Annotated in this window: 46 protein-coding genes and 1 riboswitch (2 of these 47 cut by a window edge); of the genes, 19 read left to right on the top strand and 27 right to left on the bottom strand. The window is 35.5% G+C overall.

What is annotated here, in order from left to right; all coding sequences use genetic code 11:
* The 3 genes from rfaE2 to panC form a co-directional block, all read right to left on the bottom strand.
* On the bottom strand, positions 1–14 hold the beginning of the coding sequence (gene rfaE2, locus DWB61_RS11850; protein ID WP_125031123.1) for a D-glycero-beta-D-manno-heptose 1-phosphate adenylyltransferase. The gene continues 484 nt to the left of window position 1, outside the view; the window shows 14 of its 498 coding nt (coding positions 1–14); it begins with the start codon at positions 12–14; its stop codon lies off the left edge, out of view.
* Between the two features lie 141 nt (positions 15–155).
* Positions 156–506 (bottom strand): aspartate 1-decarboxylase, encoded by a 351-nt coding sequence (gene panD, locus DWB61_RS11845; protein WP_125031122.1) that lies wholly within the window; start codon positions 504–506, stop codon positions 156–158.
* 18 nt (positions 507–524) lie between these two features.
* On the bottom strand, positions 525–1364 hold the full coding sequence (panC, locus tag DWB61_RS11840; protein ID WP_125031121.1) for a pantoate--beta-alanine ligase: 840 nt from the start codon (positions 1362–1364) through the stop codon (positions 525–527).
* Positions 1365–1677: 313 nt separating this feature from the next.
* Here panC and DWB61_RS11835 point away from each other — a divergent pair, with 313 nt between their 5' ends.
* The 3 genes from DWB61_RS11835 to DWB61_RS11825 all read left to right on the top strand — a co-directional run bounded on the left by DWB61_RS11835 (position 1678) and on the right by DWB61_RS11825 (position 5510).
* Positions 1678–2487 carry a glycogen/starch synthase gene (locus tag DWB61_RS11835; RefSeq protein WP_125031120.1) on the top strand — a complete coding sequence of 270 codons (810 nt, stop codon included), beginning with the start codon at positions 1678–1680 and terminating at the stop codon, positions 2485–2487.
* 227 nt (positions 2488–2714) lie between these two features.
* Complete coding sequence (gene glmS, locus DWB61_RS11830) at positions 2715–4550, top strand: glutamine--fructose-6-phosphate transaminase (isomerizing) (protein WP_125031119.1); 1836 nt, start codon at positions 2715–2717, stop codon at positions 4548–4550.
* 135 nt (positions 4551–4685) lie between these two features.
* Positions 4686–5510: an HAD family hydrolase gene (locus DWB61_RS11825; protein WP_125031118.1), complete on the top strand. Its 825-nt coding sequence runs from the start codon at positions 4686–4688 to the stop codon at positions 5508–5510.
* A gap of 71 nt (positions 5511–5581) precedes the next feature.
* Here DWB61_RS11825 and DWB61_RS11820 read toward each other — a convergent pair whose 3' ends face one another.
* The gene (locus DWB61_RS11820) at positions 5582–6877 is read right to left on the bottom strand and encodes an OmpP1/FadL family transporter (protein ID WP_125031117.1); all 1296 of its coding nucleotides are present in this window, start codon (positions 6875–6877) and stop codon (positions 5582–5584) included.
* A 218-nt stretch (positions 6878–7095) separates the two neighbouring features.
* Between DWB61_RS11820 and DWB61_RS11815 the strand changes: the two genes are divergently transcribed.
* From DWB61_RS11815 to DWB61_RS11800, 4 genes are all read left to right on the top strand, one after another.
* Positions 7096–8256 carry a Fic family protein gene (locus tag DWB61_RS11815; RefSeq protein WP_125031116.1) on the top strand — a complete coding sequence of 387 codons (1161 nt, stop codon included), beginning with the start codon at positions 7096–7098 and terminating at the stop codon, positions 8254–8256.
* Between the two features lie 11 nt (positions 8257–8267).
* Positions 8268–9392, top strand: a complete 1125-nt coding sequence (locus DWB61_RS11810) for a DNA alkylation repair protein (RefSeq protein WP_125031115.1) — start codon at positions 8268–8270, stop codon at positions 9390–9392.
* A gap of 180 nt (positions 9393–9572) precedes the next feature.
* Positions 9573–10760 carry a phosphoglycerate kinase gene (locus tag DWB61_RS11805; RefSeq protein ID WP_125031114.1) on the top strand — a complete coding sequence of 396 codons (1188 nt, stop codon included), beginning with the start codon at positions 9573–9575 and terminating at the stop codon, positions 10758–10760.
* Positions 10761–10992: 232 nt separating this feature from the next.
* A complete protein-coding gene (locus tag DWB61_RS11800; RefSeq protein ID WP_125031113.1) occupies positions 10993–11979 on the top strand; it encodes a LuxE/PaaK family acyltransferase in 987 nt (328 codons plus the stop codon).
* 95 nt (positions 11980–12074) lie between these two features.
* Here the strand turns inward: DWB61_RS11800 and DWB61_RS11795 are convergent, their stop codons facing one another.
* The 10 genes from DWB61_RS11795 to DWB61_RS11750 form a co-directional block, all read right to left on the bottom strand.
* The gene (locus DWB61_RS11795) at positions 12075–13466 is read right to left on the bottom strand and encodes a DUF4302 domain-containing protein (RefSeq protein ID WP_125031112.1); all 1392 of its coding nucleotides are present in this window, start codon (positions 13464–13466) and stop codon (positions 12075–12077) included.
* Between the two features lie 2 nt (positions 13467–13468).
* On the bottom strand, positions 13469–14497 hold the full coding sequence (locus DWB61_RS11790) for a substrate import-associated zinc metallohydrolase lipoprotein (protein WP_125031111.1): 1029 nt from the start codon (positions 14495–14497) through the stop codon (positions 13469–13471).
* A gap of 16 nt (positions 14498–14513) precedes the next feature.
* Positions 14514–16022 (bottom strand): RagB/SusD family nutrient uptake outer membrane protein, encoded by a 1509-nt coding sequence (locus DWB61_RS11785; RefSeq protein ID WP_125031110.1) that lies wholly within the window; start codon positions 16020–16022, stop codon positions 14514–14516.
* Positions 16023–16033: 11 nt separating this feature from the next.
* Positions 16034–19705, bottom strand: a complete 3672-nt coding sequence (locus tag DWB61_RS11780; protein WP_125031109.1) for a SusC/RagA family TonB-linked outer membrane protein — start codon at positions 19703–19705, stop codon at positions 16034–16036.
* Between the two features lie 95 nt (positions 19706–19800).
* On the bottom strand, positions 19801–20976 hold the full coding sequence (locus DWB61_RS11775) for a FecR family protein (RefSeq protein ID WP_125031108.1): 1176 nt from the start codon (positions 20974–20976) through the stop codon (positions 19801–19803).
* Between the two features lie 129 nt (positions 20977–21105).
* Positions 21106–21642, bottom strand: a complete 537-nt coding sequence (locus tag DWB61_RS11770) for an RNA polymerase sigma-70 factor (RefSeq protein ID WP_125031107.1) — start codon at positions 21640–21642, stop codon at positions 21106–21108.
* A 365-nt stretch (positions 21643–22007) separates the two neighbouring features.
* Positions 22008–23216, bottom strand: coding sequence for a C1 family peptidase (locus tag DWB61_RS11765; RefSeq protein ID WP_125031106.1), 1209 nt, complete (start codon positions 23214–23216; stop codon positions 22008–22010).
* A 63-nt stretch (positions 23217–23279) separates the two neighbouring features.
* On the bottom strand, positions 23280–23633 hold the full coding sequence (locus DWB61_RS11760; RefSeq protein ID WP_125031105.1) for an MmcQ/YjbR family DNA-binding protein: 354 nt from the start codon (positions 23631–23633) through the stop codon (positions 23280–23282).
* 37 nt (positions 23634–23670) lie between these two features.
* The gene (locus tag DWB61_RS11755; protein ID WP_125031104.1) at positions 23671–24036 is read right to left on the bottom strand and encodes a YraN family protein; all 366 of its coding nucleotides are present in this window, start codon (positions 24034–24036) and stop codon (positions 23671–23673) included.
* Between the two features lie 40 nt (positions 24037–24076).
* Positions 24077–24982 (bottom strand): S66 peptidase family protein, encoded by a 906-nt coding sequence (locus tag DWB61_RS11750; RefSeq protein WP_125031103.1) that lies wholly within the window; start codon positions 24980–24982, stop codon positions 24077–24079.
* Positions 24983–25299: 317 nt separating this feature from the next.
* On the opposite strand from DWB61_RS11750, the gene metG reads away from it, so the two are divergent.
* Positions 25300–27330: a methionine--tRNA ligase gene (gene metG, locus DWB61_RS11745; RefSeq protein WP_125031102.1), complete on the top strand. Its 2031-nt coding sequence runs from the start codon at positions 25300–25302 to the stop codon at positions 27328–27330.
* Positions 27331–27841: 511 nt separating this feature from the next.
* Here the strand turns inward: metG and DWB61_RS11740 are convergent.
* The 7 genes from DWB61_RS11740 to DWB61_RS11710 all read right to left on the bottom strand — a co-directional run bounded on the left by DWB61_RS11740 (position 27842) and on the right by DWB61_RS11710 (position 34133).
* A complete protein-coding gene (locus DWB61_RS11740; protein ID WP_125031101.1) occupies positions 27842–28939 on the bottom strand; it encodes an Mrp/NBP35 family ATP-binding protein in 1098 nt (365 codons plus the stop codon).
* Positions 28940–29083: 144 nt separating this feature from the next.
* On the bottom strand, positions 29084–29422 hold the full coding sequence (locus DWB61_RS11735; RefSeq protein ID WP_125031100.1) for an MGMT family protein: 339 nt from the start codon (positions 29420–29422) through the stop codon (positions 29084–29086).
* A 22-nt stretch (positions 29423–29444) separates the two neighbouring features.
* A complete protein-coding gene (gene trmB / locus DWB61_RS11730) occupies positions 29445–30260 on the bottom strand; it encodes a tRNA (guanosine(46)-N7)-methyltransferase TrmB (RefSeq protein WP_156190241.1) in 816 nt (271 codons plus the stop codon).
* A 33-nt stretch (positions 30261–30293) separates the two neighbouring features.
* Positions 30294–30773, bottom strand: a complete 480-nt coding sequence (locus tag DWB61_RS11725) for a gliding motility lipoprotein GldH (protein WP_125031099.1) — start codon at positions 30771–30773, stop codon at positions 30294–30296.
* Positions 30774–30883: 110 nt separating this feature from the next.
* Positions 30884–32035 (bottom strand): PSP1 domain-containing protein, encoded by a 1152-nt coding sequence (locus DWB61_RS11720; RefSeq protein WP_125031098.1) that lies wholly within the window; start codon positions 32033–32035, stop codon positions 30884–30886.
* Positions 32036–32374: 339 nt separating this feature from the next.
* The gene (locus DWB61_RS11715) at positions 32375–33499 is read right to left on the bottom strand and encodes a DNA polymerase III subunit (RefSeq protein WP_125031097.1); all 1125 of its coding nucleotides are present in this window, start codon (positions 33497–33499) and stop codon (positions 32375–32377) included.
* A 199-nt stretch (positions 33500–33698) separates the two neighbouring features.
* Positions 33699–34133, bottom strand: coding sequence for an NfeD family protein (locus DWB61_RS11710; protein WP_125031096.1), 435 nt, complete (start codon positions 34131–34133; stop codon positions 33699–33701).
* 427 nt (positions 34134–34560) lie between these two features.
* Here DWB61_RS11710 and DWB61_RS11705 point away from each other — a divergent pair, with 427 nt between their 5' ends.
* The 6 genes from DWB61_RS11705 (at position 34561) to DWB61_RS11680 (ending at position 41238) form a co-directional block, all read left to right on the top strand.
* Positions 34561–35739, top strand: a complete 1179-nt coding sequence (locus DWB61_RS11705; RefSeq protein WP_125031095.1) for an acyl-CoA dehydrogenase family protein — start codon at positions 34561–34563, stop codon at positions 35737–35739.
* 82 nt (positions 35740–35821) lie between these two features.
* On the top strand, positions 35822–36814 hold the full coding sequence (locus tag DWB61_RS11700) for a beta/alpha barrel domain-containing protein (protein WP_125031094.1): 993 nt from the start codon (positions 35822–35824) through the stop codon (positions 36812–36814).
* Positions 36815–38185 (top strand): hydroxymethylglutaryl-CoA reductase, degradative, encoded by a 1371-nt coding sequence (locus DWB61_RS11695; protein WP_262884962.1) that lies wholly within the window; start codon positions 36815–36817, stop codon positions 38183–38185.
* A gap of 7 nt (positions 38186–38192) precedes the next feature.
* Positions 38193–39128, top strand: coding sequence for a GYDIA family GHMP kinase (locus tag DWB61_RS11690; RefSeq protein ID WP_125031092.1), 936 nt, complete (start codon positions 38193–38195; stop codon positions 39126–39128).
* A gap of 109 nt (positions 39129–39237) precedes the next feature.
* Complete coding sequence (locus DWB61_RS11685) at positions 39238–40275, top strand: diphosphomevalonate decarboxylase (RefSeq protein WP_125031091.1); 1038 nt, start codon at positions 39238–39240, stop codon at positions 40273–40275.
* Positions 40276–40284: 9 nt separating this feature from the next.
* On the top strand, positions 40285–41238 hold the full coding sequence (locus tag DWB61_RS11680; RefSeq protein ID WP_125031090.1) for a mevalonate kinase family protein: 954 nt from the start codon (positions 40285–40287) through the stop codon (positions 41236–41238).
* A 321-nt stretch (positions 41239–41559) separates the two neighbouring features.
* On the opposite strand, the gene DWB61_RS11675 is transcribed toward DWB61_RS11680, so the two are convergent.
* The gene (locus DWB61_RS11675) at positions 41560–42306 is read right to left on the bottom strand and encodes a hypothetical protein (protein WP_125031089.1); all 747 of its coding nucleotides are present in this window, start codon (positions 42304–42306) and stop codon (positions 41560–41562) included.
* Positions 42307–42503: 197 nt separating this feature from the next.
* Here DWB61_RS11675 and DWB61_RS11670 point away from each other — a divergent pair, with 197 nt between their 5' ends.
* A complete protein-coding gene (locus DWB61_RS11670; protein WP_125031088.1) occupies positions 42504–43325 on the top strand; it encodes an ion transporter in 822 nt (273 codons plus the stop codon).
* A 57-nt stretch (positions 43326–43382) separates the two neighbouring features.
* Here the strand turns inward: DWB61_RS11670 and DWB61_RS11665 are convergent, their stop codons facing one another.
* From DWB61_RS11665 to DWB61_RS11655, 3 genes are all read right to left on the bottom strand, one after another.
* Entirely contained in the window at positions 43383–43763 is a 381-nt protein-coding gene (locus tag DWB61_RS11665; protein ID WP_125031087.1) for a hypothetical protein, read from the bottom strand.
* A gap of 170 nt (positions 43764–43933) precedes the next feature.
* Positions 43934–44788 carry a Cbp1 family collagen-binding glycoprotein adhesin gene (locus DWB61_RS11660; RefSeq protein WP_125031086.1) on the bottom strand — a complete coding sequence of 285 codons (855 nt, stop codon included), beginning with the start codon at positions 44786–44788 and terminating at the stop codon, positions 43934–43936.
* A 329-nt stretch (positions 44789–45117) separates the two neighbouring features.
* Positions 45118–45972 carry a Cbp1 family collagen-binding glycoprotein adhesin gene (locus DWB61_RS11655; RefSeq protein WP_125031085.1) on the bottom strand — a complete coding sequence of 285 codons (855 nt, stop codon included), beginning with the start codon at positions 45970–45972 and terminating at the stop codon, positions 45118–45120.
* Positions 45973–46269: 297 nt separating this feature from the next.
* Between DWB61_RS11655 and DWB61_RS11650 the strand changes: the two genes are divergently transcribed.
* Positions 46270–48807, top strand: a complete 2538-nt coding sequence (locus DWB61_RS11650; protein WP_125031084.1) for an ATP-binding protein — start codon at positions 46270–46272, stop codon at positions 48805–48807.
* 13 nt (positions 48808–48820) lie between these two features.
* On the opposite strand, the gene DWB61_RS11645 is transcribed toward DWB61_RS11650, so the two are convergent.
* Together DWB61_RS11645 and DWB61_RS11640 are read right to left on the bottom strand one after the other, a co-directional pair.
* A complete protein-coding gene (locus tag DWB61_RS11645) occupies positions 48821–50155 on the bottom strand; it encodes a sigma-54-dependent transcriptional regulator (RefSeq protein WP_125031083.1) in 1335 nt (444 codons plus the stop codon).
* Between the two features lie 240 nt (positions 50156–50395).
* Positions 50396–50595: riboswitch (cobalamin riboswitch) on the bottom strand.
* Positions 50596–50640: 45 nt separating this feature from the next.
* Positions 50641–53016, bottom strand: a complete 2376-nt coding sequence (locus DWB61_RS11640) for a transglycosylase domain-containing protein (RefSeq protein WP_125031082.1) — start codon at positions 53014–53016, stop codon at positions 50641–50643.
* Between the two features lie 220 nt (positions 53017–53236).
* Here DWB61_RS11640 and topA point away from each other — a divergent pair, with 220 nt between their 5' ends.
* From topA to porK, 3 genes are all read left to right on the top strand, one after another.
* Positions 53237–55666, top strand: coding sequence for a type I DNA topoisomerase (gene topA, locus DWB61_RS11635; protein ID WP_125031081.1), 2430 nt, complete (start codon positions 53237–53239; stop codon positions 55664–55666).
* 255 nt (positions 55667–55921) lie between these two features.
* The gene (locus DWB61_RS11630; protein ID WP_125031080.1) at positions 55922–56839 is read left to right on the top strand and encodes a PorP/SprF family type IX secretion system membrane protein; all 918 of its coding nucleotides are present in this window, start codon (positions 55922–55924) and stop codon (positions 56837–56839) included.
* 45 nt (positions 56840–56884) lie between these two features.
* A protein-coding gene (gene porK, locus DWB61_RS11625; RefSeq protein WP_125031079.1) for a T9SS ring complex lipoprotein PorK/GldK crosses the window boundary here: on the top strand, positions 56885–57671 show its 5' portion. The gene runs 548 nt beyond the window's last position; the window shows 787 of its 1335 coding nt (coding positions 1–787); it begins with the start codon at positions 56885–56887; its stop codon lies beyond the right edge, outside the window.

Here is a 57671-nt window from a genome sequence, read left to right as displayed (position 1 = left end):
TCGAGCTTAGTCATAATTTCATTTAGAGTGGAATAAACACTAAAGTTCATATTAAATTAAAAAATTCAGGGGAAGTTAATCATTCTCGATATGGCTACCAAAGAAAAAAGGCTGCTCTAAACGAACAGCCTTGTGTGTATTTTTAAACTGATTTGTTAGATCAATTTATTGGTTTCAGTATCGGGGAAAACCAGGCTAGGTTCCCAAGTTTTAGCTTCCTCAAACTCCATTGAGGCATAGGAGATGATAATAACAACATCGCCAACAGCACACTTACGAGCAGCAGGACCATTTAAACAAATTGTACCAGAACCTCTTTCACCTCTAATAACGTAGGTTTCCAGACGTTCACCATTGTTAACGTTAACAATCTGCACTTTTTCGTTTTCAATAAGGTTGGCTGCATCCATTAAATCTTCATCAATGGTTACCGATCCAACGTACTGCAGATTCGCACTGGTTACTGATGCTTTGTGAATCTTCGATTTGCAAACTTCAATATACATGTCGCTTAAAACTAAATATTATAAAGAAATATTATCTATCAATCTAACTTTTCCTACTTGAACAGTAATACAGGCAATTCGATTGTTCGAATCTTCCCATTTTTCAATGGATTTAAGACTTGTATCATCTACTATTTCAAAGTATTCAACTTCTAGATAAGCATTATTATTAATCTCGGTAATAACCCAGTCTTTTAATTGGGATACGCCAAAATCGGGCACTAAGTTACAAGCTTTAAATAAAGTTTCAGATATTTTCACAGCATTTTTTCGTTCCACCTCTGAAAGAAGCATGTTTCTAGAACTCATTGCTAGTCCATCTAACTCTCTAATAATGGGACATGCGACTATATTTATGTCTAGTTCGAGGTCTTTTGTCATCTGCTTAATAACAGCAACTTGTTGGAAATCTTTTTGGCCAAAATAGGCATTATTGGGACTAATATAATCAAATAATTTGCTCACAACTTGAGCAACCCCATTAAAATGACCTGGTCTATTCTTACCCTCCATGACCTTTTCAAGACTTCCAAAGTCGAAAACACGTGTATCTGGTTCAGGATAAACTTCTTCAACTTCAGGTATAAAAACTAAATCGGGTTGAAATCGAGATAATAATTCAAGATCCTGATCTAGAATCCTAGGATAAGTCTTTAAATCATTAGGATTATTAAACTGAGTTGGATTTACGAAAATACTAACAACCGTTATATCGTTTTCCTTTTTTGATTGTTCAACTAATGAAAGGTGTCCTTCATGCAGAGCTCCCATAGTAGGTACAAAACCTACACGTTTACCATCGGCCTTGTATTTACCAACGATTGATCGTGTTTCAGCAATTAATTTAACTATTTGCATCATTATAATTTCTCTTGCCTTGTTGAGGCAATATTAACGGCTATTTGCTGTTTGTCTTTGTAAAAAAAATACAAGCAGATGATAACAGTTTGTTATTAGTCTAGTTATTAGATTATCGCGTTATTATCTATTCAAGTACTGTTTAAAAGTATTGAATGAATGAAAGTGCAAATAAATAAAATTAATAAACACAAAATTCACTAATAGGTCATTTAATTGTACACTAGTTGTTTTAGATCAGCTTAAGTAGACGTATTACAAATTATTTTCTTAATTTTGCACGGATAATCTGTATTACAATATTAGCGATCACATGGAAAAGACAAAAGTACTGTTTGTATCACAAGAAATCATGCCTTACCTCCCTGAATCTGAGATGTCTAAAGTCGGTAGATATTTACCACAAGGAATCCAAGAGAAAGGAAAAGAAATCAGAACATTCATGCCACGATACGGTTGTATCAACGAAAGAAGAAATCAGCTACACGAAGTTATTCGTTTATCAGGTATGAATCTTATTATTGACGATACCGATCACCCATTGATAATTAAAGTAGCTTCAATTCAAGCTGCAAGAATGCAAGTTTATTTTATTGATAACGACGATTATTTTCACCGCAAGAAAGTATTATTAGAAGATGATGGTCAGGCTTTTGCTGATAACGACGAAAGAGCTATCTTTTTTGCTCGTGGAGTATTAGAGACGGTTAAGAAATTACGTTGGGCTCCAGATGTTGTTCATTGTCAAGGTTGGTTCACCGGACTTTTACCTCTATACCTTAAGAAAGCATTTAACGAAGATCCGTTATTTACTGAGACCAAAGTTGTATTTTCGATGTACGATGACGAGTTTTCAACAACATTCAGTAAGGATTTTGCTGAAAAATCATTGATTGAAGGTGTTAACTCAGATGATGTGAAGATCCTTGAAAATGCCGATTATCTGGCAATAAATAAATTGGCTATTGATTGGTCTGATGCAGTTATTATGGGAAGTCCATCTATTAATGAGGATTTACTTTCATATGCTAAAGCCTCAGGAAAAACGTTCATGGAATATAAGAATGGAGAAGAGTATATTCAAGCTTACTCTGATTTATACGATAGTTTGGTTAGCGAATAGATAACCTATTTAGAAAACATAAAGGTGAGTTTAAAACGTTTGTTTTTTACTCACCTTTTTTTCTTGCCATTATTTTTTTGTTTGTATAGAATCCTTCGAGTATATTTGAATGAAATTATGATTATTCGCTGAAGCAAAGGATTCTTTATTCCTTTTTGTTTCAGATTAATTGATAAAAGAAATGGGGACTTTCGTCCTAAAATTGGAACCTTAAAAAATATTTTACTATGTGTGGAATAGTTGGATATATTGGAAAAAGGGATGCCTATCCTATTCTAATAAATGGATTAAAAAGACTTGAGTATAGAGGTTACGATTCTGCAGGAATTGCTTTACGTACTGATGAGACTCGTGTTTTTAAATGTAAAGGTAAAGTGCAAGATTTAGAGAATCATGTATCGGGTCTTGATATTTCTGGACATATTGGTATAGGACATACGCGTTGGGCTACGCATGGTGAGCCCAATGATGTGAATGCCCATCCTCATTGTTCTATGAACAATAAGTTTACAATTATTCACAATGGTATTATTGAAAATTACTCTCCCTTAAGAGAAAAGCTTATTCGTAGAGGTTATAAATTTTCAAGTGAGACGGATACAGAAGTATTAGCAAATCTTATTGAATATATCTATCTGAAAGGAAATGTAACTGCTGAAATGGCTGTACGTTTAGCTCTTTCTAAGGTCGTTGGAGCATATGGCTTAGTTGTTATTTGTGAAGATGAGCCTAATCAATTAGTTGCTGCACGTAAAGGTAGTCCTCTCGTTATTGGAGTAGGAAAAGATGAATATTTTTTAGCTTCTGATGCGACTCCAATTATTGAATATACTCAGAGTGTTATTTACTTAAATGATGATGATGTTGCTATCATCAGTCGTGATGAATTGACTTTAAAAACGATTCACAATGATAAGTTAACGCCCCATATCCAAGAGTTGGATTTGGATATTGAACAAATTGAGAAGAATGGGTACGAGCATTTCATGTTAAAGGAAATCTTCGAACAAACTCAATCTATTAAAGATACATTCCGTGGTCGAGTTGTACCAGCATCTAAAGAAATTTTCTTAGGAGGTATTAACGACGTCATTCCTAAGTTAGTTGAAGCTAGACGAATTCTTATCATTGGATGTGGTACTTCATGGCATGCTGGAATGGTAGGTGAATACCTGTTCGAAGAATTTGCCAGAGTCCCTGTTGAAGTTGAATATGCTTCGGAATTCCGTTATAGGAATCCTGTGATTTACAAGGATGATATCGTTTTAGCAATTAGCCAGAGTGGTGAAACAGCTGATACACTTGCAGCAATTAATTTGGCAAAGCAAGCTGGGGCTACTGTGATTGGCATTTGTAATGTCGTTGGATCTAGTATTCCTAGAAACACTGATGCTGGAGTTTACACACATGCAGGACCAGAGATTGGGGTAGCATCTACTAAAGCATTTACCGCTCAGGTAACTGTTCTGACTATGATGGCCATGTTGGTAGGTTACAGAAAAGGAACGCTTTCGAAGGAAGAATATGAGAAGCATATTGATGAGCTATCTTGTTTACCAGAGAAGATTCAAAGCATTTTGGATAAGAGTGAGGCAATAAAAGAACTTTCAGCTAAATATGTAGACTCAACTAATGCTTTATATTTAGGACGAGGCTATCTTTTCCCAGTAGCATTGGAAGGTGCTCTTAAGTTGAAAGAGATTTCTTACATTCATGCTGAAGGATATCCAGCAGCTGAAATGAAACATGGACCTATTGCACTAATTGATGAGCAAATGCCTGTTTTTGTAGCAGCTACTAAGGATAAGTCTTACGAGAAAATTGTAAGTAATATTCAAGAAGTAAAAGCTCGAAAAGGACATGTAATTGCAATTGTTACCGAAGGTGATACAATAATTAAAGGAATGGCCGATCATGTGATTGAAATTCCTGAAACCCTTGAGGCTTTAGCTCCACTATTAACTGTTATTCCATTCCAGTTGATTTCATATTATATTGCTGTTCTTAGAGGATGTAATGTTGATCAACCAAGAAATTTGGCAAAATCAGTTACTGTAGAATAATATAATTAGATACAGATATATTTAAAGCGATGCTAAGAAGCATCGCTTTTTTACTGGTAGACTTTCAATAGACTCTTCAAAATAGCCAAACATTTTCTTTATCTTGGGTTTCTATCTCTAAGTATAAGTGTTAATATGGACAAAAAGATTAAAATTGTAATTAGCGATTTGGATGGTACGCTTTTACCTGCTCAGGGAGAAGTGAGTGATCGTGATATTAAAAGCCTATATAAACTTAAAGAAGAGGAGATTGTTAGAGTAATAGCCACAGGACGAAATCTTTATTCAGCCTTATCAGTTTTGCCTGATGATTTTCCCATTGATTATTTAATATTTGCTTCAGGAGCGGGGATTTTTGACTGGCAGAAAAGAGAGCTTATCTTTTCCCAGCATCTTGATTCAGATATCGTATTTGAGCTTTCTTCCGAGTTGATTAAACTGGAGACTGATTTCATGATTTTAGACCCCATTCCCAATAATCATCAATTTGCCTATTATAGATCCGGGAAATCAAATCCTGATTTTGATAGACGATTAAGTTTATACAAGCCATTTGCAAGCCCTATTGGTCATGCAGAGGATACCAGGCGCGAAGCCTGCCAATTATTGGTTATCCTTTCCAGTTGTGTTAATGGATTTAATGAATTAAAGGCAAAATTCGAGAACGTGAAAATCATTAGAGCCACTTCTCCCTTAGATCACGAATCGATTTGGATGGAGATATTTCCTCTGCACATCTCAAAAGCTTACGGCGCAGAATGGCTTTGTCAGTATCTAAATGTGGATACTGATCTGTCCATAGTTATAGGGAACGATTATAACGACCTTGATCTATTGGAGTGGGGGAAGTATCCTTTTGTTGTATCAAATGCTCCAAAAGAATTAAAAGATACCTACGAGAATACTAAAAGTGTTGACGATAGTGGTTTCTCTGTAGCAATTAAGAAGATTCTTAATTGAGTGAAGCAAGAAAATAAAGCGTAAAAAAAGAGCTACCGAAGGGCAGCTCTTTTTATTAGATATTAATTTTTCTAGAAGTTGTATGTAATACCAACACTTGGGATAAACGCTGTGTTTTGATATTCTCCACCAAAACCTTGCGATCTTGTATTTGTATCATAAGCTTCTATCTTTTCACCTTTTGAGTAGATGAAAGCCGCATCAATACTAAATTTCTCGTTTAGTAAATATGAGAAACCACCGGTGATTCCAATCTTATCAGCACCAGGTGTCTCAGGAGCGTAAAACTTATCATTAGTAGGAGTCTCGTCATAATAGAAACCGGCACGTAAATCTAATTTTTCATTAGCTGAATATTGAGCACCAATTCTATAAGTCATAGAATTATCCCAATCTCTTTTATTTAAAGAATTAAGAGCGGCAGCGTCTTTTGAAACGAACTCAAGATTTTTATAAACTGACCATTCAACGAAATTAACATCAGCTGAAACCAACCATTTTTCATCAATTTGATAAGCAAAACCAACATTTAAGCTAGCAGGTAATGGTAATGTTGCAGTAAATGTACCATCTGTTACACCACCTGCTTTATAACCAGCAACTAATGCTGGAGGAACTGTAGATGGGAATGAAAAAGTTCCTTCACCTTCACTATCATCCAATTCAATATCAACTTTTGAACGATATGAGATACCTATATTTAGTTTCTCAGTAGGTTGTAAAAAAACACCTAGGTTGTAGCCATACTTAATTGTATTTCCTGATAATTCAGCACCTCCATCTGCAATAATTGGATTTGTTGCTGATGGTGGAAGAGTAGGGTTTGGTAAAATAGGAAATGCTTTATTTAATTTGAAGTCACCATAAACGATGTTTAAGCCAGCTCCTACAGACATCCAGTCGTTTACTTGATATGAAACAGTTGGCTGAATGTAAATTGATTTCATTGTAATTTCCTGAATCAAATATTTACCAGCCCAAGTGTCTCCCCATATATTAGAGCTACCAAATGGTGTGTAAACAGCTAAACCAACAGCAAGTTTATCAGTTAATTTTGCTGATCCATATAAATAGAATGGTGTTGCGATTGGGTTATCAGTCTCCGTATTTAATGCAGAGCTTGAAAGGTTGGTATATTCTGTGTTTGACCATACCAAACTACCACCCATAGATAGAGAGTACTTTGCATCTAGAGTTGCAAGTGCACCAGGGTTAAATTGCATACTACTGGCATCCCAATTGATGGCCACACCAACGTGTCCCATACCAGTTTGTTTTGCGCCTTGAACATTTACGGCATAGCCTTCTGCTTTTACGCTATAAGTGAAAGCAATAAGAGCTATCGCTAAATAGATTTTTCTTAACATAGATTGAAGTTTTAAAATTCGCGGCCAATATAGACTTAATCTAATTTTCGAAAGAATATTTAGTAGTTATAATAGCTGTTCACTTTATGGAAGCCCTGATTTTATGACACTTACAGTGGATCATAATTTTAAAGAAATATATTTGTATTAAATCAGATGTTTATATCTTATTAAATTATTTATATTTTTACCTAAATAAGAGGAATTTATTCAACTTTATGAACGTAAAGCTTAATATGAGAAACAAGGGGGATTTTATTAATCAAAGTCATCGTGAAGGCTACAAGAGTACTTCTTCATTCTTGATTAACCGTTCTTTCGAATGGCAGGATAAGCAGATTAATATTATGCTTGAATCTTGTATGCATCGACTTGGAGAGTTAAACGCTTATTGTAGATTTTTTAAGGATATTGATATTCACCTTCCTATGTTTACCGCCATAGAAGTTACGGCTTCGAATATGATGGAGGGGATTCGTTCGAATATGACTCAGGCTTTTTTACCTTCTGCTTCCAAAGGTTACCGGAGTTTAATTGCCCATAAGCAGGTTACAAATTATATCAACTCAATAGATTGGGCTGTTAAGGAACTTGAAAAATTTCCATTAACGCTTCATATGATAAAGGAAACACATCGTATGCTTTATGCCGATCTACCAAAAGAAGAAGAAACGGCGGGTAAGCTTCGTATGAAATTTAATGCTAAGGACAATAAACATCAAGAATCATCTGGCTCGAAATATACACCTCCAAGTAAATATGATTTAAAGATTCTGATTAATGATGCGAAGTGGTTTTGGCGCAACGAGAGTTTAGAGCTTCCTTATCTTATAAAAATGGCAATTTCCCTGTGTCAGTTTGAGACAATTCTGCCTTTTCTTGATGGTAACGGCCGTACGGCTCGTACATTGATATTATTAGAATTATTAAGCTTGAAATTTATCGAAAAACCTATTTTTTGTCTTTCAGCGTTTTTTGAAAAGAATCGATTGGAATATTATCATCGATTAAACCTAATTCGATCGAAGAATGATGTAGAGCAATGGATTCGATTTTTTATTACAGGCATGAATGAAACGGCTACATTTTGTATTGAGAAACTTGAGGAATTGCAAGATCTTAAGAACAACTATCAGGATAGAATTGAGACGAAGTTAGGTAAGAAAAGACATCCTTCTGCAAAGCAGCTTTTACATATATTCTATTCAAAACCCTATCTTTCTGTCAATGAAATAAAGGAAGAAATGCAATTGAGTTTCCAGTCTGCTAATCAATTGGTAAAAGAATTTGAAGAAGTTGGTTTTATAAAAGAGATGGCAGGAGCCAGACGAAATAGAGTTTTCTATTTGTGGGAGTATCTGGCCATTTTTGAAATGTAAATCTACACATTATGGAAGAAGGTTTTTTGTTTAAGGATGTTTTTAATCCGAATCTTGTCGCTCGTATGGGGCAAAGAATTAATGCTGTTTCATCAGAATTTGATGAAGATTCTTTTTATAAGGACATTGTTCCCAAATTACCCCCCTTAAGCTTATCGGAACGGTCAAACTTAATTTTTGAAACCCTTTTTACATATTTACCTGATGAGTACAATAAAGCTATAAATATACTTCTCTCTTCTTTCGATCCGCTTTCAAAAACTTGTGAGATGACTGGGTTTGAGGGTTTTTATTTTATGCCGATTGCTAAATATGTTTCAACTTATGGTCTTGAAGAGAAGGATTTTGAACTCTCAATGAAGGCTTTGATCGAAATTACGAAGCGCTTTACATCAGAAGATGCGATTCGACCTTTTATTCGCAAATATCCTAAGCAGACTTTCGAATACCTTTATAAATGGACAGCAGATGAAAATGTAAATGTTAGAAGATTGGTTTCAGAAGAAACACGTCCACGCTTACCCTGGTCGTCAGTACTTAGAGAGTTTATAGATGATCCAAAGCCAGTTTTGAACCTTTTAGATGAGTTAAAACAAGATACCGAGCTTTATGTCAGACGTTCTGTTGCCAATAATCTGAACGATATTGCAAAAGATCATCCTCAATTGGTTTTGAAAGCACTGAAAAGATGGAAAACTATTAATGATAAGGGGACGCAGTGGATCATTTCTCATGCTTCGCGAACACTTTTAAAGCAAGGTTTGCCTGAAGCTCTCGATTTATTAGGATATCCATCAGATGTTAAAATATCGGTTGATAATCTGATTTTGAACAAAGAGGAATGCAAAATGGGGGAAGAAATTGAGTTTTCTTTTAATCTTGTTTCCAAAGCTTCTAAAGAACAGAACTTGATGATTGATTTTGTTGTGCATTATATGAAAGCTAATGGAAAAACGGCACCCAAGGTTTTTAAATTATCAAAGAAGAAATTGCCTGCAGAAGGGAAATTAAGTTTAAAGAAGAAACTCTCTTTTAAAGCCATCACGACTCGTAAATATTATCAAGGCTTACATGAAATAGAAATTCAGGTTAATGGAAAAAGATATTCCAAGCTGGAATTTAAATTGAAAAAATGACGTTTTAGGACTAAAATTCTAAAAAAGAGAACTTTATGCAATCGTTTCAGGATGATACATAATGCAGTTTTATTTAATTCTTTTACAGAGAGTTAAGTTTATATATTAATCATTCTTTGTTGCAGAAAAGATAATAATGTAACTTTGTTTTGCAGAAAAAAAACTAAATATAATTATATCATGCAAACTATTGATTCATACAATTTTTCAGATAAGAAGGCTATTATCCGTGTAGACTTTAATGTGCCTTTGAACGAGCAATTCGAAATTACTGATGATACTCGTATTCGTGCAGCATTGCCTACTATCAAGAAAGTATTAGAGGGTAATGGTTCATGTATTTTGATGTCTCACCTTGGTCGTCCAAAAGGAAAAGATGAGAAATTTTCGTTAAAGCACATTGTTGCTCACTTGTCTAAATCGATTGGTGTTGAAGTAAAGTTTGCTGATGATTGTATTGGTGAAAGTGCAAAAACATTAGCTGCAGAATTGAAGCCCGGTGAAGTTCTTTTACTTGAAAATCTTCGTTATTACGATGAGGAGAAAAAAGGTGACGAAGCGTTTGCAAAGAAATTGGCTGATTTAGCTGATCTTTGGATCAACGATGCTTTCGGTACAGCTCACCGTGCACACGCTTCTACTGCAGTGATTGCTAAATTTTTCCCAGAAGCTAAAATGTTTGGATATGTAATGGAAGGTGAATTATCAAGTGTTGATAAGGTATTGAAAGATACCAAACGTCCATTAACTGCGATTATGGGTGGTGCTAAAGTTTCTTCTAAAATTGAAATCATCCAAACTTTAATGTCACAGGTTGATCACTTGATTATTGGTGGTGGTATGACTTACACTTTCGTGAAAGCTATGGGTGGAACAATTGGAAACTCATTGGTTGAAGACGATAAATTGGAAACTGCAAGAGAGATTCTTCAGAAAGCTAAAGAAAATAATGTGAAACTTCACCTTGCTTCTGATGCTTTAATTGCTGATGATTTCTCTAATGATGCCAACACTCAAATTTGCGATGTTAACGCAATTCCTGAAGGATGGATGGGATTAGATGTTGCTGATGCAACTATCGAGAGCTTCAAAAAAGTAATCGAAGAATCTAAAACAATTCTGTGGAATGGTCCTGTAGGTGTATTCGAAATGGATACTTTCGCTAAAGGAACTAAAGCTATTGCTGATGCCATTGTAACAGCTACTGAAAAAGGTGCTTTCTCATTAATTGGAGGAGGTGATTCAGTTGCAGCAATCAACAAATATGGTTTAGCTGATAAAGTAAGCTACGTTTCAACTGGTGGTGGAGCTCTTCTAGAGTACATCGAAGGTAAAGAACTACCAGGTGTGAAAGCTATTAAAGAATAATATAGATTTTGAATTATGATTTGAGATTGTTTTCAGATCGATTCTTAAGACATAACCATGAATTCACAAATTTTATAATTTGTAAATTCATGGTTTTTTTATGATCCAACACTTGATTCATTATCATTAAAGAATCAAGTATCTTTGCAGTGATAATTTTTTCCTAAGTGTGCATTGTATTAATTAAGTACTCTTGGAAGGTTAATTTTCCAAAATTATAATGAGATTTGTTATGATAGATTTGAAGCATAAAATATTCAACATACAGTCCGAAGAAGAATTCAGACAAATAGCTCTTGCAGTTTTCCAATTTCAAGTGGTCAACAATCCTGTTTATGCTCGGTATATTGAACTATTGAATATTGATGTGAACTCTGTGGATTGTTTAGAAAAAATACCTTTTTTGCCTATCGAATTTTTCAAATCACATAAGGTAACATCCTCTACGGATGAGGCTAAAGCTATTTTTACCAGCAGTGGGACAACAGGTAACTTAACCTCTCGTCATTATGTGCCAGATCTAGAAATTTATGAGGATAGCTTTACAAAAGGATTTGAGGCTTTTTACGGCCCTGTCAATGATTATTGTATTCTAGCTCTACTTCCATCTTATCTTGAGCGTGAAGGCTCTTCATTGATTTATATGATGGAGAAGTTGATTAAGGATAGCGGCCATCCGAAATCAGGATTCTATTTGAATAACCATGAGGAACTAATTGCAAATTTGGACGAATTGAAATCTCAAAATCAAAAGGTTTTGTTGTTGGGGGTTAGTTTTGCACTACTTGAGCTTGCCGAAAATCATCAGCTCGACTTGGGCGATGTTATTGTGATGGAAACGGGTGGCATGAAAGGTCGACGTAAGGAAATCACCCGCGAAGAATTACACGCTATTTTCACCTCACGTTTGGGCGTAAAAAAAATCCATTCAGAATATGGCATGACTGAGCTTTTGTCGCAAGGCTATAGTAAAGGAGATAGTCTTTTTAAAACACCTGCCTGGATGAAAATCCTGATTCGCGATGCCTATGATCCATTTTCCTATGAAAAAACGGGACGAAGTGGTGGTGTCAACGTTATCGACTTGGCCAATTTGTATTCCTGTTCTTTTATCGAAACACAAGATTTAGGAAAGATTTACGCTGATGGTAAATTTGAAATCCTTGGTCGATTTGACAACTCTGATATAAGAGGGTGTAATTTATTGGTGAGTGAATAGTAAAAATATAGATACAAATAAAGGAGCTTACAAACTACAGTAAGCTCCTTTTGTTTAACAACTATACTAGAATTAATGAAATTCAGTTTAGAGATCTAATATCCCAGAGCTCCAAATGAGTTCAATGGATTATCTACTGAAACAAAATCAAAGATAGAAGCACCAAACATAAATGGTTTTTGATAAACTAAATAGCCCGATTCCTTAGACATTTCTGCTATATAATTTTGTAATCCTGGGCTGTTTTGTAGATTGGACAAAACAGCTTCGCGCTCAACCTCAATTTCATTAATCTCTGTATCTGGATTATCAACTAAATCAGAATTAACTACAATTTGTGTTTCACCAAATATAAATTGAACAACACCAGAACCTTTTTTGATCATCTCGTAATTGATAACAGCTTGGTTACCATTTTTAAATGTGATATTTAAACCAGGACCAACAATTGTACCATCATCATAGTTATTTAACAGAAACATTCGATTAAATGATGTGACTTCAGATTTGATTGCTGTCATATACCCCGAGAATGCTTCTCGACTAAAATAAATTCGAGCATATTCATTTTTCTCAAATTTTTCAATGATACCAGGAGTATAGAATACAGGAACTGGTACATTCACTATCTTTAATTCGATGTTAGAATCTTTGTAGATGAAATCGCCTGCCGTTTTAATATTGTATTCTTTATCACCACTATTAGGAGCAACTTCTACTTTTTCAATTTCTCCAGTGTAAGATAAAGAACTAACTTCTTTTCCGTTAAGGATAAGAGGTTCATTAAAAATCAAACCTTCTGTCGTGAAAATAACAGCTCTTTCTTCTTTAAATAATTGTTCATCTGCATTATAACTAATACTGGCATTATTATTAGAAGCATCGAATTCGAAGCCATATTTATTCTTTGAATCTCCTTCAATTTGAAATGCCATAAAACCGTTTGATTTTAAAGCTAATAGTTGATCTTTTATGGCTTGAAAATTCCAGAATGGCAATTCAGTTCTGTTTGTTTTCTTGAAGATAAGTTTTCCTTTATTTACTTTACCCTCCATTATAATTTCATCCTCAGTTGAACTTATAAAAACAAATTCTATTTCACCACCCATACCTTCAGGATTGTATCTGTCGGGAGTCGCTAACCATGTTAGGTTTTTATTATAAGTTGAAAACTTTATTTGAGTGGAAGCTTCTTGATGAATTATGTATTCAGATGTTTCACGGATTTTTGTGTGATCGCCAAGAATACTTACTTGACCATCAGCATTAAACTTCATGATCATCGTAGAGCCTTGCATAGAGCTTTCACTTACCGCAAAATAATTCGTTTCCCACCCAAATTCCGAAGAGGTTAGAAGATCTTTGTATTTCTTATTTGCTTCGGCAATTCTTTCTTCTGGCGATTTCTCAAACACACTTTCGAAATCATCATCATTGCAGGATATAAATGATATAACTGCGATTAATAAAAATAATATCTTTCTCATAGTTATTTGTTCTTAACGATTAAGGCTTCAGTTGCTGAGTCAATTCGCTTTTGTAAGCTAAAAAGATCTACCCCCCAAACTGTTTTAAAATAATTGGTCACTATCTGAAGTTTACGGTTGATTTTGTCAAGACCTTCAGGTGAGCCTGCTACTTGTGTATACTTTAAGTCAGCAGTCGCGTTGTAGGTTATTCCCAGCATATACAGTCGATACTCCCATGCAGTCATCGTTATTGTTGTAACCTTAATATATTCCTTTTTAGTCCAAGCGCTTAAAGCTTTTATAATTAGACCATTTGCATCTTTTTCAGGAACGGTATATTCTATTGGCGTATTGCTATTATCAACGGTTGTTAAAATGGCAGCAACTAACTCTACAAAATCTTCATTCTCGTTTAGCATCGAGTATGATGTGATATACCCTTTCAGATTAGCATCCGACACATTTACATCTTTCCAGTTTCCTGTATAATCACCTTTAGTTATACTCTTAAAATCTAAGGAATAGAATGTTGTTTGATGCAATACGTGAGCAAATTCATGGTGCATAGTATGAAATGCTCTAATAACTGAAGATCTGTCAGTGATATCAAACTTATCAATATCAAATACAGTTACTTTTCTTCCTCCTTCAGCTAAACCAAGTGTTATTGTCCCATCTTTATTGTATTGAGGGGTGCCTACTAATACTATAATTTTAGGTATAAAAGTCTCTAGGAAAGGGTTGCCTGCAGTTTCTTCTTTATAAGGTTTGATCCAGATTTCCAACATGGCTTCTAAAAATTCTTGAGCCTGCTTTTTTTGTGGAGGTGTTACCCAGAAATCATTAGCGACTTCATTATCATCCCAACGCCATTTAACTTCAATGTTATAAGGGGTTGTATAATTATCTATGATCCATTTATCAAGATCATCTTGATTGCTTTCTTCTACTGAAAGTACTGAAATATCAGAAAGATCAGCTTCTTCATCACAGGATGAAAAGCCAAGAACTATAAGACTGATAGCCAGTAAATAATATATTTTTCTCATAATGTATTTTTTTTAACTATCGTGGGTTTGCCGCAATACCGTATGACTGAGCTGATTCTGGAATCTGAAGTTGCTTTCTAGGATCTTTATCTGTTAACAAGATTGGTGAACTCTTATCAATTTTGTGTTCAACAGCTAAATTAAATCTTCTAATGTCGAACCATCTATGCCCTTCGTAGTAGAACTCCTTTCGTTTAAGATCAATAATACAGTTCAGTATATCACGTGATTCTATAGTTGAATTATAGAATGGATTAAGTTTAAATTCGACTTTAGATTCCTTATATGCATTTTCAATATTAACAGCAGTTGCTTCATGTGTAGTAGAATTATAGCTCTTAATTCTTTTACTAAGAATGTAATTAATGTCAGCTATAGCATCTGATTTTTGATTGAGCATTGCGTAGGCTTCAGCACGATTAAAAAGTACCTCTTCAGATGAAAATAAAGGAGTCATTGTATAATACCAACCCGTATTTGCATTTAAACTTTCACGCTTAAAGAAATATCCCCATTTTAGCATTAATTTATGTTCAGAACCATATGCTGCAGCTGATAATGCCCAAGTACCACCCACAAATACATTGTTAAATAATGAATTCTGGATATTGTATGTCATCGAATATCTAGCTTTTGCAAAATAATAGTTAAACCATCTAGAAACAGTGCTGGCAAGAAGTAGATTAGATGGCTCCTCAGCTTTATTATATTGAGCTTCCTGTTCATTAAGACCTAGCTTAGTATAAGCACCATTTAAATCTCTAAATTTAGTAGTAGGATCTGAACCTAAAACAAGGTTGCTGTATTTAATTACATTAGGCCATTCTCCTTTCATTAAATAAAAACGAGATGCAAAAGCATTTGCAGCATCGAAATTTAGGTGATATTTAGGAACCTCGTAAGCATTATCCTTAATGTATGGTAAACCTTCAAGTAGATCTTTTTCAATTTGAGCATATACTCCAGCAACAGTTCCTCTATCATAATTAACTAGAACAGTTTTTTCAGGAGTAGTTACATATGGAATTCCTATATCACTTCCTGCAGTTTTTGGATCATATGTTTTAGACCATAGGTTAACGAGCATGAAATGAGCATAAGCTCTTGCAACCAATGCTTCCCCATAGTAGGGAGCATAAAAGGATTCGAATATTTTCTTACCATCTTCTTCTCCTGTAACTTTAGATTTAAGAAAGTCTAAAGCTTCGTTAGAATGGGAAATGGCTTTATAACAAGCATCCCAATATCCAGTTGGACTATCTTGAGCTACATCAGTGAATTTATCCCATGAATATGCATCGGCATTAGACTGAAGTATTGTTCCTGAACCTTTGTCTTCAGCATTGTCACTCATCGAAAAGCAGAACATACCATAAGAGTTGTCAGGATAAGCATTAACCAGTAACTCACTTACTTTTTCTGGAGAATCTAAACTGGTTCTATCGTCTGGAGTTGTGTCCAGATAATTATCACATGCCATAAGGTTTATGGCAGCGATCATTAGATATAAATATTTAAATTTCATAAGAGTCGATTTTAAAATCCTAGTTTTAAGGTTACTGTATACTGCTTAGCAACTGGCATTGCAACACCACCAGCTCCAAAGAATTCAGGATCTTGTCCGTTTAATTTTGAATCAGAATACAGCAGAAATAAATTTGTTCCTTGTGCTTTTACTTGAGCAGAGTTTAAACCAATTTTTTGAAGAGCAGATTTAGGTAAATTATAGCTTAATGATATCTCTTTCATTCGAACGAAATCACCTTTAGCAACTCTTTGATCTGAATAGTTGTATGCATTATAAGTTGATTCTAAATCTGAACCATATTTATCGTACATTCTTTTTGATACTAGCGTTGGAATAGTAGTTAATTTTTCATCTCCTTTCATAATCCATCTGTTATTCATGTCACGTGTGATTGCATCCATATCACTATAATTGGCATGAAAGGAAGGGTATAAGCGGATTTTATTACCCATTTGATAGGTCATGAAAATGTTTAGGTTCCAGTTTTTGTACTTGATTTGATTTGATAGACCACCTGTTACTTTTGGATCTATAGAACCTTCATATTTTAGATATTCTGTGTCTTTGTCCTGAAAATAGACATCTTGAGTTGTCTCTCCATTTGCATCTTTAAATGTTGGAATTCCATCTTCATTTAGTCCTGCAAAAGGAATTGAATATAGACCTCTTACCGGTCCTCCAAGAATTGCCCCACCTTCAGATTTAACTAACGAAAAGATATTTGGTTTTGATTCAAGCTTGGTGATTTCATTCTCGTTATATGCAAATGTTAGATTAGTTGTCCAAGAAAAATCATTTGTCTTGATATTTTTAGTATTTAAAGTAAATTCAATACCTTTTGACTCCATGTCAGCATAATTTGCATATTTCCATGCTTCACCACCAATTCCTGAAGTTCTAATCGCAGCAATTAAATCAAAGCCATTTCTCTTGTACACATCAGTCTGTAAACTAATTCGGTTGTTAAATAATCCGATGTCGAAGCCAAGATTGGTTTCATATTGCTTTTCCCAAGTTAACTCAGAGTTCTCTAGTGCGCTAATTACCATTCCATTTTGTCTTTCCGATTCATATGGAGTAGTTGTTAATTCATTTCTTAAAACGATTTGGGAGTTTGTTGAACGCCCCATGCTTGCGGTTAATCCATAAGTACCTCTTAATTGCAAATATGAAATAGCATCTACATTTGCTAAGAAAGATTCAGATTTTACATCCCATTTACCCGAAACATTCCAGGTTGGAAGATATCTTGCGCTTTTAGCTTCACCTAGTTTATTGGAGCCATCAATACGTGCAGTACCGTTAAAGGTGTATTTTCCTTTGTAAGAATAACCAACATTGGTAAAAGCTGCAATCGAACGATCACGTAAAGGTGTCATTCCAAAATATGAATAACCTGATTGTACAGTCGACTTGATAATATTAGGATCGGTATACACGACACCCCCTTTATCATACTGGTATCCGTAACCATTGAAGTATGTTTTTTGTCTATCAACATATTTTAATTCTTGCCCAGCCAACACATTTACGATATGGGTTTCATCAAAGGTTTTATTCCAATTAATAATATTTCTGAAATAGTAATTTTTTAATGAATTATCTTCTCTATTGTAGAAACCTCCATGAGGTAAAACAACAACAGGGTTAGCATTTGGGTTTTCCGGATCAGTATATAAATATCGATTTGCTTCTGCTACTGTTGCGTCATCATTTGCGCGATAAGCTCTCGCGACATTAGACTCACCCATTATCTTATGTTCGTTAGTAGATTTTACATAGCGAAGAGAACCAATGAATTTATAGTTCAAATTTTTATTGAACTTATAGCTTAAATCTGCTTGAATATTCAAATCCAGAACATTCAATTCATTCTTGTTGTTTTTGTACTCATTTATAACATTAAATGGAGCATGATTCATTCTAAAATACTCAAGATTACCATTTTCATCATAAGGCGTAATGGTTCTACTCGTATTCATTGCATAGGAGAATGGATTAATATCAAATTCCCTTTTGTAGTTACCATTAACTACATCATTTGTACGATCAAAGGAACCAGGCGTTTCCTGTTCTCTAATTGATCCCTTGGTTTGAATTCCGACTGATAGTTTATCACTCAATTCGAAATCACCTCTCATGTTGATTGTATATCGATCAACTTGATCCGCAATGGTCCAACCGTCATCGTGTAACCAACTTGTGGAGACATAAAATTTAGATTTGTCTGACCCACCAGAAATAGATACTGAATGGTTTTGCTGTAAGGAATTTCGAAATAAGATATCAAACCAATCGGTATTGGCATATTCATATCTTCTTAAGAAATTGGTTCTTGCTTCAGGGGTATTATCTAAAGCAAATTTACCTTGTTCAGCATCATAGGTATTGATTGCATTATACATTTTGAAATAAATACCACCATCTTGAGATCTCGCCATGCTGGCATGAGTCAACCATCCTTTTCTTTCCATATCAGTAAACATTGACATCTGCTCCTGCGAGTTCATTATGTCATACTGCCCATAATTAGGCTTCTGCTTTACTGTCATTTCAGATGTGATATTTACTGTGGTTTTTCCAGCGTTACCTTTTTTTGTTGTGATCACAATGACACCATTCATTGCTCTTGCTCCATAAAGAGCTGTTGCAGAAGCATCCTTTAAAATTGAAAAGGATGCAATATCATCTGCATTGATTCCTGCAACTGAAGAACTAATTAGTGTGGAAACATCGCCTGATGATAATTCATCAGGTGAAATATCAACAACATCTTCTAATACAACACCATCTACGACCCATAAAGGTTTAGTATCTCCATAAATCGATGAAGCTCCACGAACTCTAATTTTTGGAGCGGCTCCAAAGGTTCCTGAAACATTTTGAACTGATACTCCAGCGACTTTCCCTTCTAGCATTCGCCCAACATCAACAATCCCATCTACCTTTGCTTGTTTTGCATCAATCTTTGTAGCAGCTCCAGTAAATAAACGTCGATCAATTTTTTGATAACCATTACTTACAACAACTGTTACCTCATTAAGTTGTTCTGATGAAGAGCTTAATGTAATATTGAGTTGTGTTTGATTTGTAATTGAAATTTCTTGAGGATTCATACCAATAAAAGAGAATACAAGAACAGTTCCTTTTACAGGAACATCAATTGAATATTTTCCATCGATGTCAGTAGAAACCCCCGTACTGGTACCCTTTATTACTACGGAAACACCGGGTAAAGCCATATTTTGATCATCTTTAATAATTCCAGTGATCGTCTTCTTTTCTTGTGTCTGACCTGAATTAGGACTCATCTTCTGCTCTTTGTTAGTGGCAGGCTTGATGATAATAACCTTATCTTTAATCTTGTATTCTAAGTTTGTCCCTTTTAAACTTTCATCAAGAATATCTTTGATATCACCACTTTTATTAGTGATCGAAATATTTTTAAAAACTTCAACATCTTCTACACTATAAAGGAAAGTATAATCCGATTGTCTTTTAATGGTGTTAAAGACTTCAATTAGAGAAGTTTGATTTAATTCGATGTTCAAAAATGTAGGTTGTGGAGTTCCAAATGAACTCGCATGAATCACGCCTATCATTAAAAGCGTGAGTAACAGTCGTTTCCCTCTGAGAATATTCTCATAAAAATAGGAGGACTTTTCTCGTTTTTTTTCCATAATTTTATAGATGATTTGGTTAGTATTCATTTCTGCTTTAACAGAAATGTTTATTGACAAATACGGAGATTGTTGCAAGCTTTCTCCGTATTTTTTTAATGAATTTTTTCTACTAAAACACTTCTATTCTTTATCGTAAACGTCACCTTTTCAGTGAACTCTATCATTTCAAGGATACTTTTGAAATCTTCATATCTAGCTAAATCTCCTGAAAAGCGAATATCTTTGGATTCGCTGTTCTGAAAAAAGACTTGGACGTCATACCATCTTGATAAACGAGTCATAATGTCTTTAAGTTTTTCATTGTGAAACACAAAGCGTCCATCTTTCCATGCTGTATAGATATCTGTATTTACATTGTTTTTCTTGAAATTTCCATTGTATTTATTGATACAAAATTGATCATTGGGAGCAAGTATCTCTTTCTGATTTCTTCGTTTGTCGTTAACTTCAACTTTACCTTCAATAAGCGTGGTGATAACTTCATTCTCTTCAGAATAAGCATTAACGTTGAATGAAGTTCCCAGAACTTTTATTTGGATATCATTCATTTTCACAACAAATGGAAAATCTTTGTTTTTGCTTACTTCAAAATAGGCCTCACCTTCCAGTTCAACAAGGCGTTCTTTACCCGAAAATTTGGTAGGGTATCTTAATTTTGAATTGGAATTAAGCCAAATCTTTGTACCATCACTAAGAGTAAGATTATATTCACCTCCTTTGGGTATAATTAAGGAATTATATGTGATCTTTTCTTGCCTTGGGGTTTTATCGTTATTCGTATAAACCAAATGCCCCCCGTCATTGTTAATTTCTAAACCATCTTCTTTAAGCTTAACAAATTCATCAAGGATTATTGTTTCTCCCCTATCTCGCATTAAAAGAGCTTGGTTTTTACCAGGAGAAATTTGAGCAATTTTCTTTGTTGCTTTGTCTGGAATAGAATTAATTAAAAAGAAAGTACTAATACCAATTACAATAATGCTTGCAGCATATTTAAGAAATTCAGTTCTTATTCTTCGTGTTTTTTTCTCTTGTAAATTGGTGTTTATTTTATGCCAGATTTCTTCTTTTTTTACTGTTTCAAGTTGCTCTTCATTTTTAAAATAGTTTGTTTCTGGGTTTTTCGAGAGTTTATGATAGAGGTTTAAATTTTCTTTATTTTCGTATTTCCATTCATCTAAAACAAGCCCTTCTTCAAGAGATAATTTTCCTTTTAGTCTCTTTGTAATAAGGTTAGCAATTTTAAATGAGGAATTTAATTTATTCATCTTCTTGTTAGTATTAGTAGTTTGTATAGGCTTAAACAGGTAAAATTGAAAAAGGGGTGACAAAAATATCTTTTTATCACCCCTTTTTTTGAAAATTATAGCTCGTCTGTCTAGTTATAAGGAATTTAACTAGTTTTGTTTTTTTAGTTTTTCTTTTAAAAATCGATTAGCACGCAGCTTTTGAGTTTTGACTGTGTTGATTGATATTTTCAAATCTTCAGCGATTTCTTTGTTTTTAACACCATTCAAACTTAGAAGATATATGATTCGAGCTGATTCGGGAAGTTCTTGAACCGCTTCAGAAATTTGACGATTCACCTCTTCTTCAATAATATTTCTAAAGAAAATATTCTCATCATAAGAACTTTCATCATGTCTGTTTTCAAACTTCTTTTTGACGGATTGATGTTCAATATGATTGAAGCAGGCGTTTTTAACAGATTTATATAGAAAAGCTTTTAAAGCTAAGTCATGAAAGAAATAGGCTCTTTTTTCCCAAGCTTTAATGAAAATTTCTTGCAAAATATCTTCCATTACATCTTGGGTTGAGATGTATTTCATTCCAAAAAGATACAACGCATCAAAATAGCGTTCGTATATCTTTTTAAAGGCGAAATTATCTCCATTTCTAAATTGCTTTAGAATGGAATTACTTAGGGGTTTCATGATTAACTTAGTTAGTAGTGGTTATAATTGGGTTAACAATTATATACATTTTTTCTTATATTTTATTCATGAAATAATATGCTCTATAATCTTTTTGATGCAATTCATATTTAGTTGCCTTGTGTTATTGTAAACTAGGACGCGCCTTGAAATTAAAATCTGACCAATCAGGATCTTTGTTTAATTGGCAGTAAGCAAATTGTTTGGAATTTGTTGTTTAAATCTGACAGTTTAAATTATGTTGTATTGTTTTTTTGTAAAATAATTGAAATCGTTTCGTAATACAGAAAACAAAAAAAAGTCCGGAGTTTATACTCCGAACCTTTACTCAGTTTTAATTCTGATATCCGTATGTCAGAATCAAATTATAATCCCAATTTCGTTTTTAACTCTGCAGGAATTGCATCCTTGTGCACCATGATGGCAACAGTTTTAAGACGTACATATGACTCACTCATGTTTAGATAGCCACCCATCTTGTTTGAGTTCTTAGCCCATGAGTTTTTAGTCTTGTAATAACGAGTTCCATTCTGATCTTTTACGATACCAGTTAAATGCATCAAGTGATCATCAGTCGTCTGATAGTTATTGAAAGTTGATTGTCTTAAAGCTTGATCAACTTTTTGCTCAGTTCCAGGTTTATTGAATTTATATAAAGAAGCCTTTTTTTCTTTAGCAGACATGGCATCCCACTTTTCAATTTCTGAGTTAGTCATTTCCTTAACATTAGCCTCAGGAAGAATAGCAACTCCATTACGATGTGAGAAGCCTTTTTCGCTTACATCACCATCCCAGCATACTGAATACCCATTGGTTAATGCATTATCCATCACCGACATTAATTCATCAATTGGAAGGTTGTAATACAAATCATCAGACCAGTTATCTGGAATTTCAAGATTCATTTTCTTATAAAAAGGATGATGTGAGTATGAAGTTAACTCGATATACTCATTGGGATTGAAACCCGTATTTTTCATGTACTCTACTGGAGAAATAGCCTGCCCATTTGATTCAAATTTTTCCGGAGCAGCACCCATATAGGTGTCTAAAACACCATTAACAGATTTTTCCCACACAGGAGTAATTGTCTTGTTAGGATTTGTTACAATCTGATCTAACATCGCTTTGGTAGATTTTACCATTTCCTGATGAATATGGTAATCACTTTGATACTGATTTCCCGAATAAGCTGTTTCTGGAAGAAAACCAAATTCCTTCACCACATTTAAGACATCATGAGCCTGACCTCCTTCGCTGTAGTTGCCTTTTCCATGAAGTCGGAAATAACGTAGAGCTTTTTGAGAATAGGCATGACGTACAGTGAACATCTCTGATAAATCGATATTTCCAGCACCTAAACGAATCAATTCCGTTTCGATAAATGAAGTTGTTGCAAAAGCCCAACAAGTTCCAGTACTTTCCTGATTACGAACTTCTGTTGTAGGAACATCAACAACGCTAGTAAACTTGAAGCCTTCTGGTTCAATTGTTTTTTTCTTCTTTGCGAATGCTTGTCCTTGACCACATAATGTCAAAGAAAGTGCAATAACGCTTAATTGTTTAAAATTCATGATTGTTGTTTTATGGTTGAGTATTTAATTCCGGATGGAAAGATATTAAGATTACTGAACTATTTACATGCTTAATAGCTCATTTTGTAGCTTTTTAGTTAAGCTAGAAACGATTAAATCATATGAGTGATCGATCCACTCTTTGAGCTTATTATTCGAAATTGAACCATCAATGGCAATCATATTCCAGTGCTTTTTATTTAAGTGCCAGCCTGGTAATACTTGAGGGAATTGTTCGCGTAATTCCACTGCTAGTTCTGGATCACATTTTACACTCATACTTAGATCTTTATTGATATTTGTAAGCAGAAATATCTTGTTCATTACTTTAAAAACAAGGACCTCTTGGTCAAATGGAAAACCTTCGGTGACTCCTTTTTTTGAAAGGCAGTAGTCTCTTAATTCTTCAATATTCATGGTATTCAATTCGAAATTTACAATGAGCAATTATTAATTAGTCTATGGGAGCGATAAAGGCATCTTCTATGTGTTCAATATCGTATTTTTCATTTCGCTTAATCACTGAAATCACATCGAAACGGACTTCCATTTCAACATCTTTCAGGTCGACATAGGCTTGAGTAGCACGACACAGAAATTTGATTTTTGGTAGTGTAATGGCATCAGATGGATGTTCAAAGTAATCCGTTGAACGCGATTTGACCTCAACAATAACGAGAAACTCACCATCTGTAGCAACAATATCCAATTCCTTTTTCTGATAAATCCAGTTGCGATCCAGAATTTTATAGCCTTTGCTCATCATGTGCTTAGTCGCCAAATCTTCTCCTAATTTACCTAAATCGTTGTGTTCTGCCATAGTCTTGAGTATTTGATACACGCATCTCTTTGCATTGGATTTAGTTTTTCCAACTCAGCTTCACATCCTTTTCACTCACCTCGAACTTCACTTTTTTGCCCAGAGGTAAGGGCCAATTTTCATCGATGTGTCCTGCAGGGAAATCAAAAATGACAGGAAAGTTATACTCCTGAACACTCTCTTTAATAATCTCATAGGCTGTTTTCCCGAAAGGCGTTTCTCCATCTTTCATATCGCTCATACCACCAATAATAAGACCTTCGAGGTGAGCTAATTTTCCACTTAGCTTTAGACTTAGCATTAAGCGATCTAAATGATATAAATCCTCATTCAAATCTTCGATAAAAAGAATTCTGTTGTGTGTATTAAGTTCGTAGTCTGTTGCGTTAAGGCTACAAATAATTGATAAATTTCCACCAACGAGTTCGGCTTCACTAGAACCTGATCTATTGAGATTGTGATGAGGTATTTGATAGTTTGTTATTTTTCCTTCCAAGTAATCAGTGAGTTTTTGTAAGGAACTGGAATCAGTTAAATTCTCGGTAAAATTGATGGGCATAGTTGCATGCAAGCTTCCAAAGTGAAGATGATTCAATCGAGCATGGAAAATGGTAATATCACTAAAGCCAATCAATAGTTTAGGATGCTTTTCGAAGCCATCAAAACGAAGCTTATCAATGATACGAATACTGCCATATCCACCACGAGCGCAAAGAATCGCTTTCACCTCTTCATGGTCGAGCATGAATTGAAAATCTTTAGCTCTATCTTTATCAGTACCAGCAAATATATGATGTTCATCGAAAATATGCTTACCAAGTATAACTTCGTAACTTAGTGATTCGAGTACTTTTTGAGCCGTGAGAATTTTTTGCTTCGCGATTTTTCCAGCTGGCGCAACAATGCCTATTTTATCCCCTTTTTTTAGGGCAGAAGGTTGAAACATATATGTCTTTTTTTATATAATCAAATCATTATAATCCAGTTTATTTGAATTCAAGACATCTGATTATTGATCTTGTTAATTAAGAAATTACAAATTAGCAATAAAATCCCTAATTGAGATGAAATGAATCCCGAATCATTTCAAAGCTAAATGCTTGAAATTGTTAATTCTATTTTATCTTTGCGCTTCCGAGACTGATTCATTAATCAAAAACTCGTAAACAATTTCATTATTAATACTTAAGGTCTTTGCAAAGTTCCTTGGGACAAATTGATCTCCCTAGTTGAATGAAGATCTTTTAAAACCTCTTTTTTCAGATGACAAAATTTAACAGAACACTTGTTACTACTGCTCTTCCGTATGCGAATGGGCCAGTGCATATTGGTCATTTAGCGGGCGTTTATGTTCCTGCTGATATTTATGTGCGTTATATGCGTATGAAAGGTGAGGATGTGTTGTTAATTGGTGGTTCGGACGAACACGGTGTACCCATTACCATTAAAGCAAAAAAAGAAGGTATTTCTCCACAGGATGTGGTTGATAAATACCATAACATTATAAAGGATTCTTTCGAGAAATTCGGAATTTCATTCGATGTGTATTCCAGAACTAGTTCGAAAATCCATCATGAAACGGCAACTGAGTTTTTCAAAACCCTTCATGATAAGGGTGAATTTGTTGAGAAAACTTCGGAGCAATTTTACGATGCTGAAGCCAATCAGTTTTTGGCTGACCGATACATTACAGGGACTTGTCCTCATTGTAAAAACGAGAAAGCTTATGGAGACCAATGCGAAAGCTGTGGGACATCATTAAATGCAACTGACTTGATTGATGCTCGTTCAGCGATTACGGGAAATAAGCCAGAGTTGAAGGAAACCAAGCATTGGTATTTGCCTCTTGATAAGTATGAACCACATTTGAAACAGTGGATTCTAGAGGAGCATAAAGAATGGAAGCCAAATGTTTACGGACAATGCAAGTCGTGGTTAGACAATGGTTTGCACCCAAGAGCAGTAACCCGTGATTTAAATTGGGGTGTGCCTGTTCCTGTTGAGGGAGCTGATGGTAAAGTCCTTTACGTTTGGTTCGATGCACCTATCGGATATATTTCAGCAACTAAGGAGCATACACCTGATTGGGAAAAGTATTGGAAAGCTGAAGATTCAAGAATGATTCACTTTATTGGTAAGGATAATATTGTATTCCACTGTATTATTTTTCCAGCTATGCTTAAAGCTGAAGGATCTTACATTTTACCTGATAACGTACCATCTAATGAATTCTTAAATCTGGAAGGTGATAAGATCTCGACTTCTCGTAACTGGGCAGTATGGTTGCACGAATATCTTGAAGAATTCCCTGAGAAGCAGGATGTGTTGCGTTACGTTTTAACTGCAAATGCACCTGAAACTAAGGATAACGACTTTACCTGGAAGGATTTCCAAGCTCGTAACAATAATGAGTTAGTTGCAATCTTTGGAAACTTTGTGAACCGTGCACTTGTTTTGACTCACAAATATTTTGGAGGTTTAGTTCCAGAAGCTGGCGAGTTGACTGATTTCGATAAAGAAACATTGGCTCAGATACCTGTGATTAAGGCTGATATCGAAAAGAATTTAGAGACCTTCCACTTTCGTGAGGCCCTAAAGGTCGCAATGACATTAGCGCGTTTGGGTAACAAATATTTAGCTGATACCGAACCTTGGAAGGTGATTAAAACCGATGAGGAACGTGTAAAAACCATTCTGAATATCTCTTTACAAATTTCAGCTACCTTGAGTACATTAATGGAGCCTTTCTTGCCATTTACGGCTGAAAAACTTCGTGGTTTCCTTAATATGGATCGTATAGAGTGGGCAGATGTAACTGCTGATGCTCTTCCTGCTGGTCATCAAATTAATAAGCCTGAACTATTGTTCGAGAAGATCGAGGACGAGACGATTCAGGCACAAGTTGATAAATTGGAAGCAACTAAGCTTGCCAATGAATTGGAAAATAGAGTGGCTGTTCCTGTTAAGGAGAATATCAACTTCGACGATTTCATGAAAATGGATGTTCGTGTTGGAACCATTACTGAAGCAGAGAAAGTAGCTAAGACTAAGAAATTGTTAAAACTGACTGTGGATACAGGTATCGATATCAGAACCATTGTTTCGGGTATTGCAGAGCATTATAAGCCTGAAGAGATTATTGGTAAACAAGTGAGTGTTTTGATGAATCTTGAGCCACGTAAATTAAAAGGAATTGAATCGCAAGGTATGATTCTGATGGCTGAAGATGCTGATGGTAAATTGGCATTCGTTTCTCCAGAGCAAGCTGTTGCAGCTGGTTCGGAAGTCCGATAAGCAGATACGTTTTGAAGATATAGCCCCAATCGTTTCATGCGATTGGGGCTTTTTTTATGCCTTTTAAAAGGTTGTTGGTTTCCCTTCAGTTTGTTAAGAAGATTCTAAAGGCTTTATGATGTTCCTTGCATACACCAGGGACAGTCGCAAGGCCTTTAGAAAGCTTCCTGCAGCTTGCAGGGATGGTCACAAGGTTTTTAGAAAGCTTACTGCAGCTTACGAGAAGGTTTAGAAAGGGTTTATAACCTTTCTTGCAAAGTGCAGGAGTCTTTACAAGACACTTAGGACGTTTGCTGCGACATTGTTCATAACTCTGTGTCAGTGCTAGGGTATGTTTAATATTCTGTGTCACGGGTGTTTTACTTGTTTATAACTTCTTTTTCGGACTCGGATTTTGAAGCTTGCTATCCATAAAAAAAGCACCTCCCGAAACCGAAGGTGCTTTTCTATATGTACTGTGATCCTTCAGACGTTCAGACCATTGGACTGTTCGACTTTTTGACCTTCATAATTATCTTGTCATCTCAACTTTAGCCGTTGGATTCTGATTCTTGTTTCTGTCTTCAACAGATGCCATTAGTTTGCTTGCCAAATCGGCGAAAGCCATACCTGTAACTGAATCTTCGTTCAATGCTGCAGGAGCACCATTGTCACCACCTTCGCGAATGCTTTGAACAATTGGAATTTGTCCTAATAGGTTCAATCCTTTTTCTTCAGCCAGTTTTTTACAACCATCCTTACCGAAAATATAGTACTTGTTGTTTGGTAATTCAGCTGGAGTAAACCAAGCCATATTTTCAACTAGCCCTAAAATAGGCACATTAACACCAGCGCCTTCGAACATGTTGATCCCTTTTACAGCATCGGCCAATGCTACATCTTGAGGAGTACTTACTACAATAGCACCTGTTACAGGAACAGTTTGTACCAAAGTCAGGTGAATATCCGATGTTCCAGGAGGAAGATCGATTAAGACGAAATCAAGTTCGCCCCAGTTACCTTCTTCAATCATCTGCTTAAGCGCATTCGAAGCCATAGGGCCTCTCCACACGGTTGCCTGAGCCGGATCAACAAAGAAACCAATAGATAGCATCTTAACGCCATAGCGCTCGTGTGGCTCAATTCTATCCTTACCATCAATATGGGTTAGTTTTGGACTTGCATCCTCCGAACCAAACATTTTAGGAACTGAAGGTCCGTAGATATCAGCATCAATAAGACCAACTTTTTTACCAGCCTTAGCCAAAGCAACTGCTAGATTTGAAGCAATAGTTGATTTACCAACACCCCCCTTACCCGAAGCAATTGCAATAATATTGGTTACATTAGGCAATACCGAAGGTGCTTCAACAATATGAACAGCCTTCACCTTAATGTTTCCTTTGATTTCAGCATCCTTATCGACGAATCGTAAGATATTAGTCACACAAGCCTTCTTTAAAGGAATGATATTCGGATCGTCTGACTTTTGGAAAACTAAATCGAATGCAATTTTTTTGCCTTCAATCTTCATATTACGAACCATGTCGAGGCTAATAATATCCTGATCGCTACCTGGAAACTTTACGAGTTTTAAAGCATCGGTAACTTGCTTGTTAGTATATGTCATGTTAATGAATGTATGTGTAATTGAGTTAAAAAGTGAATGAGGGGCGAATAAAATCTGTAAATTTTGTTCTGAAAAAAACCTCTCTTTAACTGATTGACCCTTTAATTATTTAACTGTCGACAAATATAAGCATTTAGATTGATTTTAAATAAAATCTTCTGGGAGTTCCTTCATCGGATCCCAAAAATGCTTTTCAAAATCTTGAATCTGATCGTCTATCACCACAATGCCCTCGTTTTCGAGTAGTTGTTGCATTAAATTTTCACCAGGAAAATGGTGTTTACCCGATAGCATCCCAATGCGATTTACAACACGATGTGCAGGGATGTATTCCTTACTTGAATGAGAATTATTCATTGCCCAACCTACTAGTCGAGAACCTCTGGGGGAACCAATATATCTCGCAATGGTACCATAATTACACACGCGACCTGCAGGTATTTCCTGTACAACTTTGAATATGCGAGAATAAATATCAGACATGCTCTTTTTTTAGTAGAGAGAATTAATCTTTCTTCTGAATTTTGTGTTTTTCTTCAGTAGGCTGCTTGCGTCTATCACGACCAAAGCTGCGATACTCATCCAATTCGATTTCAACGTCAGGTTCAACAAATTCAGCTTTTCCTTCCAATAAAAATTGAAGATACTTGATAGGAATACCTTTGCTTAAGAATTGCGCCTCATAATAGGTTTTAATTCCCAAAATGTCATTTGCGTGTTCTGAATTGTATAAATCATCGGTATCGGTTAATACTTTCAGATTATTTTCCTTAATCATATAACGCGTGTACTCGTATAAGAACTGGCTGTCAGATTTAAGGTGAATCATGCCATTAGAGATCATTAAATCGCTATAGAGTTTCATAAAGCGAGTGCCAGTTAATCGTTTGGTCACTTTTTTCATTTGTGGATCAGCAAAAGTGATCCAAACCTCAGAAATTTCGCCAGTGGCAAAAACAGAGCGTAATAGCTCAACTTTGGTGCGAACAAATGCAACATTCTTTAAGCCCTCTTCATTGGCTATTGTTGCACCTTGCCATAATCTGGCACCTTTTATATCAATACCTATAAAATTTTTCTCAGGAAAACGCTGAGCTAAACCTACGGTGTATTCACCTTTACCACAACCAACTTCAAGAACAATAGGATTGTCATTTTTGAAATATTCCTTGTTCCATTTCCCTTTAAGTCTGAATTCTTTATCCCAAACATCTTCATGCGAGGGCTGGAAAACATTCTCAAAAGTTTCCATCTCTGCAAAACGCCTTAATTTATTCTTTCCCACTTTTAAGCTATATCTGAGTAGATTAATTGTCGTCATGTTATCGCATGACTCATCTACTATTTTGAGTTTTTATTGATTTGTTTTGTCAAGCTTTAGACCGATATTCACAACACCAAGTAACTTATCATCTCTCATACCTTGAACCATTTCGAAAGTATAAAGTCCGGGTTTTGTGAATAAAATTGCTGGTTTATAAAGCATTTGTAAGTCGAATATATTTCCAAAACCACTTCCATACCATTCCCCTGTATCACTTGCTAGCTGACATTCATATTTCTCTTCAGTCATCTTACCTTCAGGATCTATTTGCTTGATGAAAAGCCACAGATTACTATAGGGATATTTGCCAGTGTTTCGAATGTTCACATAAATGTTGTGTAGCTGAATAGAGTCAGTTATTTCTACCTCGAAACGAGCAGTATAGTCCTTATTCCATTCGTGATTAGGAATGTCGACATAGCTTTCATAAACACGATTGTCCTGACAAGCACTTGTGATAAGGATTAGTGCTAAACTAATAATTAAAAGGTATTTGGATTTCAACTTCATCGATTCTAAAATATCTAGTCTTAAATTCTCTTAATCAAATAAAGTATCGAGTTGAGATTTGTTTAATCTCAGTTCTCAATACTTTAGTTTTTATAATTGAGGACGAATAGCTATTCGCTTGATTTATTTATTTTACGTGGTTTACGACGGAATTTGCGTTTAGGACGTGGCTTTTTAGCTTCTTCAACCTTATCAAAACGATTCAGGCTGTCTTGTCCCACTACATTTTCATAATCGAGAGCTTTACGAGTAATTTCTTCTTTCTTAAGAACAAGCTCGTTTACCTTGGTTCCCTTTTTGTTTAAGAGGATAATTTCTTTGACTCTATCAATAGGAATCTGAACCATATTTACGGCATAGTTCTTATCGAAGCTGTACCACATTATACGTTTGAAAATATCGGTTTTCTGATGGTAAGCAGTCCCATCCTTACATTCCAAAGGAACATTAGTTGCTGGGAAATCTCTACGAGCATCAATGTAAACATCCATTTCGTAATTCAAGCAACACTTTAGTTTTCCACATTGGCCAGCAAGCTTTTGAGGGTTTAAAGATATTTCTTGATAACGAGCTGCATTGGTTGTTACCGATACAAAATTGGTAATCCAGGTTGAGCAGCATAGCTCTCTACCACAAGGACCGATTCCTCCAATTCGTCCTGCCTCTTGACGAGCACCAATCTGGCGCATTTCAATTCGAATTCTAAATTCTTCGGCTAAAACTTTAATTAATTCACGGAAATCAACTCTCTCATCTGCGATATAATAGAAAATTCCCTTGGTTTTATCGCCTTGATATTCCACATCACCAATTTTCATATTCAGCCTTAATTCGGCTGAAATTTGGCGAGCCTTAATCATGGTTTTGTGCTCAAGAGCAATGGCTTCATGCCATTTTTCTATATCTACAGGTTTGGCTATACGGTAAACTTTTTTGGCTTCGTAGGTTTTAGGATCGAGCTTCTGTCTTTTCATTTGCTCAACCACTAAATCACCTGTTAGTGAAACAATACCAATATCATGTCCGGGAGATGCTTCAACAGCAATTATATCGCCACGCTTTAGTCTTATTTTATTGTTGTTTGAATAAAAACCTTTACGTGTATTCTTAAATTTAACTTCTATAATATCGGGACATAAAGCACTTTCAGGAACATCACCTAACCAGTCGTAAACATCAAGTTTACCGTCCAAAAGTCGGTGGTCTGATTTACCTTTAGAGCAACCGCCACATTTGCCTTTTGGTTCCTTTTCTTCTATCATATGTATATATATTGAGTGCAGAAACTCATTAAAGTACGGTGTTTTGTACTCAAATGGCTTGCGTCATCTTTGTATTGAGTTCGTACAAATGCCGAACTGAAAATTCTACAATCGTGTCTGCAAAATTAGCTAATAAAATGGTACATCTGTCAGATTTACTGAGAGTTTATACCAAAAACAACCCCTAAAGTTAATTAATTTTTTAAAGGACTGTAGAGTGCAGGAAAAATATCTGAGAAAAGAACTTCTTATTGTGATGATTATCTGAACGAAAGAACATAGGGGATAATAGATTTACTTTCTGTCTTATCAGATCGTCTTCTTAGTATTCGTTGAGTATTATGGTCGCAACAGTTTAACCCAGCGTAAACTTAAGTCCAGGAAAATGATTTTTGCATTACCATTTCGTTCAATGTCGTTATAGGCTTTGGTTAATTCATCTGCAATTGGCCAAACATTATCTTCGTTGATAAAGGGAGAAAAACGTTGAGAAAAATTCATTTCCTCTCCATTTAGGAAAACCATTTCCTCTTGCTTAAGGTTTAGAATAAAGTTTTCGCGAATCATCTTTAAACAATATTGAAGAAAACTTTTCTGTCTTTCACGACCGATCGTACTGATTTCTTCAGCCCAAGTCATTAGTTCTAACACATTTCGGGCATAACAAATACGCATGATACTTACAAAACGATCGAAGTTAAAGGCGTTCTCATCGGAGTTTTTGATTAGAATGCGTGCCTTACGATAGCTTCCTTCTGATAAACGGACAAGGTTATTCAATTCCGTGTCTGATAGGTTGTATTCTGATTTTAGAGCACGGCTTAAAGCATCCTTCTCAATCCTTGGGATTTTCATCATTTGAGCTCTTGAACGAATGGTTTGAAGAATTCGATTTGGTTCTTCTGAAACGAGAAAGAAAATGGTTTTAGTGGGAGGTTCTTCAATTAGTTTAAGTAGTTTATTGGCACAAGCAGCATGCATTTTCTCTGGCAACCATATAATCATGATTTTATAATCTGATTCATAGGTTTTAAGATTCAATTTTTTAATAATCTCACTACTTTCATTTGAGTAAATCATGCCTTGAGCATTCTCTACACCTAGGCTTGCATACCAGTCATTAAGGTCGAAATAAGGATTACTAAGTACCTGTTTTCTCCAATTCCCAATATAAGTGTCACTAACAGGATTGCTAGCACCTTTACTTTTTACAACAGGGAAAACAAAATGTAAATCGGGATGAACGAGTTTTTGATATTTCTTGCAAGATGCACATTGGCCACAAGAGTCATTGGCCTGTTTGTTTTGACATGAAACGTATTGGGCAAAAGCAATAGCCATTGCTAATTTACCTACACCTTTTTCACCAACAATAAGTTGAGCATGACTGACTCTATTATCGTTAACCGTTTGAATAAAACGCGACTTTGTGGCCTCTTGTCCAATAATATCTTTAAACTGCATGTGTTTTATTTTGAATTGTAAAGCCTGTGCTCTTGACATTTTTCAAATAGATACCAAAGGTAAAAAAAATAGACTTTGTTCATATATGTTTTTTTTGTGTTGAATATCGATATGAAGATTCAGCATCTCGAAAAGGAAGGCTAAAATTAAAGGTCGAACAAAATGTCCGACCTTTGATTCAATATATGAGGGGTTAGGGTTATTTTACAGTTAAAACAATACTATCGTAACTCACTATGGTAACAATTTGACCTTTAGAAATTGCTTTCCCATCAAAAGAGACTGCTTTCCAGTAGTCACCGTCAACTTCTACACGTCCCTGTAGTTTATTGGGATCTATAATTTCAACGACAGTTGCTTTTTGCCCCAATAAGGCATTAGCATTTTTAGAGACAAAGTCTTTTGCTTTAAAAATATACCTTTTTGCTAAAGGACGAATGATGAATAGACTTAGGAAAGTAAATCCGGCAAATAGGAAAAGTTGCTGAGTGACACTTAGGCCAATATAGGCTCCTACGCCAGTTACTAAAGCTCCTACTCCAATAATGACTGCAATAAAGCTGGTCATGAATATTTCAATCATAAAAAGAAATACTGCCACCAGTAGCCAAATATGCCAAATCTCAAATCCCATAGTGTGTATCTTTAATTATATGTAAATTTAGATTAAACAGTTTTAATAAACTACTGTCAAATCTGCCAAGTTTTTATGATAGAGCTTATTCTCTTGCAGTATAGGTTGTTGTGGTGGATCGAAAGGGTTTGTTATAACATAGGGAAGTGTTTTTATTTTTTTTGTTTTTCAGTTTTTCTTTGTTGAATTAGAGTTGTTTATTAATGATGTTCAGTAGAACTGACTTGTGGAAATATTGGTCGACCTTATTTAATGGAATCCTGATATCGATTAAAGTCAAATATTTAAAATTTTGTGACTCCCTAAAATGAGCTTATTTTTATCAAAATTAATTCTAAATAATTTTTAGAGATAAAGGATTTTATTTAGGTTTGCTAATTAAAAGACTTTCGAGTCTGATATTAGAATCAAAAGAGCAAAACAAGATATGAATCCCTATACAAACAAAGAACACGAAGAACTTAAATTAAAGGTTCGAGAATTTGCCGAGAATGAAGTAAAAGCATTGGCATCAGATCTGGATGAGAAAGAAGAATTTAGTTCACATTTAACCGAAAGAATGGGGGAATTGGGACTTTTTGGAATATATCTTCCAAAGGAATATGGTGGACAAGGCAAGGATTATTTGTCTCTCTTAATAGCGGTTGAAGAAATGGCTCGTGTAGATGCTTCACAGGCTTCAACATTAGCGGCTCATAATTCGTTAGGAATTGGGCCTATTTATTATTTCGGGACAGAAGAGCAAAAGCAGAAATACCTGCCTCAATTGTGCACTGGTAAAAATGTTTGGGCATTTGGTTTAACCGAAGAAAATGCAGGATCGGACTCCAGAGGTACGCAAACAAAGGCTGAGCTATTTAATGATAATTGGTTAATTAATGGGGCAAAGAAATTCATTTCTAACGGTTCTTCAGAATCTTCAATAGGGGTTACGCTTCAGGTAATCACGGCTGAGGAAGATGGTAAAAAGGAATTATCTGTTATCTTAGTTGATCGAAGTACTCCTGGATTTAATGCTGATCCTATGAAAGGGAAGATGATGTGGAGAGCATCCGATACAGCAAATTTGACGTTTGAGAACTGCCAGGTACCTGAAGCTAATTTATTGGGTGAGCTTGGACAGGGAGCTAAAATCATGCTGAAAACCCTCGATTCGGGGAGGTTAACCATCGCAGCAATGGCGTTGGGTTTGGCTCAGGGAGCTTATGAGGAATCGTTAAAATACGCTCAGCAGCGCGAGCAGTTTGGGAAGCCTATAGTAAAATTTCAAGCGATTGCTTTTAAGCTTGCTGATATGGCTACAAAAATTGAAGCTGCAAGAGCTTTGTTGTATCAAGCTTGTTGGTTGAAGGATAATGGCTATGAATTTGGAAAACAATCTGCAATGGCAAAACTCTATTGCTCTGAGATTGCCAGAGAAGTCGCTAATGAAGCCGTTCAGATTCATGGAGCACATGGTCTTTTAAAGTCTTCGGATGTGGAGCGGTTTTATAGAGATCAACGTATTTTGGAAATTGGTGAAGGGACCTCTGAGATTTTAAGGCTGGTGATTTCAAGACATATTACAAGTGATAAGGGAACAAGGGTAAGGGAAACTAAAGGATAAAGGCGTCGCACTGAGCGTAGCCGAAGTGTTAAAGTGAAAACTTTCAAACCGATAACAAATAACTGACAACAGAATATAAACGATGACTGACCGAAAAAGAGACCATATTGATTTGGCTTTCCGTTCGCATATGGAAAATGCATTGGCTGATAAGCGGTTTTATTACGAACCTCTTTTAAGTGCCCATCCTGATAAGGAACTTCAAGCTTTTGAGTTTTTAGGTAAGCAGCTACGTACCCCAATATGGGTTTCGAGTATGACAGGCGGAACAGAAAAAGCAGCTAAGATCAATTTGAACTTGGCTCGTGCTTGTGCTCAGTTTGGAATGGGAATGGGTTTGGGCTCATGTCGATCAATACTGGATAGTAAGGCTCATTTTGCTGATTTCGATATGCGTTCTGTTATTGGTGATGATTTGCCTTTGTATGCTAATCTAGGTATCTGTCAGATTGAGACATTAATTAAAGATAAGGCTCTCGATAAGGTTGAGGCTATGCTTCACGATTTGCGTGCCGATGGCTTAATTGTTCATATTAATCCGATGCAAGAGAGCTTGCAGCCTGAGGGCGATCTTATGAAACGATCCCCAATTGAAACTTTGAATGAGATGATGGAGCAAATAAAGGCTCCCATTATAGTGAAAGAGGTAGGGCAAGGTATGGGACCCAAAAGTTTGGAAGCTCTTATGCAATTACCCTTGCAGGCTTTAGAATTTGGAGCCTTTGGAGGAACAAATTTTGCAAAGATTGAGCTGATGCGCCATCCTGAAAAGGCAGGTCAGGTTTTGGAAGCTTTGAGTGAAATAGGCCATAATGCCGAAGAGATGCTCGAGTGGACAAATGCTATCTATAAAAATAATAAAACAATTCAGTGTAAAGAATTGATCATCTCAGGAGGAGTGACGTCTTGTTTGGATGGTTATTACCTGATGAAAAAAAGCAAGATGCCAGCTATTTATGGTCAGGCTTCAGCTTTATTAAGACATGCTCAGGCTGAGTATAACGAACTTGAATCTTATATCAAGAGCCAGATAAAAGGACTGCAGTTGGCAGAAGCCTATCTGGATCTTCGCTAACTGATATCAGATGATTTATTTAAGTGTAGTAAAAGTTATATCCTTATGGAGAATAAGATAATAAAGGGTTTTTCGAAACTTTCGCGAATAGAGAAGTTGAAATACTTGGGAGAGATTAGTGGAAAAGGTGAGCAGATTGAGGCTGATTTAGATTATTTCAGATTGAATGATCTTGAACAGCAGAGCTTATTGGATGAAATCAGTGAGAACACCTTATCTAATTTTTTCCTTCCCTTTGGGATTGCACCTAATTTTGTGATAAATAATAAGGTTTATCACCTACCCATGGTTACTGAGGAGAGTTCTGTGATTGCAGCAGCTTCTCGTTCGGCTAAGTTTTGGGCAGATAAAGGTGGCTTTCACGCAGAAATTGTCTCCGTTGAAAAAACAGGACAAGTTCATTTCCTTTGGAATGGCAAAAGCGATCGTTTAAAGCTAGCTTTCCCTGAACTGAAGAAGGAGCTGATGTGCGCAACACATGGCTTAACAACCAATATGAGACGACGTGGAGGTGGAATTCTCGACCTGTCTCTAATTGATATGAGTCATGAAATGGAGAATTACCATCAATTGCATGTGAGTTTTAATACGCTCGATGCAATGGGAGCCAATTTTATCAATTCTTGTTTGGAGATGATGGCTAGCACACTTGAAACGTTCATTCGGAGCCAAGTCGATTGGACAGATGAGGAGCATGAGTGTGAGATTGTAATGTCTATTTTATCGAACTACACGCCTGATTGCCTTGTGAAATGTTGGATTGAGTGTGATATTAAGGATCTCGATGATGTTTTCGATGGCATGACTGGTGAGGTTTTCGCCAACAAATTTTTAAAGGCAACTCAAATTGCTGAGCTTGATGTTTACCGTGCATGTACTCATAATAAGGGTATTATGAATGGAGTTGATGCGGTGGCACTGGCAACAGGAAATGACTTTAGAGCAGTTGAAGCGAATGCGCATGTTTGGGCATCGCAAACTGGAAAATATAAGAGTTTGACCAAGGCTGAAGTGAGCGATGGTCGATTTAGATATGAACTAAAATTGCCTCTTGCTTTAGGGACCGTTGGTGGTTTAACTAAACTTCATCCTCTGGCAAAATTAGGTTTAGAATTATTAGGTGATCCTTCAGCAAAAGATCTGATGATGATGACAGCTGCCTCTGGTTTAGCTAATAATTTTGGAGCCATCCGCTCTTTGGTCACAACGGGTATTCAACATGGGCACATGAAAATGCATTTGTCGAATTTATTGAATGCCTTTAATGCAAATAAAGCTGAAAAGCTGATGGCTAAATCTCGATTTGCAAAATCAACGGTGAGTTATAGCGAAGTTGAGAATTTTTTGAATACCATTAGAAACACAAAATAATTAGGATTTGGATCAAGCTCAGTTTTTTTATTCGAACGGTAAACTCCTTATCACTGCGGAGTATTTGGTGCTGAAAGGCGCCCTGTCTTTGGCAGTTCCTACTCAGCATGGGCAATCGCTTTCAGTTTATCCTAAAACGAATGAAGGATTAATCTGGCAGGCCTTTGAAAATGATGAACAGTGGTTAAAATTTCATCTGAATAAAGATGACTTATTGAATCCCACAGAAGATTTTTCGCCGGAAAAAACTTTTATAGCACAGCTCTTAAAACAAGCATTAGCCTTGAATCCGAATTTTCTTAATGCATCGGCTTATCGAATAGAAACCCATTTGAATTTTAATCGAAATTGGGGTTTGGGAACGAGTTCTACACTCATAAATAATGTGGCGCAATGGGCACAGGTTGATGCCTTCGATCTGCTTGCTCGAGTTTCAAAAGGATCGGGTTACGATGTAGCCTGTGCGCAGAACGACACACCCATACTTTTTCAAAGACTAAAGAATAAGATTTGGACCGAAGCTTGTATTTTTTCACCAGAATTTAAAGATCAAATCTATTTTCTATATCTGGGAAAAAAACAAAAAACGGAGAATGAAGTGAGGCGATTTTTAACTCAAAAGAAAGATTACAATCTCGAAATACAAGAAATATCCAGCCTATCTCTTCACCTTTTAGATGCAGAATTGGCCGTTGATTTCGATAAGATAATTGAGGAGCACGAAGCAATTACCTCAAACATATTAGGCATACCAAGCATAAAGAAACTCGCTTTTCCCGATTTTGAGGGATCCATAAAATCCTTAGGAGCATGGGGGGGGGATTTTGTAATGGTCCGTAGCGATTGGGATAAAAAAACATTAACAAACTATTTTCGATTGAAAGGCCTAAATACGCTTATCCCATGGGATAATATGGTGCTCGAAGATGAAGGTGATTTGTAAAAAAAAAGAAATTGATAAGAATGTAACGAGCCATGAGCAAAGCTTTAATATACACGAAAACGATTAAAATGGCGGCTTCCATCCGACCAAAATATAAAATTATAATTGGATGAAAAATACGATCATATGGGAAAGCCCATCTAATATAGCTTTGGTTAAATATTGGGGAAAAATGGGTGTTCAACTACCTTGCAATCCTTCTTTAAGTATGAGTTTGAGCGCGTCAGTTTCTCGTTTTGAACTGACTTATTCTCCCAAGAAGCCGGGAGAAAAAGATCTTACCTACCTTTTCGAAGGGAAAGAGAATAAAGCTTTTGAAGAGAAGTTGAGCAAATTCATTGATTCTGTTTCAAACGATTTGCCTTGCCTGACTAAATATCAACTTAAGATTTCGAGTTCCAATACCTTTCCACATTCGGCAGGTATTGCCAGTTCAGCTTCTGCTATGAGTGCCTTGGCTTTGTGCCTTTGTAGTATGCAGGAGGCTATTGATGAAATGGAGATGCCTCGTGATTTCTTCCTTCAGAAAGCCAGTAGAATTGCTCGTCTAGGTTCGGGTAGTGCTTCGCGTTCGGTATTTGGACAATATGCTATTTGGGGTGAAATGGAAGGTCAGACTGAGAGCTCTAATTATTTTGCCATCCCTTTTAAAGGAACGATTCACCCAACTTTTCAGGATCTACAGGATACGATTCTGATGATCGATTCTTCGCCTAAGAAGGTTTCGAGTACAGCCGGTCATGAACTGATGGTAGATCACCCTTATGCCGATGCTCGTTTTCAGCAAGCACGTCTTAATATGGTGGAACTATTAGATGTTTTGGAACAAGGTGATTTTGATAAGTTCACTCATATTGTCGAGAATGAGGCTCTTAGTTTGCACGGGCTGATGATGAGTTCAAATCCATCTTACACTTTGTTAAAACCGAATACGCTTATCGCCATAGAGCGAATTAAGAACTTTAGGGAAAAAACTCAAATTCCACTTTGCTTTACTTTGGATGCTGGGCCTAATATTCATCTTTTGTACCCAAAGGCTGATGAATTTATCATTCAGAACTTTATTAAGCAAGAGTTGATTGAGCTTTTGGAAGAGGGTAAATATATTCAGGATGGTATGGGGAATGGTCCTAAGAGAATCAAATAAGACATTGTAATGAATCATAGACCTGAACAATATTACGCTAAAATTTTACTCTTTGGGGAGTACGCTGTTCTATTTAATTCAATGGGATTGAGTATTCCGTACACTCATTTTAAGGGTGAGTTGAGTTTTATCGATGAGAATAAATATACCGATAGACAATTTGCTCGTCGATCGAATGAGGAACTTCAAAAATTCTGTGAGTATATTGAAGAGAATCAGCTTGATACTTTTATTCACATTAAAGCCCTTAAGAAAGATGTCGCCAAAGGTTTATATTTTGAGTCGAGCATTCCAGAGAGTTATGGATTAGGGAGTTCAGGAGCTTTATGTGCAGCTATTTATAAAAAATATGCTCACAAGGCGATTTCGAATAATCGTGTTATCCGTACCGAACAAATTACGGAATTGAAAACTTTATTCTCTCAACTAGAATCAGGTTTCCACGGACAAAGTTCAGGCTTGGATCCCTTAAATTCCTACCTAAAATTGCCTCTATTGATTCATAATTCAAAAAAAATAGAGTTGGTGACCTTGCCAGGGCGTAAATTTGGTCAGGACAGTGCCATTTTTCTTGTTGATACCGATAAGCAAGGCAATACGGCACCTTTGGTTAAGGCTTTTCTAAAATCTTGCGATGAGGAAGACTATTCAGAGCAGATAAAGCAGGAATTTATACCACTCAACAACAGCTGCATTCAAGAACTCATAAGGGGTGAATCGACTCCTTTCTTTAATAATGTTGCTAAGCTTTCAAGCTTCCAATTGCAGCACTTTAAATCGATGATTCCCGATGAATTCCTGTCTATTTGGGAGTTTGGACTCGATAATAAAATGTTCTCACTTAAACTTTGTGGTTCGGGAGGGGGTGGTTTTCTCTTGGGATTTACTCAGAACTACAGCCAAACGCAAGAACTTCTTATGAGTAAAGGCCACAAAATTGTTACGGTTTATCAGAATAATTAGGTCTATTTTATTTTAGCATGTTTTCTTATAGGGATGGAGTTATTTTTGTCATGCAAATTTGGTTTGTATCGATGTCCAATAACTTTTGTTCACATGTAGGTATCATTTGCTCACAAACGAACCTATCTGTCTCACCTATTTTGCTTCCTGTCTTTAAGTGTGAAGATTTGTACTGTAAGCAAATGTCTTTTGTAAGTGAGAGCGTGAGCAATGATAGTAAAATAAAGACAATTGTTTGTACGCAGGAGCCTATCGTATCGGAACAAATAGTCATTGTTAAGGAGAAAAATAGATTCACCCTATCAAGGGCATGGTTTTATTCTATTCCTCAAGTGATGATTTCTTATTTTTTCGGTACATGATATTTCGTTTGTGGATATATGAGCTTGTGTAAGACTTTTGCTGGTTAGGCTTCTTTCGGAAAGCAAAACGACCATAGGCACGCAACTCGTCTACCACCTCTTTCAGTAGACTATAGGCTTTGTCTCGTGTGATTTTAATTTCGTCTTCGACATACAAATGCCCATTAACAGCTCCTAATATATGAGCAAATCGGCTTGATGCCTTGGCGGCTTTATCGCAAAGGCTGATGTCGAAATGAATGGCTTCTAATAGATGTAGGTTCCTCGTGCCTAGTACGGCTAGTCGCGATAAATCATGAATGTCATCGGCTTGATTACGCCCCTTTTTTATCTCGCGTAAATGTTGCATTAGATTTTCATCTTTTCGGAAAGCAAAACTCATCCCTTCGAGCAAATCCTTACGAAGTTCGTAGAGGGTCTTCGATTCTTGTTTCCAAATAGATTGAGCTTTTTGTTTCTCGGTTTTTAATTCTTTCCAATTGACCTGCGCACGTCGAAGTGCTGTGGTGAGATGTTTCAGTCTATCGAGTAAATCTGCCGACATGCCAACTTCCTGAAGTTGTAATAAATCAAGATTGGCACGGGTGTGTAGGTTATCAGCTTCATTTAAATAGATGCTGATGGGTGTGGTGAAATTTTTAATTTTTTCCCGGGGAAAAACTTTAATCTCCTCCATTATATCTATTAGTTCTTGTTGATCTGACATTGGGATTTATTTAAAATGGTGTCAAAAGTCATCTCACCTATTCTTAAGCACTTATCCAGGACTTTTGTTTGATTTAATTTCCAACAACCGAGATCTAATTTAGGAAAAATTAGTAAAATTATTATATGTTTTCGCAATGTTATGTATATATAATGATATGTGTTAGATTTGAGTCCGAAAAGAAATACATATTGAGCATGAAAAGTAGGATATACGAATTAGTGGAAAAAGGTTCTCATGGAAGAAGATTAAATCAGATGTTCGATAATTTCATAATGAGCCTGATTGTAATGAGTTTGGTATCAATAATCTTAGAATCAATACCAGATGTACATTCAAAATATTCTGAGATTCTTTACGGCTTTAATATTTTGTCTATTGGTATTTTTACAATTGAGTATTTTATGAGAATATATGTTTCTGATGTTACCCATCCTTCAGAAACAAGATTAAAATCAGCATCAAAATTTATTTTTTCTACTTATGGTTTAATTGACTTACTCGCAATCCTACCTTTTTTCTTACCAATGCTTATAAAGATTGATTTAAGATTCTTACGAGCTTTAAGATTAACGAGATTCCTTAGAATTTTGAAACTTAATCGATATAATGATTCTCTAAACTTAATATGGGCAGTCATCAAAGAAAAGAAGTCAGAACTAGCCGTAACGGGTTTTTTAACTTTTCTAATTCTAATGATCGCTTCATTCCTCATGTATCATATCGAAGGTGATAAACAACCTGAAGCTTTTTCGAATATTCTTGAATCATTTTGGTGGGCAGTTGCCACACTCACAACAGTTGGATATGGAGATATTTATCCTATTACAGGATTAGGTAAATTCATAAGCGGTTTGATTGCGATTCTTGGGATTGGGATTGTTGCTTTACCTACAGGAATTGTTGGAGCTGGCTTTATGGCAAAAGTTGAACAAGTCAAACAGAAAAAAGAGGATAGAAAGTGCCCTCATTGTGGTTGTGATCTATTAACAAGACAACATGAAATACATTCTAACTAAGAACAAATCCCGATCTGCTCATGCAAATCGGGATTGTTGTTTAATGTGTTTATTGATTTATTTCAATTTCGCTTTTCTTCTACGTTGTGCTTTGAAGTATAGAAATTGAGCGCGTAAACTGTATATTCCTCCTGCAATTACAAATAGGAAAATGATTTGTTTGCGTCCCAGGCTAAATTCAGCTACTAAGCCCTTTGTTAGCATCACAGCTGACATAACAACTAGAAGAAGGGTTAGAACACCTGCTAAGTGACCAATTACTGAATTCTCATTCTTAATACCATTGGTAAAAGAGAGCAGAATTAGTCCGAATACAGCCGGAATTAGGGCCGTGAATTGCATATCGCCCAGCTCTACATATCGCATAATAAAACCGAAAGAACCTAAAAGGATCAAAAGTAACGCGTAAAATTTATTGATGTTATGTGCTTTGTCCATAATTGAATATTTTATTTATTTAGAATGAATAAAAATACTAAATAATTCAATTAATACAACAAAGGATTCTCGTATTTGTGAATTGGAAGTACCAAACGGGTAAAAATAAGAAAGGCTGTTCGTAATGAACAGCCTTTCTTGGACAACCTTAAAACTCAACCATGAATTGATTATCGAGCCTTAACTACTAGGAATTTTGAAGACTTCCAAAATTCGTCAGCATTAGTAATGGTAATACCTTTACCTTCTTCAAACTTATAAGAGCTTGCAGAGTGAGTAGTTACCAAAGTAATCTTCTTTCCTTCAACAGGAATCAAAGTAGTCTCAGTGATATCAATTTTTTCAAATTCTTTTGTATCTGCATTCTCGTTTAAAACTGTAGCAGAAGCGATTCCGATAATACCACCTTTTTTAGAGATTACATTCTTAGCTTTTAGCTCAGAAGTAGAACCTACTACATAGTAAGCAGTATTCATTGAAGTTGTTCTTTCGCTAATAGTTTTAGCTTGATCAGCATTTTCTGTAGTTAACTCGTTAACTGCAGTATTTAATTTAGTAACGTTTTCGTTTAATCCTTCAACTTTAATGTTAAGGTTAGCAACTTGCTCTGTTAAAGCAGCAATGTCAGCTTCTTTCTGAGCAACATCAGCTTTCAAACGATCAGTTAATTTTCTCAATTTAGAGTTTTGGTACCAGCTACCTTTTAGTTTCTTGTCTAAATCAGCAATCTTAGCACGGTTCTGCTCAAGTAAGTTATTGATAGCAGTGATATTTTTAGCAATTTTTTGCTTTTGAGATTTAGTAGGAGCTTCTGAATCAACAGCTACAATCTTCTCTTTTTCTTTAATGATTTCAAGATTCTCTTCGATAGAGTTTAAAGTAGAGACAAACTCATTAATAGAAACTTCTTTCTGCTTAAGTGTTTCTGTAAGTTGTACTTTGTCAGCCTTTAGTTGTTCAAGTTCTTTTTGGTTACAAGAAGCAAAAACAGTTAGGATCAATAATGCAAAAATAATACGTTTCATAGTCATGTTCTAATTATTACAATATTCAAAATAAATTCAGGAATGTATAGTATAAATACTGTGCCAAAAATAAAATTCTGAAAAATTGAGTTTGAAAAATTATTGTAAAAGCCACTGTTCGTAGGCTTTGTATGATGTTTTCTGTTTGGTTTGAACTTCCCGATGTATTAATTGGGGAGTCAAACTGTGGAATATTTCCTCACTACTGTGGTGTGCCTCCTCAATTATGTAACACATCCGCTTTACTAAAATAACAATATATGTTTGGAAAGATGAAAGACCATCTGAAAGGATGGCCTTTCTTTAATGCACTTTTCAGTAGGTTTTGATTATCGAATTTTAACGACCAGGTATTTTGAGCTTTTCCAAAATTGTTCAGCATCAATAATTGCTAATCCTTTTCCCGCTTCTAATTTAAATGAGTTTAGAGGATGGGTTGTGATAACTTCAATTTTTTCACCTTCAAAAGGGATTAATGCTATTTCTCTGATATCAATTTGTTTGAACTCTCTTGAATCGAAGTTTTCGTTTAAAACAGTAGCAGAACCGATGCCAATAATACCACCTTTTTTACTGATAATATTCTTTGATTTTAGCTCAGAACTAGACCCAATCACATAGTAAGCAGTATTTAGGTTGTTGGTTTTCTCTTCAATAAGTTTTGCTCTTTCAGCATTTTCAGTACTTAAACTATCAACAGTTGTATTTAGACTTGCAACACTCGTTGTTAAACCTTCTACTTTGATATTTAATGAAGCAATATTCTCTGTAAGAATTACAATGTCAGCTTCTTTTTGAGCAACATCAGCTTTCAAACGATCAGTTAATTTTCTCAACTTTGAATTTTGGTACCAGCCATTTTTAAGTTTCCTATCAAGCTCAGCAATCTTTAAACGATTTTGCTCAAGAATATTATTGATAGAAGTCAGTGCACTTGAAATTTTTTGTTTTTGAGATTTGTCTGGATTCTCAGAGTTTACAACGACAATATTTTCTTTCTCTTTAATAATCTCAATATTTTCCTCAATAGAATTTAAAGTTGCTACAAAATCATTAATGGCAACTTCTTTTTCATTTGCTGCGATTGTAAGTTCTTGATTTTGTTCTTTAAGTTGTTTGATTTCTTTCTGATTACAAGCAACGAAAAAAGGAAGAATTGATAAGGCAATGATAATACGTTTCATGTGTTTAATCTTTATTTATGTGATTCTAGTTTAATTCTTGAAACATGTATTGTAATTATTATGCCAAAGTGAATATCCTAAACTTATTTTGTGATAATTGTTTCGTAAGTTGTTTAAAATGTGACATATGAATTCTTGGCAGGTGAAATAAAGTTTCTGTTGTGAGTTTGGAGCCTGGACTTGAATTGGGGAATTTTTAGCCATAACTGAGTGAGAAATCCTCAATTGTAGAATTTTAACATCGGTTTATATATAAAATCCTCTAAATTTGTATTTTACAAACATTTCGAACCTCATATGGTAAAAAATAAAGATCAACACATCAGAGTAAAAGTGATTGCAGGTTATCTTGTATTACTAATAACGATAGTAAGTGCTGGGTTTATTGGTCACTCAAGCTATAAAAGGTTGATGAATTCAGTATCTCAACTGTCTAAACCTGATGCCGAGATTTCTCGCATGAACCACCTTCTTACCGATCTTTCTGAAGCTGAAAATCATATTCGAGTTTATTCTCTAACTAAGAAAGAGCAGTATTTGAATTTGTTTGTAAAAAAGGTTAAGTCTATTAAATACGACCTGGACTCTTTGCGTTCAAGTAATATTAAGAATGCACATTCAATTCAAATGATTGATTCGATGATCTTCTTGATTGATGTTCGTTCCAAAAAATTGGATGCTTTTGCTCGAATCAAAAAGGTTAAGGAGAGTATAAATTATACTGAGCAAGCTTTACAAGAATTGAGTGATGCTTCTAAATATTCACGAACTGAGTTTGAGAGCTCTATAACCAAGCGGACTATTGTTGATACAATAAAGAAAATCAAGAAAAAGATAGAAGAACCTAAAAGCTTCCTTGGAATTAAATTTGGAAAGAAAAAAGAATCCAAGTACGAGGTTGTTGATCGTGTGATTGAACGCCAAGAGGTGGGAATTGACAGTAGCTTTATCCAAAAACAAGACAGTTTATTCAATAGTTTTAAGGAAGAACTAGAGTTATCTCGTAGGAAAGAGCAAGAGGCTCGTGAAAGATTAATGCACGAGGAACTTAAATTAGTTGATGAAAATTCTATCATTCTACAGAAGATAAAAAAGCTACTAACTGAGCTTGAACAACAACAAATCAGAGATATTACACAAAAGGTTACTCGAACCGAGCAAATAGCTAAAGACTCCATCATACTTATTACCATTGTTATTATTGTTGGGTTTATTTTTGGTGTATTATTCATTCTTTTTACCCTTCTCGATCTTTCAAAATCAGATTATCTGAAAAAACAACTTATCCTTGCCAAAGGCAAAGCTGAGAAATTAGCTAAAGTGAAAGAAGAATTTTTAGCATCGATGAGCCATGAGATTAGAACACCCTTAAATGCTTTGATTGGTTTCTCTCGTCAGCTTGAAAAAACGGAAATGAATACGGAGCAAACCAAGTATGTTGAAGTGATTGGAAATTCGTCAAATCATCTTTTAGGTTTGGTTAATGATATTCTAGATCTTGCGAAAATTGAAGCCGGTAAACTGGTGATAGAAAAGCAGAGTTTCGAACCTAAGAAATTGATACAGGAGGTTTACAGCTTGTTAAGTGTTTCTGCTAATAAAAAGAATGTCAAGTTTTCATGGACTTACGAGGGTGAAGACCAATACCTATTTGAAAGTGATCCTTTTCGTTTAAAGCAAATCTTATTGAATCTAGGTTCCAATGCCATTAAGTTTACAGAAGTAGGTGCCGTAAGCATAAAGGCTGTAATGGAAACAGATGCTGACAAAAACACGTTTAAAGTGAGTCTGATTGATACAGGGATTGGTATTTCATCTGATAAATTGGAGCACGTTTTCGAAGATTTCAGTCAGGCAGAATCCTTCTCTGCAAGAAAATATGGAGGAACTGGTTTGGGACTATCTATCAGTAGACGTTTAGCTAGAATGTTAGGTGGCGATTTAAGTGTCAGTAGTGAATTAGGTAAAGGATCTGAATTTCGTTTGGATCTTCCAATTACAAAGGGTGAAGTTATTAGTGAAGAATCATTGGTGAAGCATATTCATAAAGTATCTGATGAACTTAAGCAAAAAAGGATATTGGTGGCTGAGGATGATGAATACAGTTCGCTTCTGATGCAAACTATTTTTAAAGGATGGAATCTAAATGCAAGCTTTGTAAATAATGGTTTGAAGGCTCTGGAGTGTATGCAAAATAAAAAGTTTGATATTCTACTGACTGATATTCATATGCCAGAAATGGGAGGTGTGGATCTTTGTAAGCATATCCGAACCAAGCTAAAATCAGAGATGCCTATTATTGCTTTAACAGCAAATGTGCGTCAAGTAGATTTAGATAAATATATCAAAGAAGGGATGTCAGCCTACTTATTGAAGCCCTTTGAAGAAGATGCATTATTGGAAATCCTGTGTGAGCAATTGAGTCTCGAAGTTGAAATGTGTCCACTAGGGGAAGTGAAATCAATATATGAAACGTATCATCTATTATTTGATTTATCAGAAGTAAAGAAATTCTCTGGAGGGGATAATGCCTTAGTTAATCAGATTCTGACCAGTTTTATGCGGATTGCTAAAGAGAGTATTCAGCTCCTTAAAGATGCTAGTGATGATAAGAATTATAAGCAACTAGGTGAAGTTGCCCATAGAATGTTAAGTTCTTACCGACAACTTAAAATAGAGTCAGCAAGCGAGATATTGTTAGAATTAGAAAAAATGATTCATCAAAAGTCTGATAAACTATTGAGTCTTGAAGAGGTGAATCAATCTATTAACAAACTTGAGGAATTATCCAATCAGGTTTTTGAACAAATTGACGACTTGCAAAAGAACGCTTAACTAGATCCTGGAATCACCCCTCAATACCGTATTGCTTCATTTTAGTATAAAGCGTTTTTCTATCGATATTGAGTAAGCGAGCCGCCTTTGATTTATTGTTGTTGACTTCTCTCAAGATATCTATAATTTTATCTCTTTCTGTTGAAGCTTGAATAAGTTTCAAATCAGTCGTATTATTAGCGATACTTGTTGTTTCCTGATAGTGGAGGATTTCTGGAGGTAAGGCTGATGTTTCAATACGTTCTCCTGTGCTTAAAAGTAAGGCTCTTCGAATCACATTTCTAAGCTCTCTTAAATTTCCTGGCCAACTGTATGCTTTAAGTTTCTGAATAAATTCATCAGAAAAAAGATTGATGTTTTTATTGAGTTCCTGATTGGATAGGTTTAGAAAATTATCGGCGAAAAGCTTAATGTCTTCTTTTCTATCGCGAAGAGCTGGAACCGAAATCTTGAATTCGTTCAAGCGGTGGTATAAATCCTCTCTGAAATTAGCCTTATTAACCTCTTTAATTAGATCTTCATTGGTTGCAACGAGGATTCTAACATCGGTATCGATATCATTATTGCTACCAAGCTGACGGATTTTTTTTTCTTGAATAGCTCTTAATAGTTTGATCTGAATTTCGTAGGATAAATTTCCAATCTCATCCAGGAAGAGTGTCCCTCCTTTGGCAAATTCAAACTGACCTTTTTTATCGGTAATGGCCCCTGTAAAAGAACCTTTGTTGTGACCAAAAAGTTCACTTCCTGCTAACTCATTGGATAAGGCGCCACAGTCTACAGCTACAAAGTTTCTATTCTTTCTGGCACTGGCCTCATGAATTCTTCGAGCAACAATTTCTTTTCCAGTACCACTTTCTCCTTCAATAATCACAGACATGTCAGTTGGAGCAACCAGATTGATATACTGGTCGATTTGAATAGAATTAGGACTATTTCCACGAATAAATTCAATTTTTTTAGTTTGACCAACTTTCTCAACGGTTTTAGATTTTTCTATTGCGGAATTGATAAGGACGAGAATTTCTTCAGGATTGAGAGGTTTTGTTATGTATTCGTAAGCTCCCAGTTTTATGGCATTCACAGCTGTTCGAATCTCCGCATAAGATGTCATGATGATGACTGGCATGTGAGGATTCAAACTCTTTATTTGTTTGAGAAGATCAAGGCCATTGATATCAGGTAAACGGAAATCACTAATGACCAAGTTTGGCTTAAAACTGCTAAATTTTTTTAATCCTTCATTGGCAGAAAAGGCGATGTCCGATTCGAAACCTTTCTTGTTAAGTAGGCCTTGAAGCATAATACAGATCGTAGGATCATCGTCTATAATGAGGATTTTATTCATAATGAGCTTATCGGTATGCTAAACGGTGAAAGTCAATTTAGACAAAATTAATTAAAAAGCTTTGACGGTATACTATGAGTTTGAAAAAAAATAAAGGATTGTAAGCTTGCTGTTGCAATTTTACAATCCTTATAACAGTTACTTATGAATTCTCAAGAGAAGATCTATGGCAAAGATCAACTCTGCTTGCGTCAAAAAAGTGAAAGGTTACAGAGACTTTCTGCTTTTCTTACCCGAAAGCTAAACTCATGATTATAGGCAGGTCTTCTGGCTTATCTCAATTTTGAACACCTTCCCATCCGCCAAAGGTGGACAGTGGTCTTATGTTCAAAATACAGATTCGAAAAATTTTGAATCAAGAATTACAGCTGCGGGGACAGCTCCTGTTTTTAACAGGATTCCCTATTATTCCTTTCGGAACCCAAATCGTTCTGCAAGTTTAATCAAAAATTATAATTTGCCAATAATATGAGCTGATTGATTTTTTAAAAGAAATCCTCTTCTTCAGATTCTATTAGACCTTTATTTTTAGAGTTTGCCGATTTTGTATTACAATCCAGATCAATATTGAAACCTTGAGGTTTTTCAAATTTGCCTATCGGTATATTTAAAGATTCATCAGCATATACTTTTTGCATATAAAGTGCCCAAATAGGTAAAGCCATATTAGCGCCTTGTCCCAGAGTAATTCCCTCGAAGTGGATGGCTCTATCTTCTGCTCCAACCCAGACTCCAGAAACTAAGTTGGGGGTAATACCCATAAACCATCCATCCGAATGATTCTGAGTTGTTCCTGTTTTTCCTCCCATAGGGTTGTGGAGATTGTATTTCCAGCCTAGACGTCTTCCGGTCCCTCGTCTTACAACCCCTTCAAGAAGATTGGTCATTAGGTAAGCCGTTTTAGCACTCATCGCTTCATGTTTTTGAGGGATAGAATGAGCAATTTCGTTTCCTTTGCTATCTTCAATTCTTGAAATACAACGTGGTTTAATGTAAACACCTTTGTTGGCATAGGTTCCGTAGGCACCTACCATTTCTCTTACAGTGATCTCAGATGTACCCAGAAAAACTGAAGGTACTGGATCGATTTGACTAATAACACCCATCTTTTTTGCCATATTGACAACAGCTTGAGGTTTAAATTGCTTCAAAACCCATCCTGAGATATTATTTACAGAGTTGGCTAGTCCCCACCTTAGTGTTACCATCTCGCCTGTGCGTTCGCTAGTTGAATTTCGAGAAGTCCAGGTTGTGCCATCACCCACATCAAAAGTCTGTGCAATATTGGGAACCTTATCACATGGTGTTAATCCTTCTTGCATGGCTACTGTGTACAGGAATGGTTTGATGATAGAACCAACTTGGCGCTTACCATTATTTACCATATCGTACATAAAGTGTTTGTAGTTTGGTCCACCGACATAGGCTCGAACTTCGCCTGTTTGTGGAACCATAGACATAAAACCAGCTCTAAGAAATCCCTTATAATAAAGCATAGAATCATTAGGTGATAATATGGTATCGCGCTCCCCTTTCCAAGTGAAAATTCTCATTGGGGTAGGTGTTTTGAAAATACTTTTAATAGAATCAAGGGAAATATCTTTGTCTTTTAAAACTCTATACCTCTCACTTCGTCTCATTGATTGGTATAAATTATTATCTACAGCTTCATCATCTAAATCATCAGAAAAAGGAGGATTTCTATGATATCTCTTCTCATTGTCAAAAGCAGCTTGCAAATCAAGACCCAAATGCTCTCTGACGGCTTGCTCGGCATATTTTTGCATACGAGAATCAATGGTCGTATATATTTTCAGACCATCCTGATAAATATTATATGATTCACCGTTTGCTTTTTTATTCTTATTACACCATCCGAAAAATGGGTTATTCTTCCACTCTAGAGAATCTTCAACAAAACGTTGTTGATTCCAGGAAGGATAACGACTTCGAACAGGTTTTTGGGCCGTCAGACTTGTTCTTAAATATTCTCTAAAGTATGTTGCGCTTCCTCTTCGGTGGTCAACTTTTTGGTAATCCAGATTGAGAGGTAAAAGCTTAAGTGAATCGTATTGCTCTTGTTCAAGATAATTATACTTCACCATTTGACTTAAAACAACATTACGTCTATCTAAAGTTAATTCAGGTCGACGAAGTGGGTTGTAGTATGACGAATTCTTAGCCATACCAACCAACATGGCCGCTTGTTCAATTTTAAGCGAATCGGGAGTTGTATTAAAATAAACGTGGGCTGCAGATTTAACACCAACTGCAAGGTTTAAAAAATCGTATTTATTTAAATACATGGTAAGAATTTCTTCTTTAGTATAACTACGTTCCAGTTTAACACCGATAACCCACTCACGAAATTTCCTAAATACCATGTCTAGTTTGCTACTGAATCGCTCTCTAGGGAATAACATTTTGGCTAATTGTTGCGAAAGGGTACTTCCTCCCCCTGCATTTCTGTTAGCAGTAATTAATCCTTTAACAACACGACCAAGACCAATTAAATCGACACCAGAATGATCGTAAAATCGAACATCTTCGGTTGCTACCAAAGCATTCACCATATCAGGAGATAACTCTTCGTATTTCACAAAACTTCTATTTTGAAAGTAGAATTTTCCAAGAAGAACCTTATCTGAAGAATAAATTTCAGTGGCCAAACTATTTTTGGGGTTCTCAAGCTCTTCGAAACTCGGCATAAATCCAAAATTTCCATTTGAAATACCTATAAAGAAAAAGAATACACTTAAGACTATAAATGAAAACATAGCCCAAAATGCAATGATATATTTTTTGAAATTTTTAGATCCTTTAGTTTTGTTGTCCGTTTTATTAAGATCTGAATCAGTCATATTTATCTAAAATTAATTGTTGTTCTGCTTTGTTTGTGTGCAATTGGTTCGTAAAAATAGTAAATAAAACAACAAATCTGATGAGTAAGTTTTACTTCAAAAAATGCCTCCTAAAATGAAGTGTTTTGAAAATTAGTATCATAAAATTTGGAACTTAGGGTTCATATGTTTTTACTTTGCACAAATTTTAAGAGCACGATTTTCCATAAATAGTGATGCGATGGTAGAGAATTTAGTTATTGTTGAGTCCCCTGCGAAGGCGAAAACAATTGAAAAGTTTTTAGGTGATAGTTTTCTTGTAAAGTCCAGTTTTGGGCATATCAGAGATCTAGATAAGAAGGATTTTGGTATTGATATCAAAAATAACTTTACGCCTAAATATATTGTTTCGACGGACAAAAAGAAGGTTGTAACAGAACTAAAGAAGTTGGCGAAGGAAGCAAAGACCGTTTGGATCGCTTCCGATGAGGACCGCGAGGGAGAGGCAATTGCTTGGCATTTGTTTGAAGAACTTAAATTGAAGAAAGAGAATACAAAACGTATTGTTTTTCATGAAATTACAAAAGATGCAATTCTGAATGCAGTAGAAAATCCACGTCAGATAGATGATAATTTGGTAAATGCTCAACAGGCTCGTCGAATTCTTGATAGACTGGTTGGTTTTGAAATATCACCTGTTTTGTGGAAAAAGGTTAAGCCATCCTTATCAGCAGGACGTGTACAGTCAGTGGCTGTTCGCCTTATTGTTGAAAGAGAACGTGAAATCATAGCTTTTAAATCGAAATCATTCTATAAAGTTGTAGCTCATTTCTTGGTCACAGAAAAAGATGGCTCAAATAAAGTATTGAAATCTGAGCTGCCTAAACGTTTCGACACAAAGGAAGAAACACTAAAGTTTTTGGAGTCATGTAAAAATGCAGAGTATCATATTGATGATATTGTGACGAAGCCATCTGTTAGAAAACCAGCTGCACCTTTTACAACTTCAACATTGCAGCAGGAAGCAAGTCGTAAGCTCGGATTTTCAGTGTCGCAAACAATGACAGTTGCTCAACGTTTGTATGAGGCTGGACACATTACTTATATGAGAACAGACTCGGTAAACTTGTCTGAGACAGCATTAAAGATAGCTAAAGAAGAAATTACTCGTTTACATGGTGCAGACTACGTAAAGATCAGAAAATATAGCACGAAGAGTAAAGGAGCTCAAGAGGCTCACGAGGCTATTCGTCCTGCATACCTTAATAAGGATCGTGTAGAAGGTGAATCAAATGAAAAGCGTCTTTATGATTTGATTTGGAAACGTACCATTGCTTCTCAAATGAGCGATGCTTTGCTCGAGAAAACAAATATTAAAATCAGTATTTCAACAAATGAGGAAAAGTTTGTTGCAACTGGTGAGATGATTAAATTCGAAGGGTTCCTTAAGGTTTATTTGGAATCAACTGACGATGAAGAACAGAAACAAGAAGAATCTCTTCTTCCGCAAGTGAGTATTGGAGATAAATTAGAGTGTGAGCACATTAAAGCTATTCAGAATTTCACACTTCGTCCTCCACGATTTACTGAGGCAAGTTTGGTTAAAAAGCTTGAGGAATTAGGAATCGGTCGTCCATCAACATATGCCCCAACAATTACTACCGTTCAAAACAGAGGGTATGTTGTTAAGGAAACACGTGATGGAGTGCAACGTGAGTATGAGGTCTTCAATCTAATTGATAACTCGATAGAAGAAGAGATTAAAAGTCAAATAACTGGAGCGGAGAATAAGAAATTATTTCCTTCAGATATTGGAATGGTTGTAACTGACTTTCTGATTAAGCATTTCTCAAATATCATGAACTACAACTTTACAGCTGATGTGGAGAAAGAATTCGATGAGATTGCTTTAGGTAACTCAGTTTGGTACGAAATGATTGGGAAGTTTTATTTTCCTTTTCATGAAAACGTTGAGAAAACACTTGAAACATCTGACCGTTCTACAGGAGAAAGAATTCTTGGTGAAGATCCAAAAACAGGTAAAGTTATTCTTGTTCGTATTGGGCGTTATGGGCCAATGGCTCAATTGGGCGAAAGTGTAGAAGGAGACGAAGAAAAGCCAAAGTTTGCCAGCCTGCTAACAGGTCAGCATCTTGAAACGATAACTCTTGAAGAGGCGATTGATCTTTTTAAACTACCTAGAGATTTAGGTTTGTATGAAGATAAAAAAGTGGTTGTTGCAATTGGTAGATTTGGACCTTATGTCCGTCATGATAGTAAATTTTCATCCCTGAATAAGGATGTTGATGATCCTATGACTATAGATTTGGAAAGAGCAATTGAGTTAATTGAAGAAAAACGTGAGAAGGATCGTTTGAAGCATATTAAGTCTTTTGAAGAAGATGTTGAACTTCAAATTTTGAATGGCCGCTGGGGACCTTATATCGCTTATCAAAAAGAAAATTATAGGTTGGCTAAAGATGTGGATCCAAAATCTCTTTCTTACGAAGCTTGTTTAAAAATTATTAAGGATACGCCTCAGAAGAAGAAAAAATCAACAGCAGCAAAGAGTACGCCTGTTGTAAAGAAGAAGGCTCCAGCTAAGAAAAAAGCGACTGCTAAAAAGACGACAGCGGCTAAGAATAAAACGGTTGCCAAAAAGAAAGAATAATCTTTTGAATCAATTTTTTATAATTCAAGAATCCAACGAAATATTTCGTTGGATTCTTTTTTTTTGAATTTAATTGCGAATAAATACGATGAATTTCCAGAAAATTGTAATTTTATATCTAGCTTGTTTGAATGTAAAATATGTGTTTTGTTTGACTAATGTATCGGTTACTTTGATGAAGCTTGTATAAGATGAATATTATTGCTTACTTTACAACAAACCAGATTATCATTAGTACAGAATCTGTTTCTATTTATGAGAAGGATATTTTTCATCATATTGGCTGTCGGGATAAGTATAGTTTCAAAAGCTCAGCAAGATCCTCAGTTCAGTCAGAACATGTATAACTTACTCACTTTTAATCCTGCATTTGCAGGAGTTGGTGAAGAAATGACAGGATCTATTATTAACCGCCAGCAATGGATAGGCTTTGATGATGCTCCTGTGTCTACGGCTTTTAACGGAAATATTCCATTGAAAATCGGAAGTAGAATGCATGGCCTGGGTTTAACAGTAATGAGTGATAAGTTGGGTATTGAAAATAAAACCAATATTAAGTTTCAATACGCTTATCAGTTTAAAATATTTAAGGGTATTTTGAATGCTGGATTAAGTGTTGGATTACAAAATAATGCATTAAAAGGAGAGTGGGAAGCTTTGGATGATGGAGATGTTCTTTTAAATGGAGGAAGTATTGACGCAAGTAAAATGGTTTTTGATGCAGGCGTAGGCTTCTATTATAGAAGTAAATCATTATATTTAGGAGCATCAACAACTCATATTAATAAGCCAAACGTGGCTTATAATGAAAGTCTTGGAACCTATTTGTATAGGCATTGTTATTTTATGGGTGGTTATAAGCATGCTTTGAACTACCAGATTGATATTATACCATCGTTTTTTGTTAAAACGGATGCGATAAGTACACAATATGATATCAATACGAATGTTGTATACAATAAAAAATACCGTGGTGGCGTTTCCTATAGAGTAGACGACGCTTTTGTTTTTTTAGTAGGAATTTTATTAAAGAATGGATTAGATATAGGTGTTGCTTATGATGTTTCTGTATCAGATATAAAAAAGCCATCATTAGAATTTATGTTGGCTTATCATTTTACACCGAGTCTAATTAAGCGGAAGCAAAAATATAAGAGTATTCGCTTTTTGTAGAAGAAAATGTATTAAAAATCAGTGCATAGCACGAATCATAGAGTTATGAATAAACTTGTTGTATTTATCGGAGTTGTTTTTCTGTTAGGATTGTCTAGCTGTGGTCGTAGAAACGAAGGCGGCGAATTGGTCGGAGCTTCTCAAAGAGGGAAATATATGGAACCTATTCCACATGGTATGGTTCTTATTCCTAGTGGAAGTTTTACTCAGGGTATCAATGATCAGGATGCAACCTGGGCATTAAATTCTCAATCGAAACGTGTTTCTATCGGCGCTTTTTGGATGGATGAAACAGAGATTACTAATAATGAGTACCGTCAGTTTGTTGAGTGGGTACGTGATTCTATAGCTAGAACCAAATTAGGTGAGCAATTTGAAGAATTCTTGAATTCTGAAGATGAGAATGGTAATTTAATTGAACCACCAACACTTAATTGGGACAAAGAAATTGAGTGGGATAACGAAGAATATTCTGAACTTCTTGAAGAAATGTACGTGCCAGAGAATGAAAGATTCTCTAGTAGAAAAGAAATTGATGCCCGAAAATTGGTTTTTTCTTTTCAATGGGTTGATTTTAAACAAGCTGCTCGTTTGTCGAACCGTTACAATAGTGAAACGGGAGAATATGATGGTTTAGTTGATGACTACCAAGGCGGACGAAAGAGTATAGAAGACAGGTCGTCTTTTATCATTAAAGAATCTTTGAATATTTATCCTGATACTTTAAGTTGGATTCATGACTTTACTTATTCCTATAATGAACCTTTAGCTGAACAATATTTCTGGCATCCATCTTTTGATGACTATCCTGTAGTAGGTGTTAGTTGGAAAC

The sequence above is a fragment of the Ancylomarina euxina genome (assembly GCF_003863355.1).
Classification (GTDB): Bacteria; Bacteroidota; Bacteroidia; order Bacteroidales; family Marinifilaceae; genus Ancylomarina; species Ancylomarina euxinus.
This window is presented reverse-complemented; position numbering and strand designations above follow the sequence as displayed.

Bases quoted from the DNA above. Each gene is read 5' to 3' on its own strand.
- panD (WP_125031122.1), bottom strand. From the start codon at position 506: ATGTATATTGAAGTTTGCAAATCGAAGATTCACAAAGCATCAGTAACC.
- panC (WP_125031121.1), bottom strand. From the start codon at position 1,364: ATGCAAATAGTTAAATTAATTGCTGAAACACGATCAATCGTTGGTAAA.
- DWB61_RS11835 (WP_125031120.1), top strand. From the start codon at position 1,678: ATGGAAAAGACAAAAGTACTGTTTGTATCACAAGAAATCATGCCTTAC.
- glmS (WP_125031119.1), top strand. From the start codon at position 2,715: ATGTGTGGAATAGTTGGATATATTGGAAAAAGGGATGCCTATCCTATT.
- DWB61_RS11825 (WP_125031118.1), top strand. From the start codon at position 4,686: ATGGACAAAAAGATTAAAATTGTAATTAGCGATTTGGATGGTACGCTT.
- DWB61_RS11820 (WP_125031117.1), bottom strand. From the start codon at position 6,877: ATGTTAAGAAAAATCTATTTAGCGATAGCTCTTATTGCTTTCACTTAT.
- DWB61_RS11815 (WP_125031116.1), top strand. From the start codon at position 7,096: ATGAACGTAAAGCTTAATATGAGAAACAAGGGGGATTTTATTAATCAA.
- DWB61_RS11810 (WP_125031115.1), top strand. From the start codon at position 8,268: ATGGAAGAAGGTTTTTTGTTTAAGGATGTTTTTAATCCGAATCTTGTC.
- DWB61_RS11805 (WP_125031114.1), top strand. From the start codon at position 9,573: ATGCAAACTATTGATTCATACAATTTTTCAGATAAGAAGGCTATTATC.
- DWB61_RS11800 (WP_125031113.1), top strand. From the start codon at position 10,993: ATGATAGATTTGAAGCATAAAATATTCAACATACAGTCCGAAGAAGAA.
- DWB61_RS11795 (WP_125031112.1), bottom strand. From the start codon at position 13,466: ATGAGAAAGATATTATTTTTATTAATCGCAGTTATATCATTTATATCC.
- DWB61_RS11790 (WP_125031111.1), bottom strand. From the start codon at position 14,497: ATGAGAAAAATATATTATTTACTGGCTATCAGTCTTATAGTTCTTGGC.
- DWB61_RS11785 (WP_125031110.1), bottom strand. From the start codon at position 16,022: ATGAAATTTAAATATTTATATCTAATGATCGCTGCCATAAACCTTATG.
- DWB61_RS11780 (WP_125031109.1), bottom strand. From the start codon at position 19,705: ATGGAAAAAAAACGAGAAAAGTCCTCCTATTTTTATGAGAATATTCTC.
- DWB61_RS11775 (WP_125031108.1), bottom strand. From the start codon at position 20,976: ATGAATAAATTAAATTCCTCATTTAAAATTGCTAACCTTATTACAAAG.
- DWB61_RS11770 (WP_125031107.1), bottom strand. From the start codon at position 21,642: ATGAAACCCCTAAGTAATTCCATTCTAAAGCAATTTAGAAATGGAGAT.
- DWB61_RS11765 (WP_125031106.1), bottom strand. From the start codon at position 23,216: ATGAATTTTAAACAATTAAGCGTTATTGCACTTTCTTTGACATTATGT.
- DWB61_RS11760 (WP_125031105.1), bottom strand. From the start codon at position 23,633: ATGAATATTGAAGAATTAAGAGACTACTGCCTTTCAAAAAAAGGAGTC.
- DWB61_RS11755 (WP_125031104.1), bottom strand. From the start codon at position 24,036: ATGGCAGAACACAACGATTTAGGTAAATTAGGAGAAGATTTGGCGACT.
- DWB61_RS11750 (WP_125031103.1), bottom strand. From the start codon at position 24,982: ATGTTTCAACCTTCTGCCCTAAAAAAAGGGGATAAAATAGGCATTGTT.
- metG (WP_125031102.1), top strand. From the start codon at position 25,300: ATGACAAAATTTAACAGAACACTTGTTACTACTGCTCTTCCGTATGCG.
- DWB61_RS11740 (WP_125031101.1), bottom strand. From the start codon at position 28,939: ATGACATATACTAACAAGCAAGTTACCGATGCTTTAAAACTCGTAAAG.
- DWB61_RS11735 (WP_125031100.1), bottom strand. From the start codon at position 29,422: ATGTCTGATATTTATTCTCGCATATTCAAAGTTGTACAGGAAATACCT.
- trmB (WP_156190241.1), bottom strand. From the start codon at position 30,260: ATGACGACAATTAATCTACTCAGATATAGCTTAAAAGTGGGAAAGAAT.
- DWB61_RS11725 (WP_125031099.1), bottom strand. From the start codon at position 30,773: ATGAAGTTGAAATCCAAATACCTTTTAATTATTAGTTTAGCACTAATC.
- DWB61_RS11720 (WP_125031098.1), bottom strand. From the start codon at position 32,035: ATGATAGAAGAAAAGGAACCAAAAGGCAAATGTGGCGGTTGCTCTAAA.
- DWB61_RS11715 (WP_125031097.1), bottom strand. From the start codon at position 33,499: ATGCAGTTTAAAGATATTATTGGACAAGAGGCCACAAAGTCGCGTTTT.
- DWB61_RS11710 (WP_125031096.1), bottom strand. From the start codon at position 34,133: ATGGGATTTGAGATTTGGCATATTTGGCTACTGGTGGCAGTATTTCTT.
- DWB61_RS11705 (WP_125031095.1), top strand. From the start codon at position 34,561: ATGAATCCCTATACAAACAAAGAACACGAAGAACTTAAATTAAAGGTT.
- DWB61_RS11700 (WP_125031094.1), top strand. From the start codon at position 35,822: ATGACTGACCGAAAAAGAGACCATATTGATTTGGCTTTCCGTTCGCAT.
- DWB61_RS11685 (WP_125031091.1), top strand. From the start codon at position 39,238: ATGAAAAATACGATCATATGGGAAAGCCCATCTAATATAGCTTTGGTT.
- DWB61_RS11680 (WP_125031090.1), top strand. From the start codon at position 40,285: ATGAATCATAGACCTGAACAATATTACGCTAAAATTTTACTCTTTGGG.
- DWB61_RS11675 (WP_125031089.1), bottom strand. From the start codon at position 42,306: ATGTCAGATCAACAAGAACTAATAGATATAATGGAGGAGATTAAAGTT.
- DWB61_RS11670 (WP_125031088.1), top strand. From the start codon at position 42,504: ATGAAAAGTAGGATATACGAATTAGTGGAAAAAGGTTCTCATGGAAGA.
- DWB61_RS11665 (WP_125031087.1), bottom strand. From the start codon at position 43,763: ATGGACAAAGCACATAACATCAATAAATTTTACGCGTTACTTTTGATC.
- DWB61_RS11660 (WP_125031086.1), bottom strand. From the start codon at position 44,788: ATGAAACGTATTATTTTTGCATTATTGATCCTAACTGTTTTTGCTTCT.
- DWB61_RS11655 (WP_125031085.1), bottom strand. From the start codon at position 45,972: ATGAAACGTATTATCATTGCCTTATCAATTCTTCCTTTTTTCGTTGCT.
- DWB61_RS11650 (WP_125031084.1), top strand. From the start codon at position 46,270: ATGGTAAAAAATAAAGATCAACACATCAGAGTAAAAGTGATTGCAGGT.
- DWB61_RS11645 (WP_125031083.1), bottom strand. From the start codon at position 50,155: ATGAATAAAATCCTCATTATAGACGATGATCCTACGATCTGTATTATG.
- DWB61_RS11640 (WP_125031082.1), bottom strand. From the start codon at position 53,016: ATGACTGATTCAGATCTTAATAAAACGGACAACAAAACTAAAGGATCT.
- topA (WP_125031081.1), top strand. From the start codon at position 53,237: ATGGTAGAGAATTTAGTTATTGTTGAGTCCCCTGCGAAGGCGAAAACA.
- DWB61_RS11630 (WP_125031080.1), top strand. From the start codon at position 55,922: ATGAGAAGGATATTTTTCATCATATTGGCTGTCGGGATAAGTATAGTT.